Here is a 57671-nt window from a genome sequence, read left to right as displayed (position 1 = left end):
TCAGTAGGAAGTATTGTAATTGAAAGTGGTAAATACCTTTATCATTTAGCATCAGGGACTGCAGGGCAAGCTACTTTAAGCGTAACCAATCTAAGTGTGGTGGGTATTTTATATATCAGGAATAATTATGTTAACCTCACTGTTGAAAATATTTTTTTCCTTGAAGGTTCTCATCTAAATCTTACGGAGTCAGTAGCCAATATCACTCATAACGGTATGTTTTATTCCAATAGTGTGACTACATTGACATTAGATCTAGCGTCTCCTGTCGTGTCTGGATTGTTGGGAGATTATATTTCGGGATCAATTTCAGCAGATAATACCTTACGTTATCCCTCGGCTTCAACAGAAAATACATTATCGAGTTTACCGTCTGCCTTTTTGAGTGAAACAGGTTCTATTACTTTAAAAAAAGACTATACTTTGAAAATAAGTACTGCTATTCCAAATACCTTTACAATTTCTGCCGGTTCAGGATCAAATGCTAGTGACAATGGAAGTATAGAATTTCTTTCAGGAGCATCAGGAACATTTATGCCAGCAAATGATGGTAATCCTTTTTTGAACTTTATCATGAATACTTCCTCAGGAATAACATTGGGGAGAGGTGTGAATATTGGTGGTGAATTAACGTTGACAGACGGCGTAATTACTACAAATGGAAATACTTTGGCCATCAAAACCGGCGGTAGCGTGAAAAATGCCTCCTATACCAACGATATTAATACTACGATTTCTGGAGGTTCTAATGCTTCTTACGTAGACGGGCAAATGTCAATGGAAGTAACGGGGACAAACAATTATGTACTTTTGCCAGTAGGGGATAACAATCTACTCAGAGTTGGCGGAGCCAAAAGTTTAGTGTCACCTTCACCTAGTGATTACACCTTATTTGTAAAGCATGTTCAATCTATTCCAACCAATAATACAGAACTCAATGATATAGCATTGAAAGTCAGTGGTTCTGAATATTGGGAAATTGAAGTGACAGGAAGTGATGTTGATAATGTTAATGAAAGGTATAATGTAATACTTTCATATCATACCACTTCAGGAGTCAATACCTCTTCTCTGAATACGGTTCATTTAATGCATTACAGAGGAGCTAAATGGTATTCTGAAGGAAGTATGGCAGGAGATGGAACGCATACTACTGATACTAATAATTATAATGAAAGTGTGGAAGGTTTTATTGAAGCTCCGACAGCCACTTTTAGCCCTTTCACCTTGGGAGGAGACAGTAACCATGACCTTCCTATTACTTTGAAATCTTTTGAAGTCGAAAGAAAAGAAGATGAGCTTCTCTTTCGTTGGATAACAGCTCAGGAAGTTGACAATGATTATTTTAAACTTGAAGGGTCTTCTGATAAAAAGCATTCTAAGGTACTGGCAAAAATAGAAGGAGCAGGAAACTCAAATGTAGAAATAAAATATGCCCATACACTTTCAAAAGAGCAATGGAATAAATATCAGTTTTTCAGATTGAAGCAAACTGATTTTGATGGAAAATATTCTTACTCTAGTTGGATTCATGTAGAGCATAATGAAACACCGAACAAGTTTGATTATATCATTTATCCAAACCCTTCAAGTCTAGCAATCAATGTGAAAATGACAGCTCTTGCCAATGAAACGATTAAAACGTATCAGATTTTTGATCTCAACGGAAAAAGGTATCATTCGACAAGCTGGAACCCTACACATCATACTATTGATATTTCTTCATTGCCAAAAGGAATTTATATGTTAATGATTTCAACGCTATCAGGAAAAAAGAAGATTCAACGTTTCACAGTCCAATGATCAATAACTAAATTAGCTATCGGAAATTAACAGACGATAGTTATGGACAAAAAATATATGTATAGAGCATTACAGCTCGCTCAGAAAGGAATGGGACATGTAAGCCCAAACCCTATGGTGGGAGCTGTAATTGTATATAAAGATCGAATTATTGGAGAGGGATATCATCAGAAATATGGTGAACCACATGCTGAACCTAATGCAATTGCTTCTGTAAAAAAAGAAGATCAACAGTATCTTTCTGAAGCAGATATGTATGTGACGTTAGAGCCTTGCAGTCATTATGGAAAAACACCTCCGTGTGCTGATCTGATTGTGAGAACAAAATTAAAGAATGTTTATGTCTGTAATCTTGATCCTAACCCACTTGTAGCGGGACGAGGAATCAAAAAGATGACAGATGCGGGCATACATGTTGAAACTGGAATATTAGAAGAGGAAGGTTTGGAAGTAAACAAGCGTTTCTTTAAAACTATGGTGCATAATAAGCCTTATGTGATCTTAAAATATGCTCAGACAGCTGATGGTTTTGTGGCTAGAGAAAATTACGATTCAAAATGGATCAGCAATGGATTATCGCGTCAGCTAGTACACAAAATGAGAGCAGAGGAAGATGCGATTATGGTGGGAAGTAATACCGCAAAGCATGATAATCCAACGTTGAATACTAGAGATTGGGCAGGCAAAAACCCGTTAAGAGTTGTCGTTGATAGAGAGCATAAACTTAATCAGAGTTTAGATCTTTTCGATAATGAATTGAAAACGATTTGTTATACGACTTCTTTTGATGAAGAAAACGAGAACCTCGCTTTTATTCCTTTAGGAAAAGATACATTCTTTGAAGACCTTTTGACAGATTTGATGGGGCGAAAAGTACGTTCAGTAATTGTAGAAGGAGGAAGTAGATTATTAACGCAGTTCATTGAGAAAGGATTATGGGATGAGGCTCATATTTTCACATCTTCAACTACTACTTTTGGGAAAGGTATTGAAGCACCAACTTTGACTAATGCTAGAAAAGTATCGTCTCAACAGATAGAAGGAGATGATTATTCCATTTACAAAAGAAGATAAAACCAGTACAATATTATAATGAAGTCTCCTGCTTAGTGCTCTAATCAGGAGATTTTTTTATTTTAGAATTCACATCATTCACTCAAACGAATTCAAGATGACAAAAAATGAAGTAATGGATGCCCTTTACAAAATGAGCAATGAAGGTACTAAATCTATTTATCTAAAGCATGGTGCTAAAGAACCCTTCTTTGGTGTAAAAGTAGGTGATTTGAAAACCATTCAAAAGAAGGTGAAAAAAGACCATGATTTGGCACTTGAACTGTACGCTACTGGCAACTCTGATGCAATGTATTTGGCAGGGTTGATTGCGGATAATAAAACCATCACAAAAGAAACTTTACAAGAATGGGTGAAGCAGGCTAATTGGTACATGCTGTCAGAATATACGGTGGCTTGGATCGCTTCGGAATCAAAATTTGGTTGGGAATTAGGGCTGGAATGGATTAATGACGCAGATGAAGGAATACAAAGTGCAGGTTGGTCTACTATTTCCAATTACATTGCTATCACAGCAGATGACCAAATTGATATAAAGAAAATAGAAGAATTACTAGACCAAGTCAATGCTGATATTCATGAATCATTAAATAGAGTGCGTTATACCAAAAATGGCTTTGTGATTTCAGTGGGTTCTTATATTCCGTCTTTAACAGAAAAGGCTATGGAAGTAGCTAAAAATATTGGAAAAGTGAGTGTCAATGTAGGGGAGACAAGCTGTAAAGTTCCTTTGGCCTCTGATTATATTCAGAAAATTATCGAGAAAGATAGAGTGGGGAAGAAGAAGAAAAAAGCAAGGTGTTAAGAGTATGTTTTTAATATGCTTTAAGTGTATGGTCAGTTTGAAGAAGGAAAAACTTCATGTTTCTTTCTTCATTATTTATTCCTTTTTTGTTAATACGTTAATCACATAGTTGCCGATTTTTATTTACTAGTTTTGTGTTTTCAAATCTAGGACAATGAGAAATAAACTAGCAACAGCAACTGACATCGAACTCTTACAGCTTCTTTTTGAAGAAGAAAATCTCTCTGCTTTTGATGAAATTTATGAGCGCTACTTTGAGCGTTTGTTCCGGTACGGAAATCAAATCTTAAATAACCAACAGTTAAGCGAGGATATTATACAAGAAATTTTTGTTACTCTCTGGACAAAAAAAGATGTGCTTCAAATTACTCACCTCAATGCCTATTTACATCAAGCTGTCAAATTTCAAACGGCAAAGCATTTCCGAAAAGCCGTTCTTACAGAGGAACAATTAGAGTTGGCTGAGAAAATATTTAGTCAGCAGAATACAGATGATTTAGTTATTGTCAATGAACTAACAGAAGAGGTCAATCACCTTATAGCAACATTACCTCATCGATGTAAAGAGGTATTTCAGTTGTCGAGGTTTGAACATTTGTCCAATCAGGAAATTGCAACAAAGATGAACATCTCTATTCGCACGGTAGAAACCCATATCAGCAATGCCTTGAAGTTCCTGAAAGAGAATATTTCGGTCACTTCCATGTTACTTTTTTATTTCTTATTCCTTTGAGAAAGTACGATTAAAATGAACAAACTATTACTTTAATAAACTGTTTGTGAATTCCCTCCAATTTTTAAAAAATCATTACGTGTGCCCTTCTCTTTTTGATACTAACAGGTGAAAACACGATAAAATGAAAGAAAAAGACTTTTTAAATATCATCGATAGGTACGCTTCTGAAGAAGAAAATGAAAATGAGGTAAAACTCGTAGATCACTTTTTTGATGAAAGTCAAAATACGGCTTCAAAAGAGTGGGATAAAGAGAATATCTTGTCAGCAAAGAAGAGAGTACAACATAGGATACATCAAGAAATAGGTGTAAGAAAAACAGTGCCCTTCTATTCCAGTGCTGTTTTCAAATCTGTTGCTTCAATTGTAATAGTCGGCTTATTGATGGGCTTGTATTTTACTTTTCAACCAAAAGATATAGAACAAGTGGTTGTTCAAACTGCTGTGGGGGAACAAAAGAAGGTAATTCTGCCAGATGGGTCCATCGTTCATCTCAATAATCTCAGTAGCCTGTCCTATTATAAGGACTTTCAAACGAACAGAACATTAGTGCTAGAAGGAGAAGCGTTTTTTGATGTTCAAAGAGATACCTTGCATCCATTTAAAGTATTCACACAAAATACAATTACGCAGGTATTAGGAACGTCATTTAATGTAAAATCCTATCATAAAACCGTTGTAGAGGTATTGGTGAAAACAGGAAAAGTAAATGTGAGAAGTAAAGTAAATCAGCATAATTCCATTGATCTTTTACCTCAGCAAATGACCCAGTATTATGGGGAGGAGCAACAATTAGTGAAAAGGGAAATCAAGGAAAATGAAGGTTTGCAGTGGATGAATAAAGTGATTGTTTTTGATCAAACACCAATAGAAGAGGCAATTGAAGAGCTGGAAAGATGGTACAATGTGAAGATTCAGATTGCTGACCAAGGGATCAAGAACTGTCAGTTAAACGGTCAATATAAAGTAAACAAGCTAGAGGAAATTCTCCAAGGGTTAGCCTTTATGAATAATATCCAATACCAGTTTCAAAAGAACGGCGTCATTGTTTTGAAGGGTAAAGGATGTCAATCGCAATAAATAAAAAACCCGACACTGTTGGCGCAGGACGGGTGATAAATCAATCGCAAAATTAATTTATTTATGAGTACAAATGTAAACAAATTGTTGATGAAACTATCAACAAAACGGCTTATTTATGCCTTAATTTTTATGAGCGTAATGGGATTCAATTCCACTGCTCAAGCTTATCATTTTGAAAATACACAAACCACAATACCTTTAGAGGTGGAAGGTATCACATTGCATGGTTTATTTAAAGCAATAGAAGGTAAAACAGATTTGGTCTTTATGTATGATCAGTCTGTAGAAAACAATACAACTTTATTTAATTTTTCATCATCAGACATTTCAGTAACTGAGATTCTAGAGCAAGTCACTCAAAAGACAGGATATACCTTTAAAGTCATCAATCAAACGGTATATGTAAAACAGCCAATTGATGCCTCAAGTACTTCTGAGAGTAATCAACAAGTTCAGCAAGAGGAAAGAATCATTGAAGGTCAGGTGATTGATCAGGAGACAAAAGAGCCTCTGATTGGAGCGTCCGTTTATATTAAAAATTCTACAAAAGGAGTTGTTACAGATTTCAATGGGAATTTTAGACTTAAAGTTCAAAGCACTACCGCTATGTTGGTTTGTTCTTATATCAGTTATCAAACACAAGAGGTGGCTATTGATGGGGATAATAACATTACAATTGCTTTGCAGGCTGATTTACAAGCACTCCAAGAAGTAGTAGTTGTAGGTTATGGAACACAGGAAGCCAAAGATGTAACAGGCGCTGTTGGTATGGTAAAAGAAGATGAATTTAACCAAGGAATGATCAATTCTCCAGAACAGCTTTTACAAGGAAAAATGGCAGGTGTTAATGTTGTAGCATCGAGTGGAGAGCCAGGAGCTGCCATGAATATTGTGATCCGTGGAGCAAGTTCAATAAGAAGTGGAAACTCTCCGCTTTATGTAATCGATGGAATGCCATTGGACAATTCTGATGTTTCACCTGAAGGAGCAGATATGGGTGTGGGAAGCTCGCAAGCAAAGAACCCGTTGAATTTTTTAAACCCTAATGATATCGCTTCCATCAACATTCTTAAGGATGCTTCTGCAACAGCAATTTATGGAGCGAGAGGTTCTAATGGTGTCATTTTAATTACAACTAAAAAAGGAAAAGAGGGGAAAGGTACTTTGAGTTATGCCGGATCTGCAGGGCTTTCGACTTTATCTAAAAGAATTGATGTTTTAGAAACTCCTGCTTTCATTACTGCTACAGATAGAATAGCAGAAGAAAATGGGACGGAGAATAATTACATCTACGATAGAAATGTAAACACAGATTGGCAAAAAGAAATGACCAGAACGGCCAAGACCCAAAACCATAATCTTTCGTTTTCAGGTGGAAAAGATCAATCTTCTTACCTAGCTTCTATCAACTATTTTGATCAGGAAGGTATCATGAAGCAGAGTCAGCAAACTCGATTTTCGGGAAGAATTAATGTTACTCAAAACTTCTTTGAAGATCGATTGAAACTGGGAGCTAATTTAACAGCAAGTCAAGTAGAAGACTCGGGTATTCCAAGAAGTAACGGTGCAGGATCTGGAGGAGAACTAATCACTAATATGCTAAAGTCTAATCCTACTTACCCTACGCATGATGAAAATGGAGAACTGTTTGTATTCCCTTCAGGTGTCAATCCTTATGCTTTCTTAGAGTTATACCAAGACTATACAAAGACGAACCGTATCATAGGTAATTTTAATGCTGAAATTCAATTATTAAAAGGATTGAGTTACAAATTGAATACAGGTGTTGACAATGCTACTTCCAATAGAAATCTACAGATTGACCCTAATAATATTGAATTCTTTAGCCCTAATGGCCGTGCAACAATTCTTAATGTAGAAAGTGAAAATAGATTGATAGAGAACTATTTTAACTATCAATTAAAAACAGGCAGACACAATATGAAATTTCTATTGGGTCATTCTTATCAGCGATTTTACAGAAGAACTTATGGTTTTACAGTCAATAACTTAACGACTACTGAAGTAGACGCGATTAATAATCCAAGTATCGGTTCTGATTTGACTTCAACTCCACCTACAGGTAGTGCTCAGATCAATGAACTACAGTCATTCTTCGGAAGAGTGAATTATACTTTCAATGAAAAATACATCTTTACAGCATCACTAAGAGCAGATGGTTCTTCGAAGTTTGGAGATAATAACAAGTATGGTATTTTCCCTTCTTTTGCAGCCGCTTGGCGATTAAGTGAGGAGCCATTTATTCAGAACTTAGGCGTATTTTCTAATCTCAAATTAAGAGCTGGCTGGGGACAAACGGGTAATCAGGAAATTCCAAATAAAATCACTCAAGCGTCTTATTCAACAAGCGTATCGAATGGCTATTGGTTGAATGAAGGTGGTGAAATTACGAATGGGATAACATTGGCTCGTACTGCAAATCCAGATATCAAATGGGAGGTAAATACACAGGCAAATATTGGTATTGACTTTGAACTTTTCCAAGGGAAATTGTATGGTACTTTCGATTATTTCAACAAAAAAACAACGGATTTACTATTAAAAATGACCTCTCAAGATCCATCACCTTCGCCTTACGTTTGGAAAAATGTTGATGGAACTATTACGAATAAAGGTTTCGAATTTTCATTAGGAGGTCATGTTATCACTAGAGGGAATTTTAATTGGAATGTAGATGCTAATGTGACTCGCATTCAAAACGAAATCAATAAACTGCCTTTGACTTTAATTTCTACAGGTTCATTGTCAGGTCCTGGTTTATCAGGAGCACAAGTCAATGCTTATGCAAATGGACAACCTATTGGCGCTTTTTACTTGCTAGAACATCTTGGGTTTGATGAAGAAGGTAAAAATATCTTTAATGATGTGGATGGAGATGGTACTATCACTAATAATGATAGAATCTTTGCAGGCAGTGCACTTCCAAATTATACATTAGGTCTTACGAATAATCTATCTTATAAGAATGTAGACTTGTCCTTTTCTTTGAATGGTAGTATAGGAAACAAGGTATATAATAATACAGCAAATGCTTATTTCTCTATCCCTTCATTGACCAATGGAAACAACATTACGAATGCCATTGCTAATACCAATGAAAGCAGTCAAAACGTTCCTCAGCCATCTACCTATTACTTGGAAGATGCCGATTTCTTAAGATTAAACTACCTCACAATTGGTTATAAGTTTAATACAAGCAAGTGGAACAACGTAAGTAATCTTCGTATTTATGCTACTGGTCAAAATTTGTTGACCATCACCAATTATTCAGGATTTGACCCTGAGGTAAACACTGATAAATCATCAGATGGAAACCTTTCATACGGTATTGATTATGCCAACTACCCAAGAGCGAGAACTTATATTTTGGGTGTCAATGTATCTTTCTAAATCTAATAACATCATGAAATCTCTTATCAAAGTATCTTATATATTTTTAGCTTCTGTAGTGGTCGGTTGTACAGACCTGAAAGAAGAAATTCTGGATGAAACGCTAAACAAAGATCTTATCACTTCTAATGAAGCGGCGGAGAGTGTTACAGCAGCTGCCTATGCTCGTTTGCGTTCTACATTTACAAATCATGCAAAAGTTTTCGGACTCCAAGAAATCACAACAGATGAAGCGATGTGTCCTACCAGAGGAACAGACTGGGATGACAATGGTCTTTACAGAGAATTGCATACACATACTTGGACGGCCAATAACGGAGCAATTCGTAATACTTGGAATGAATTGAATCAAGGTGTAGCAAAGTCGATGATTGCCATTAAAACAATGCAAGACATGGAGGGCAACTTTGACCGCTATATAGCAGAAACTACGGTCCTAAAAGCATTTTATATGATGCATTTATTGGACCTATATGGTCAGGTGCCTACAAGAGATGTTGAAATTTTGAAGTTTAACGATTCCCCTATGGTATTGAAAGGTGAGGAAGCAGTACAATACATAGCGGAAGATTTATTGAGTACTTTAGATCATTTAGGAAGCAAAGAAGAAATAGGCAATTCAAGAATCACAAAAGAAGCAGCTCAAGCTTTATTATCACGATTATACCTTAATTCTGCTGTATATATCAATCCGTATGCCTCTTCTTACAAATTTAAATCTGAAGATTTAACGAAAGTAATTCAATATGCATCTGAAGTCATAAATTCTTCAAGCTATCAATTAGAAACAGCTGATTACTTCTCTATTTTCGATACAGATAATCACGGGCATAGCGAAATGATATTTGCTGTTGATCAGCGTTTGGAATATAATTTAGGCGATAATCTTTTTTCAGTAGTTAGTTTGGCAAGATCGCAAAAGCCAACGCCAACAAGAAGAGGTTGGAATGGATTTTCTACATTGCCTGAATTTGTTGATACATGGGACATCACCGATCCACGTTACTCTAAGGTCAACTTTGTACAAGAAGAAGGTACGTTAGCACCTGAGCTCTACGAATTGAATAGAGGTTTCTTGTCAGGTCAACAATTCGGACCTGTTTTAAATGAGGATCAAAGTGATTTTGTAAAAGATGCATCCGGTCAGCTAATTATCACGGCACTGATGAATGATAGAGATGGACAGCCTACTAATTTTACAAAAGAGGTAAAACTTTTTGATAATCAATCTTCAGGAATTCGTGTAGCAAAATATCAATTTGATCACAATGGTTCTTCTAATGGGCGTGGTCAAGTAGACATTCCATTGGTAAGACTAGGAGATGTTTATTTGATGAGAGCTGAAGCTAAATTTAGAAATAATGATGTGTCAGGTGCACTTTCTGATATCAATACTTTAAGAACAGCAAGGGGAGCCAAACCATTGACTTCTCTAACTGAAGAAGCACTTTTTAATGAAAGAGGTTTTGAGCTGTATTGGGAAATGCAGAGAAGAACAGATATGATTCGTTTTGGAAAGTTTGAGGATAAGTGGACTGAAAAAAGCAGTTCAGATCCTAATAAAAGGGTTTTCCCTCTTCCTCAAACGGCATTAGATGCCAATCTTAATTTAGTACAAAATCAAGGTTATTAAACTTTTTCTAATCAATCTATAGGAGTATTCTTGATGCCATCAAGAGATAGAAAAAAAGCTATTGTGATGGCATTGAGTTTCTCCTTTTCTTACTATGAAATACGCTATCAACAGGCGCACTTTTTTAAGACTTTCAGCAACTACATTATCTGCTGTTCCTTTTCTTAGTTTTAGCAATATTATTTCCGAAAAACCATTTTTGCAATTTGGAATGATGACGGACTCTCATTACGCTGACTGCCCTTCAAGAGGAATACGTTTTTTTCAGGAGTCAAAAGCAAAGATGAAAGAGTGTGTTGACTTAATGAATCAACGAAAGGTAGATTTTATGATTCATTTGGGTGATTTGAAAGACGAATCCAAACCTGCTATTGAATCCGAAACGCTTCAATATTTGAAGGAAATTGAAAGTGTTTATGCTACATTTTCGGGACCGAGATTCCACGCTATCGGCAATCACGATTTGGACAGTATAAGCAAAAAACAATTCCTTGATCATATTGAAAATACAGGAATCCCAAAGGATAAAAGTTATTACTCTTTTGATCAAAATGGATTTCACTTCGTTGTTTTGGATGCCAATTATCTCAAAGATGGCACAGATCATGGCAACAACAATTTTCATTGGGAAGACACACAGTTGCCACCTGAAGAGCTTCAATGGTTAAAGGAGGATCTTAATAAAACCACTTTTCCCACTTTCGTTTTTTTACATCATACGCTTTATGATGTGGGTGAAATAGGAAAAAAATATCATGTTACCGATGCAGATCAAATCAGAAATATATTGGAAAAATCAGGTAAAGTGAAGGCTGTTTTTCAAGGGCATTATCATCGAGAGCAGTATCAAAAAATTAATGGTATTCATTACTATGTTCTTAAGGCGATGGTGGATTATTCAGGGAAAGAGAACAACAGTTATGCGATTGTGAAGCTGTATAAAAATGGCGTATTGGAGATAGAAGGGTTTCGTAGAGCAATAAGTAAATCTTTACACTTCAATTTAATTAAAAATGAAAACTAGAAACTATTTTTTATGGATGCTATTTCTATCTATGTTGCTTTTTTATGGTTGCAACAACAACAACGAAATGCATCAAATGCAGACGGCTCATCTCCAACAAAACAAAGTAATTGTTGATGAAGGGAAAGCAATTGCTGACTTCTACTTTTACAGTGATCAGGTTACTGTTTCTGAAGAAGGAGAGGTAAAAGGAAAAGGTGATGTTCTTTCGTTTAGAGTACACAATTGGTCAGAAAGTATGTTGGGTCGTCAACTTAAAGTGGCGGAAATGGGGAATGTAATATTGAGTAAATCCACCGGAGATTTAGAATCATTCATGGCAGGTTATTTATCGATTACTAAAAATGAAGATACTTATAATGTCACCTATTCAATCCAAAACCCCAATAAGAATTGGTCAGGGCAAGCAGAAATAACGTCTTGGATTAATAAAGCTTCAAGTAATCATAGAGCCATTAATACGGCATGTGGTACTTGCACAGATACCTATAATGAAGTACTCAATCCTTCTACAAGTTTGCAAGTGGCGGAGATGTTTGCACCCAGACTTTATTTTGATAAAGCAGCCAAAACCTTTCCGTCCACTGGTCAGAAAATTTTTGATATCTCAAAAAATAAAGATTGTGGACAACAATTGTCACTCAATTCAGGAATTGACAAATCAGGAAGCATTGCTGAAGCAGAAACCTACTATCAAATCACCAACTGTCCAGAAGATAACCGCAGATTGTTTATCACTTATTGGTGGACTTACATTCGACAAGACAATTGCTTTTTCAATGCTGGAGGTCACGATTATGATTGGGAAAGAATTGTGGTGCAAGTCAACAAAGATACATGGACAGCTACAACGGTGACTTATTATCAGCATGCCGGTTGGTATACTCATAAGCTGACTCAAAATAGAGCAACTGTTTATATCGGCAAAATTGGTCATGGTGCTTATCATAATTCCGGTGGAAGTGGCGGATGCTGTTATTGGGCCGACTACAGAAACCCGGGGCCACTTTGGGAGACATGGAAAAGCCCCATTAAGGAACTTCGTTGTGATGGTGAAAATTGGATGGCTTTTGATGGTAAATGGGGTAGCCCAGCTCAAGGACCATTGTATAGAGATAGAAATTACTGTGACCTTGACCCTTGTAAAGGATCTACAGTTTTAGGTTGTACAACCAGTGGTTGTGCGCGTAGTGAATATACTTCTACGAATTTGGGAGGTATTGATTACGGTTTCAATTAAGATAGTGAAAGCCAAGAGTCATGGATTTTTCGTGGCTTTTGGTGTTTTTTTATTTCTGTTTGGTAGTAACGATATAGCTTTAAAATAGAGCACAGGAAAGAAGAAGAAAACGAGATGTTAACCTTTGTAGGGTCAAGAGTGTTTAAGATCGAAAAATTACCTACATTCGCTTTTCAAAAATTGAAATAAGAATATGACCTACCAGGAAACTTTAGATTTTTTATACGCACAGCTTCCAATGTTCCAAAGAGAAGGGAAGTCTGCTTTTAAGAAAGATTTATCCAATACCATTGCTTTATGCGAGGCACTTGATCATCCTGAAAATGCATTCAAGTCCGTTCATGTTGCAGGAACAAACGGTAAAGGAAGTTCTTCACATATCCTTTCAGCTGTATTGCAATCGGCAGGGTATAAAGTAGGTTTATATACATCACCCCACCTGAAGAGCTTTACTGAAAGGGTGAAAATTAATGGTCAGCCTATTGCTGAAGATAAGGTTGTGGAGTTTGTAGGTGGCATTAAAAAGCATATAGAGGAGATACAGCCTTCATTTTTTGAATTGACAGTGGCGATGGCTTTTGATCATTTTAGAAATGAAAAAGTAGATATTGCCATTATTGAAGTAGGGTTGGGAGGAAGATTAGATTCTACAAATGTGATCAGCCCAGAAGTGAGCTTAATTACAAATATCGGTATGGATCATATGGATATGCTAGGGAATACTTTGGAATTAATAGCTGGCGAAAAAGCAGGAATCATAAAAACCGATACTCCAGTGGTGATCAGCCAAAAGCAAGAAGAAACGACACCAGTATTCCTAGAAAAGTCTTCTCAAGAGAAAGCACCTATTACTTTTGCAGAGGAAGTATATCAATGGGATGCATCTAACATTATGAAATCAAATCAGATTTTCTTAGAAAATGTAGTGTTAGAAGCCAAAGGAAATTATCAGAAGCATAATGCGTTGGGTGTGTTATCCGTAATTGATGCTTTAAACCAAAAAGGAGATTTCTTTATTTCAAAAGAAGCCATCAAAGAAGGGTTCAAAAACTTGAGTGCATTGAGTGGTTTAAAAGGACGCTGGCAAACTTTGCAAACAGCTCCTTTGATGATCACTGACGTTGGTCATAATGAGGACGGATGGCGATTTGTATTGGATCAGATTTCAACATTAAAATTCGATAAACTTTGGATGGTTTTGGGTGTGGTCCAAGAAAAAGACTTACCTAATATGTTGAGTAAACTGCCTGTAGAGGCCTATTATTTCTATTGTAAGCCTAATGTGCCAAGAGGATTGGATGCATCAGTTTTAGGTGAAGAAGCGGATAAAATTGGTTTAAAAGGAGAGGTGATTAGTGATGTAAATGAGGCTATTCAAGTGGCAAAAGAGAAGGCTTCAGAAGAAGATTTGATCTTTATTGGGGGCAGTACTTTTGTAGTGGCAGAGATCGAAAACCTTTAAAGTTGCTTAAAGTAATAAACATCTTTTAACTTAATAGAGTGGCGGAATTAGAATTTTATCTAATACATTTGCTCTTGATATGCAAGAAATCAATTCCATAAAGGGTTGATTTCTTTATGTTTAACGAACTTTCTAGTTTATGAAATGTAGAAAATTTTTCTACTTTATTATTGCCGTAACTGTATCAATTAGTTTTTATTCATGCGGAAGAACGGCAAATTCAATGAGCAAACACTCTTTGTGTTATGAAAAAATAATCAAGAGTGACCCTGTTAGAAGTGAGAACGGACAAATGATTTCTTTTATGGATTCCATGTTTCTTCAGTTAGATATTAACGGGAAGAACGTAAAAGGAACTTTTGAATGGATGCCCTCAAAAAGCAAGTACATAACAGGAACATTGAAAGGAAAAATTGAAGAGAATTTGATCAAAGCCATCTACACTTACCAAACTTCAGAAGGTTTAATGCAACAAGAAGAAAGGTATATCAAGTTGGAAGAAGATTCAGCTTACTTTAGGGTAGGAGGAAAGATGAGGCTCAAAGATGGAGTGTATGTTTACACTAATGATCAAGACAATATGCAATTTGGAGCAGCAATACCTTTGAAGTATTGTGGACTTTAAAAAAATAATTTGATTAAAAGTCAGAATTTTAAAAGAGATAGGGGAGGTCTTTCATTAATTTGGAAGGCCTTTTTTCGTTGACTGATAAAGTAGAAGAAGGTTTGATTCTTGTTCTTAATTCGGATAATTTAGCAGATCATCTCTGATTCATCAAATCTCACATCAATACAATGAACCAAACAAAAGAAAATCAAGAGCAAACTCAAAAAATTGTAACATTCAAACCATCTTCTGAACAGATAGAATATCAAGTTTTATTGGATGAAAAACAGGAAACTGTTTGGGCAACTGAATTAGAAATTGCAGAAATATTTGGTAGGGATCGTTCTGTGGTGAATAGACACATTAAAGGTGTTTACAGTGAGCAAGAATTAGAACAAGAGTCAACTAGTGCAAAATTTGCACAAGTTCGTTTTGAAGGTGATAGAGAAATTGAGCGTACCATTTTGCATTATAATCTAGATGTTATTATTGCTGTAGGTTATAGAGTAAAATCGCCTTTAGCAACCGAATTCAGAAGGTGGGCTACAAGAAAATTAAAAGAATATTTATTGAAAGGATACACCCTAAACGAGCAATTACTTACCCAAAAAAGTGGCCAAGTAGAAAGGTTGCAGGAAGAAATAGTACAGCTGAATCAAAAACTACTGGACAGTCAAAAAGAGATCACAACTGGCTTTTTGGGGGTTATTACAAATTATGCAAGATCCTTTGAATTGCTAAGTAAATATGACAACGAGGAGCTTACTACCTCAGGTCTGAATGAAGACATTATTTATGTCATCAACTATGAAGAAGTAAAAAGAGCAATCAAGGCGTTGAAAGAAGATTTAATGGGGAAAGAGGAAGCAGGAGAACTGTTTGGAAATGAGAAAGATGATTCATTCCAAGGTTTATTAGGAAGTATCTCACAGACCGTTTTTGGTCAACTGGCTTATCCAAGTATTGAAGAACAAGCGGCTCAGTTGCTTTATTCAGTCATCAAAGGCCATGCTTTTAGTGATGGCAATAAACGCATTGGATCATTTTTGTTTGTCTGGTTTTTAGAACAAAATCAGTTTCATCTTAAAATGGATGGCCAAAAGAAAATTACAGACAATACACTTGTTGTATTAGCATTGGCTGTAGCACAGAGTTTGCCAGAGCAAAGAGAATTAATAATTAAGTTGATTATCAATATAATTAAAACATAACACCCCGAAACCAATTGAAAGGTGTACGGGGTGTAGGTAAATGTAAAGTTAGAGTGTAGGTTAGTTTACACTTGTAGAATATGCAGTGACAGTAGTGATGTCTTCTGTGAAAATATCATTGATAAAATGCCAATCAGCCTTTGCTGATGCATTGGAGAATGTGGCTAATACAAAACCTCTTCGTGAAGCATCAGTATATTTTAAACCTTCGATAAGAGCAACATTTGCTTGTTCAAAGGGCTCAATAACAGAAGGGTTACTACCGAAGATGCCTTCAAACCCAGGAGAAGAAACTGAAGCGGTGGCAAATTCTTCACCGACTGTATTGCCAGATGCATCTATTAAATTACTGTTCCAAGCATTATGTGTATCCCCGGCAAGTGAGATAAGCTTTTTACCACCTGCCGCACTGTAGATCACTTCCCTTTCCACTGGGTATCCATCCCAAGCATCAAGGTTGTAAGGAAGCACAGTTGTTAATCGAGCTGTTTCCTCAGCTGTAACGGTCGGATCGCCAAGAGCAATTCTCTTTTTTATGGTCAAAAGTTCAGTAACGCTTTTTTGATATTGCAATAATAAATCTGAGGATGAAGTTCCAGAAGCGGCAATAGCGGCTACAATTTGAAGAAGTTCAATGGGAATAGTATAAGTCCCCATTAATACTTGACTTCCTAAAACTTGCCACTTAGCAGTGCCTGAAGCTAATTGTCCTGCTAGCCACCCTCTTTGCTCAATACCAAGAAGAGTTCTATTTTTGTTACCCCAATCAGCTAAAAATTTAGCACTGTCTATCCCTGACTCTGTAAAATAATTACTGTATTCCAATTGCTTTTCACGGCCAATAATACGCGTGTCCAACATGTGAAGGTCTACAATTCCACCAAAATCAAAACTGCGGTAAATTTTTGAATTATCACTTACTCTAGCCGGCAAGTATTCATGCCACACTTGAAGAGCATAAGCTTTTCTAGTTTCATAGTCTCCTTCCCCTTCATTGTGGTTTTCAGCACCATCTTTATAGGCATCATTTGTAATTTCATGATCATCCCAAACGCAGATAAATGGTTTTGATTGATGCAACTTTTGCAATTGCGTATCCTGTCTATATTGACGATAACGGGTTCTGTAATCATCTATGCTTAAAATTTCACCTTTAGGTTCGTGAAAGCGATCTAGTGAAGCTGTCAGTTCATTTACCCCATATCCAACTGCACCATATTCATAGATGTAGTCTCCAAGGTGAACCACAACATCAGCATCAGAAAGGGCAACCGCACCGTAAACATTAAAAAGTCCAGCTTGGTAATTAGCACAGGATACCACTGCCATTTTTATATCACTAGCTTCTCCAGAGGCAGGGAGTGTTTTTGTCATCCCAATGGGAGAAATGGTATTAGTAAAAGTATTAGAGAAACGGTAGTAATAGGTAGTATTGGACTGTAATCCTTTTACATCAACATTCACGGTATAGTCAGATGCTGTATCAATAATCACTTTCTCATTTGAAATAACATTAGAGAAATCTTTATCTGTTGCTACCTCAAGTGTTACCTCATTCGCTTTTTCATTGGTAGCAGGTGTATATCTGGTCCATAAAATGACCTGTGATTGTGTAGGGTCAAAACTAGCCACTCCTTCAAAGAAACCATATTCTCCTTCAGGTGTGATGTCTGGATTAATTTCATCTAGCTTTTCTTCTTCAGTACAAGCTGAAAGTGGAAGAAGAGTGGTTCCACTTGCTACGATAATAGAGTTCCGAATAAACTTACGGCGAGAAACCGCACTCATTGCATTCTTTTTCATTAATTGATGGGAAGTTTTTTGTGTTTAAGTTGAGACCAAAATTAAGTACAGCAAATGACCTTAAAGTGAATAGATTATTATTGAATGATTATTCATTTTATGCAATGTTATTCAAAAGTTAAGGACCATATAACATTGAGGCAGTCAATGGATGGTAAGCAATACATTGATTTTATTTGAAAGTGAAGGAGAAGTTTAAGCGAATTTATTGGAGTTGAAAATCACATAAAAATGTCTACTTTTGCATTAACATGTTATTATTTAATCCTAGATAAAGATAAGATGATGGATGAGAATATGATCGCAATGCAGTTTGCAAATGCGATAAATACAACTGAAGATGAAAACCAGATTGTACAAATGATGCAAGCCGCTTTCGGAATGTTACAGGGAATGAACCTTCCTGAAGAAAACATTAAAGATATTGCTGGTAAAGTATCTACTTTTTTATCTGAGTTAGAAGTTGAGGAGGGATCTCAAGCAGCAAAGAACAAAGCAAAAGCTGTAGAGACATTAGCAACATTGATCGGATAGTTTCATGACTATTCCTGCAGATAACAGAAAACACCTTATTTCGATGAGGTGTTTTTTTATGCTTTTATTATTTTTGATAAGTACTTAGAAAAATTAATATCAATGTTTAGATATTAAATTAACATAGGTCAAAAAAATGTTTATTAATAGTGCCTAAAGGCCTATTTTACACTTTTTATGACTGTAAACAAAAACTTTTTCTTTCACAACCGTATAATATTAAACAATCAGTAATAGAAAGAAGATTATCATTAAAAACTATTTATTATGAATACGACAGTTTTCAAAAATTGCATCATTGCATTGAGTTTAATTTTAGGCTTCTCATTATCCTCGTATGCTCAAGAAGCAGAATCAACATTATCAAAAAAAGAACAAAAAGCCTTAAAAAAGGAGCAAAAGAAAAAAGCTAAGGAAGAAAAAAAAGCACAAGCTGAGGCTTTTGAAAAGTTACAGCACGATCAAGCTTTAGCAGCAATAGATAGCCAACAATTTGTATTAGAAGCCAATCAGCTTTATGATAGAAGAGGCAGAACAGTCAATGTTCAGTCGAATATCAACTTTATCAAAGTACAAAAAGATGTGGGTACTTTACAGATCGGTTCGGCCAATTTGGTGGGATGGAACGGCGTTGGAGGTATTACCGTAGATGGTAGAATTTCTGACTGGAAAGTGAAGAAAGATGATAAGAACGGCAGAACTACAGTTTCTTTTAATATCATGGGTTCTATGCTCGTAGCAAGAGTGATTTATGATCTTGACGGTACAGGAAACTACTGTAATGTAAGAATTGATGGTGTATTCAGTGCACGTCAATTAAAAATGAGAGGAATTTTGGTGCCAAATAATATGAGTTCAACCTATGAGGGTATGATCAGATATTAAGACCTATAGTATATAAGTTAAAAAGCACTTGAAGGATGATTTGATTCATGATCCTTCAAGTGCTTTTTTTATAACTTTACCAGCTTCCTCAATTTTTTACGTTTTCGATAAAGGTATTCATATAAGCCAGTGATCAGCAATATATTGAAAAGCAACCCTAATAAAGGAATCAGTAATATGCTGTATTTATCAAAAATGAATTGGAATAATCTACCATTATGTAATTCAAACATATAGTTCCACAATGGCATTTTATATTCGTCTATGATTTCTTGAGGGAAATTGTAGAAAGTATCTTCTTGAGGAGGAGTGATGGCTAATAACCCTTGAGAATAGGCTGATATATATTTTTCTCCTTTAGGTGATGTAAATGAAGCAACAGTCATAAATTCACCCGGTTTTTGAATGCTTTGAAACAATGGTGTCCGCTCTCCAGTGAGAACATCTGTACTATATTCTTGCCCTTCTATATAATCAAATAAACCATAAAACGATCCCACTAAAAAGTGTTGACCTCCTAAAGGTTCAAAAATAGTTGCTCCCATAACAAAGATATTGACCTTCCAATTCAGCTTTTCAAAATCCGAAGAAGCATCACTTTTTCCAGCATAAATACCTTCTGTTGTATCTAAAATAATACGGTCCGTTTGAGTATCATACATTGCATTTCGGATAGAATGATACCATTCATTTTCTAAAAACCGATCAGGAATAATTGAAATAGGCACTTGTCCATTATATAAGGCTACAATCAATGGTGGACGCATAAACATTCCTGTTCCCCCAATTATCAATAAAAAAACAAAGGTCCATACTCCAATTTTGGTGTGATACTTAATAATGAATTTCTTGACCTTTTTTGAAAAAGAATTGGACACTTTTTTCTTTTTGAAAAATGTGATGTACAAAGAAGTGAGGGAAAGGAAAATTAAAATTAAGGAAAGACAATCATAAAATAACTTACCCGGAGTACCCCAAAGCCAACCGCTATGTAATGCAAACGTAAATTGAATCATATCAACATACTTCCGTTCCTTTTTGAAAATGGGATAAACTTCGAGTTGATGATCTGCAATTTTATAAATGTTGGATTGAGAAACAGCAAAAAGTTGTCCTTTGATATCAATGATTTTGACAAACTTCTCCGTATAGGATTGTGATGATTGTAGAGTTGTCCAATGATTCGTGTGAAGGTTTAGCTTATAAACACCTCCAAATGTTGCGGCGTAGATTTCATTTTGAAGCGTATCATAATGTAAGTCATTCACTTTTTGATAGTAAATAGCTTCAGGAAACCCATTATTCATTAAAGATTGAAAGGATTTTCCACTGTCATTGCTTTTCCAAACACCCTGTTTTCCACCGATAATTATCGTATCTTGACCGAGGTAAACAATGTCTTGAATCCCACCTCTATTCCAGTTGCTAGGAATATAATCATCAGGAAAATAGGTTTTTGAAACAGCAAAATCTGCAATGAGATCAGGGTGATTTAAAAGAATGCCTGACACGCTCATCCAAACTAAAATGATGGATAAAAGTAGTCCGAGATATTTATGCCAGCTCACCGCTGTTTTATAGATTTTCTTAAAAATCATTGGAAGTCTGTACTCCAGCCTAAGGTTGGAAAGGATAATTCTGATAAATGCTGAAGAACAATAAGCTACTGTTTTAATTCTGTTCTTCTTGAATACAAACCTATTATAAAAAATAATAAAAGACAAAAATATCTTTTAATATTTTCCTGTATTGACTCTTAAAAAGAGTATATTTGTGTACGGAACAATTTCAATACATAAAACTTTCAAAGAAAAATTGATGTTTTCAAAAGCGTGTACTTACGGTATCAGAGCACTAATTTTAATTACCCAAAGAAGTAATGAAGGGAAGAAAATAGGAGCAAAAGAAATTGCAGAGGTAACGGCAACACCTGAACCTTTTACCGCAAAAATTCTGCAACAGTTATCCAGGCAAGGTGTGATTCAATCCATAAAGGGGCCAAGGGGAGGTTTTTTCTTGGATGAGGCACAGCAAAATACGCCACTTTATGCTGTGGTTGAAGCAATAGATGGTGATCTGTTGATGACGGGTTGTGGTTTAGGTTTTTTAGAATGTTCTGATGACCAGCCTTGTCCAATGCATGCCAAGTTCAAGTCTATACGTGCTTCAATCAATCAGATGTTGAAATCAACAACTTTAAAAGATTTGAGTAATGATGTGGAAGGAGGTTTGTCCTTCTTAGCATTAAAATATTAAGCTGGAATATCTTTTTTACTAAGCTTGAAAAAGGATCTAACACTGTTTTTTATGACCACTTTTTGATATAAAAAATAATCTTTAGACGCTATATAAAGTAATTTATCTGTTTTAAACTGTGATTTTAGTAAAAACGCAAAACCAATATAAGGGACGCTGGCAAGATATGCTCCACCTACTGAAATTTGACTTTTCAGTCTCCATTTTATAAAAATAGCCTTTAGTGTGGCATTGGTTACTAAAAAGATAATTGGGATGGCAGTGGCTAAACTGATTTCTTGTTTAACAAAAGTGTAACCCGCCGCTCCAGGAATGAGAATATTATCGATCCAAACAGCTACAAAACTCCATACGATTAAGATATAGCCCACTCTGAATATCTTTGAAACGCCTTTTCCCAAACTGTGTTCCACTAAATAAGAACTTTCTTCAGGCGTATATTTATCACTGTTTTGAACGAAGTTGCAAAAGTTATCCCTTGCACACTCACAGTATTCATCAAAATCTTTCATTGTTTTTAGATAAAAATTACACTAATTCTCATTATTGTTTTGGGATTACTGCCTTCAAAAAAATGAAGTAGAACCATAAATAAGACGTTTTACTACGATATACTTACAAAAAATAATAAAAGAATTAGTGAAAAATTATATTTAGCCAAGTACTAGCACTACTAAAATAATGAAGAGTCATCCTCAATCCAACCCTTTTTTTCTTTTATCCAGTTCATTAAATGTTCATGAATTGAGGAACGGATAAGAATAGAAGGATTTCCTAAAAAGATCATTTGTTGTTTTGCTCTTGTGATCGCCACGTTAAGCTTTCTGTCCACCACTCCATCTTCTGTAAGTGAAAGCATGTTCTGAAGCTGGAAAGGCGTGTTGGCACAAAACGAAATTAATATCACTTCTCTCTGACTGCCCTGATAACGTTCAACGGTATCAATACTAATCTGATTTGCTTCTGCAAATCCAATTTCTTCTAATGCTTGACGAATTGCAGCAATTTGATTTCGATAAGGAGCAATAATTCCAAGCGTTTTATCAATATCAAAATGTCCTTTTTCTTCCAAATATCTTTTCCTTGTCAATACAGCAACTTGTGCAATTTTTCGAGCTTCCTCCATGTTGATTTTATCAGAAGTTGAAATGGAAGTGTTTCGAGTAGGGAAGAATAACAAACGTTTTTCTTTTAGTAATTTCTCAAGGGCTGTATCCGTTTCTTTGATCTCCCATTTGATACTTTCACTTTGCCAAGGCAGTGGCACAGTCATGAGGTTGCCTTGATAAAAATATTCATTGGCAAAATACCCAAGTTCCTCGTGCATCCTTCCTTGGTTTTTGAGTTGATCAAAAGCCCAGTCCCAATTGTTTTTCTGACATAAAGCAAAAATTCTTTCGAAGTAAGCATTACGCCTGTTAGTAAGGTGAATTTCATCCAAACCTTTAAATTTAATTTCAGATATACTCTTGTCTTGCTGAGTGATGGCAGGAAGCTGTTTTTGATCTCCAATCAATACAAAACGATTTACTTTTGTCAAGAGATCGACCAGCTGAGGTTCTAAAATTTGAGAGGCTTCATCAATAATAGCCATATCAAATTTCTTGATTTTAAATAAAGAAACTCTTCCAGAAATAGACGCCAAAGTAGTCACAAAAACTCTATGCTGTTCTATTCCTTTTCTAAGCGAAACCCTATTATTGGCACCTTCAGCCAATTTATTCATAAGATTATTTCTGTATTGAGGGGCACAGGAATGTTCCGATCCAATCCTCAAAAACTTTCTACCATCAGAAAGAGGTGTTGTAATAGCTTCTTCTAAAGCTTCACAAATTTCATCAACAGCTCTATTGGTGTAGGCAATAAATAATATATTTCTTTCCTTATCTGTATGGTAAAGTATATGTGCTAGGTTTTTCAGCATTCTTGATGTTTTTCCCGTACCAGGAGGGCCAACTACCAAACAATAATCCTCAGTTGATAAAGCTTTTGATAGCGTATTCAACTCCACTTTATTGAGGTTTTTATCTTGAGCCAATTCCAAAACTTCCTCATGCGTAAACATTTTGGAAGGGTAAGTAGGAGGTTGAAGGCCAAGTAGAATGTCTTTTTTCTTCTTATTATTCCAAGTAATAAATTGGTACAAGCCTCTGTACATCGCATTAAAAGAAGCTTCCATAAAGTCACCTTCTAGTGCCCAATGAGTAGCTGCGTCAAAGATTTCATCATTTCTCTGTTGGTGTCTCAATTGGATAATGATTTCGTCCTTACTGATTTTTGTAATTGTCCCTTTATTAATTTGTCCATGTGTAGGCAATTCTTCAGAAGAATTTCTTGGATAAAGCGTGACAATATCTCCTTCTCTAAAATTGACAAAAGCATTTTCGGGGTTTGTTCTTTTAAACACCAAAATAGGCGTAGGGTCATTGGCAAAATTTTCTGAGAGTTCTAAATCAAATAAAATTTTAAAACTATCTTTTTTCGTATCAAAATCATCTAGCCACAAAGAGGCAACACCTTGGTTGAAAATAGTATCACCCACTTTGGCCAATTGATGCTCTTTGGCAATAAAACTGATGAATGAGAAAAGATAGGCCCTTTCTAATTGTGTGAGGCTTCTAATATTCTGTATGAAATTATTGACTTCTTTTTTGACGAAAGGTGCAGCACCAGCAAAAGCGATTTCATTGACTTGACGCAATACAGCGCCAACATCCTGTAATGTTTCTGACTTAGAAAGAAGGAGTTCATTCAATACCATTTCATTTCTGGTATAAATGATCAATTGCTCCATTTTGGAAGTGTAAGTATCGTATCTTAATGGAGCTTGAGTAGCTTTTGAATAAAAGATCATCGGGAAGATACTTTGCTGTTCACATTGAAAAGCATCCTTCAATAACATTTGATACATCAAGGTTTGGACGGCATGATTGCTCCACAATCCCGCATTGCCTAATCCTGCTTGTGGAGGTTTACCAGACTTCAATTCAACAATTCTATATTCATGTTTTTCATTGTTGATGTGTAGAAGATCAAGACGTCCTTGAATACCGTATTTTGGAGAATAGAAAGAAGGTTCAATACTGCAACCATCTTTATCTATGCCCTGTTGTCTGAAGTTGTCATTGACTGTTTTAATGATGTTTTGAAACTGAAACTGAGCATTTTGCATAAATTCATTAAAACCCGATTTGCTTTCTAGTTCAGGCAGCGTGATGTAATCAAGCGGGTTCGCTTTGAAGGTTTTTGTAAATACATCGATAAACTTTAATGTATTTGGATCTTCTGCATGAATAGCTTCATCTAGAAAGAAGTTGGCCACACTACCCAGCAGTATTGGAACACTTGATGCTGAGGGAGTAAACTTCTTTAAAAGCATATTCAGTGGAATACTTCCAGTTCTTGTAAATGATTCTGCAACAGTGGTCACATCCACCAGAAAATCAGGTTCAAGTACAAAATGCTGAGGGATAAAATGATCATCACTGCTTAGTTTTACATTCAATAAGTGCAGTTGAATGCCTTCCCAAATTTTAGCGATCGTGGTGGTATAGATGTCATTGATATTCAGTACATCATACCTCACTTTGATGGGTGTTTCACTTTCAGCATCATCATCTTCAATGCAATACAGGAGTTTATTTTCCTCATCAATTTTGATTACTTCAACCCTTAATGTATCAATGAAATTTTCTTTCTGCTTTTTGGATTCTTCCATGGTTGGAAGTGGGGGCAAAGCTTTGTCTAATACGTTAAGGATCTCCTCGTTATATATAATTTTAACAGTTTCAGCAACACTCCTGCAGGCAAAGTTTATATCATGAAAACTAATGACTTTGGCAGTCCTTTTGGACAACCTATCATTAATTCTAACTTTTTGTAATCGCCATACTAAATGTTGAGGAAGCTTTAATTTTTGACCTATATAGGCTATTCGTGCAAATAAACTAGAAAGTAGAATCTTCTCACTTTTTGTCTGATCTTTACAAAGCCACTCTAATAAATCCTTGATTCTGTGATGTTTTTGTGGGAGGGTAAATTCTTCATTATTAATAGTGTTGTATAAATAATTATAATAATCTTTTGCTGTTAGCATATTGTATTTTAATGAGGTCAAAACAAATCTCCATCATCAAAAACAGGTAGAAAAATGGATCATCAATTGTGACAAAAAGTGATTTAATAGGAACTAAATATAAAATTAAATTAGATTTTAACCATGTTGTACAAAACATTTATTTTATTTGTATTAACGAATTGAAAAATGTGTTAAATTTACGTTCGTAACATGTTAATTGATGAATAACCTATCAATTGTATTTTTTGCTCTTAACTTTTTAAAAATGTATATACAAAAACTCTTTAGTCGAGCAGGGTTACTTGCATTAGCAGTAGCTATGATCTTTACTTCATGTGGACCTGATATAAACGAACTAGTAATCCCACCTTTAGAAAACTATAAAATTGGTATTCCATTGATCAATGGTAACAGTGGAGTTGGTTTTAGAGATCTCCTGTCAGAGGAAGACTTAGAAGACTTGCAAACAGATCCTGTTACAGGAGACTTATACTTTACTTTTGAAGACTCATTTGATATTGCTTCAACTAACGACCTTGTACAAGCTTTTGGTAGTGCAAGTGAGGATGATTTTTTCAGCATTGATTTTCCAGATCCTATTCCTACTGAAATCCCTTTTTTAACACCAATTAGTGTTGGCTTTAGTGCTGATGTTTCTGGAGGTTGTGAAGGGGCAAATTACTGTATTCCTTTAGGCAATGATATTCAAGATGATGTAACAATTTCTTATTTAAGATTTGAAAGAGGAGGTCTGCAGGTAGATTATAGAGCTACACCTGGAGACAAGGTTGTATTATCGATTTCAGGAATAGAAAGTGATCAAGGAACTTCAATTACAGTTTCAGAAACGGTTACTTCTTTCTCAACATCAACAATCACGTTGCCACTTACAAATGTAGCGTTGAGTCTGATGGGGAATACACCAACACTTTCCATTTCAATTACAGATGCAGATGGTGATCCTACAGGTTTTATCTCGGGAGTACAGTTGACACCTACAAATACTGCAGATAGAGTAAAGTTACTTTTTGGCAGTCAGCAGACAGCATCATTAGACATCCCGATGGAAGAAATTGATACAGACTATTTATCTGACGTTTTTCCAGAGGATGCTCAAATCAATTTCAAATCACCAACAGTTCAATTTAGATTCAACAATCCTATTGGTGCAGGTATCTCAATTGACCTAAGTGAAAATGGAGGAATCTATGGAGAAAATAAAAGTGGTGTAAGAGCCCCTCTAAACTTTAACAGTGATTCAACAGATGCAATTGAAGGAACATCTTGTTCTCAGTTGATCAATGTAAATCCAGCTACTTCATTTGATGAGGTGGAAGTGACGAACGTTTTTGCTTGTGAAACAGCTGATTTATTAAATATCAGACCTGTGAAGATTGCTTACGCAGGTGAAGCAAGTTATAATTTACAATCTGGCGATGAAGTGTTATTTTCAAAGGGCGCTGAGGTGAAAGCTTATTTCGCAGCAAGAATTCCTTTATACTTAGGATTTACAGATATGGCTTTTGAAAGTGGTTCTACTGTTGATTTTGATTTGACTAGTGAGATTCAAAGCATCAATTCAGCAATATTAAGGTCTGAAGTAACAAACGGTTTGCCGATTGAAGGTACTTTGAAGTTAACAACAAAGACATCAGAAAATGGCACAGTCACTTCAGAGATCTTTATTAATGGAGGAAATGATAATAACAAACTTATATTGGCTGCTGAAACATCAGCTGATGGTATTGTTACAGGACCTTCAACAAATTACCTGGAAACAGATTTAACAGAGGATCAGGTAAGAGCAATTTTAAATGCAGGTTATGTTGATATTAGTTTTGAGTTAGCAGCAGATGCTGACCCATCAACAGCAACTCCAGAGCCGGTCCAAATTACAGCAGATCAGAAAATGACGATTGAAATGGGCATTCTACTGGAAGGTACTATTGACATAGATTTTTAATTATCCTCTTATCTATTTAAAGCAAGATCCAATGAAAAATTTAAAATATATATTTTTTAGTTTATTTACACTTGCATTTGCATCTCAGGTCAGGGCACAGCAAGTGAATACTTTATATTTTATGAACAGCGTTGCTCAGTCCATGAAATATAATCCTGCAAAACAATCTGAGGCTAAATTTACATTAGCTTTTCCAGCGTTGAACAATTCTTTGCATGTTTACAATCAGTTTAATTTCAATGATGTTTACATGGAAAGAAATGATTCCACTATTCTTGATGTAAATGGTTTCTTGGATAAACTAGATCCAGAGAATACACAACTTTCTTCTGTTGCTACAGAAATTATCGGTGCTTACTACCAAAAAGATAAATGGGGAGTGAACTTGAGTGTAAATTATCAAGTGATTGAGCACCTTACTTATTCTGAAGGACTTTTCAGACCACTTTTAACAGGTACAGGACAAGATGAATATCTTGGAGTGAAGCATGATATAAGCACAATTGCAGATGTTTATGGATTTTATGATATCAGCTTAGGTGGTAATTATAGAATTAACGACAAGCTTGTAGTGGGTGCAACATTGAAATTCTTATTTGGAACACATCAATTGAATGGTCAAATCAATGGCTTTGTTCTTCAAGAAGATAATGCAGCAATGAACTTAAGTTTTGGTGGAGATATTGCCATGAGATCAAGAGGGTTAGGAGAAATTGTTGATGAAGAAGGAAATCTTGATGTAGATTTAGAAAATGATGAATTCACTAAATCATTTAGTTCACTATCAAATACCGGTTTTGCAATTGATTTAGGTGCGGTTTATCAATTCAATGATGAGTTGACTTTTGAAGCATCAGTTAGAAACTTAGGAGCAATCAAGTGGAAAGACAATAGTAATAACTATGTAGCACCACTAGACAATATTTCTTATTCTGGTGTTGATATTATTGAGCTATTTAATGGAAATGTTGATGATTCGTTCCCTTCTATTTCGGATTCTGTTATTTTCGAAAATACAGATACTTTGTCTGTGGAAAGCACCTCTACATTGCCTACAATCGTGAACTTAGCGACTACATATGAGGTTTGGAAACACACAACTGCGGGTGTTTTATTCTCTCAAATGTTCTACAAAGGAGATTATTATCCTTCATTGACTTTATCCTTAGATAAGCAATTTGGTAGATTTTTTGGCTTAGGTCTTAGTTATACAGCAGACAAGTCAAGCTATGCAAATCTTGGTGCATTGGTGTCATTTGGTTTCCCAGGATTCCAACTTTATGTTGTTTCAGACAATATTCTTACAGCAGGATTTCAATGGGATCAAGCAAAAACAGCTAATGTGAGGTTTGGTTTGAACTTACCTTTCGGTAAAGTATATAAAGACGATAAAATGCCGAATAGTTTAAAAAGAAGATTGAGAAATTAATTTGAAAATTTAGAGCATGTTGGAAACATCTCTTTTAGAAAAAATCACCCTTTCAAAGTGTTAGTTTTTACTTCTAAAATATATATTCCAGACATGCTCTCATAAAATACAAAAAGGCCAAGTAGTTTTGAATTACTTGGTCTTTTTATGTTTTATAGCTGTAATTAGAAAATTACTGACAGTATTCTAATACAGCCTCTCTGATGTGTGTGAAAGTTTCATGCAGTAAATCTTCATTCTCTTCAAGCAGTGTTACTCTGAAACCTTGTAAGTCTGAGCAGAATGATGAAATTGGAACTACACAAACTCCTTTTGCTGCTAGAAGATTGTAAACGAACCTTTTATCATGAGGCATTTCCTCGGCAGTCCATTCATCCAACATTTTCTTTATTTCAGGATTATCAACTTTCAGGGATTGTCCTTCTTTCAAGACACCATCTTTGAAAATGATGGTATTATAAAATGCACCGTATGTTTTATTGAATGTCAATTGTGGAAGATCTCCTAATAGCTCCGCAATGATCTCGGCTCTTCGGCCAATAGCATTATTAGCTTCATCTCTATACGGTTGGTATCTAGGATCTTTCATAATTCTAGGGATAGCCATTTGAGGTAATTTAGTTGAACAAACCTCAATCATTTTGGCATTATCCAAGGTCTGACAAAGGCCATCAAACTGTGGATCTTTGTCTTTATTGTAATATTCCATCCAGCCACAGCGAGAACCTGGCCAAGGGAATTCTTTTGAGATTCCCTTTAATGCAATACCTGGTACATCACCAATGTACTCTGCAAGTTGGTGAGCTTGTGCACCATTGTAAGTAACGTTGGAGTAAATCTCATCTGAAATAAGAATCAGATTGAACTCTTTGGCTATAGCGACAAATCGTTCTAAAATCTCCATTGGATACACCATGCCTGTAGGGTTGTCAGGGTTGATGATCAGAATACCTACAATATTAGGATTGTATTTTACTTGTAAATACAAATCTTCCATATCAGGGTACCAGTGATTTTCCGGGTCCAGTTTGTAAGTCAATGGAGTGGTGTTGGCGTGGGCGGCTTCGGCGGAAGAGTGAGTAGAGTAAGCAGGTGAAGGTCCAATGATTCTTGATGTGGGTAACAAGAACTGATACAATTTTGAAATTGCATCACCCAGACCGTTAAAAAACAGGATGTCATTCGCATCAATTTGAGCTCCTTGAAGTGTATTGGTGCGTTCTGCAAGAAATTCTCTTGTTTCTAAAACACCTTTTGAATGACAATACCCAAAAGTATCATTTTCATCCAATAAGTTGCTGATTATTTCTTTCATCCATGCTGGCATTTCGGCGTGTTTTTGAATGGGATCACCGATATTTTCCCAATAGATTTTCTGACCTAGTTTTCTTAAACTATCCGCTTTTTTTACGATACCGCGGATTTCATAACTAAGTTCATTTGCTCCTTCTCTTAAAAGTTTTTGTCTCATCTTCCGTGTTTTTTAGCAATTGCCCGCCAAAGTAATTGCTCAAGCATTATTTAATTATTGTACTAAATAATGCCTCCATTAAAAATATAAGCCTATTCCAAAATGCACTCACAGCATACATTTGTGAATAACATTTAGAATGTTAACCTCAAAATTGCTTGTTCATTGTGAGAATATCAATATTCTTAACTAGATTTTGATAAAATTTTATGAATAAGTTGAATATCTTGTAACTTTATAAGTATCTGTGTTTATGAAATGCTAAAAAACAGGGAGTTATTCACATTAACTGAATAACTCCCTGTTTTTTTATAACCCCTAGATGACTATGAAAATCAAAAAAGATGATATGTATGGTTTTTTAGTTGTTTTGTTTATTAATATCGTCTTTTTTGATATTATTTGTGTGCTAATTTTGTGAATATCTCTTCCATTGATTGGATTTGAGTATTCATTGCAATGATAGCCTGTTGATATTCTGCTGTTTTTCTAAAAATATCTCCTCTCAAATCCATTTCATTAGGATAATAGATCAAAACCTGTTGATTGTTCACATTTTCAATCTTTTCTACACCTTCCACACTTTCCAAGAATTGAGCATCTGTAGGTTTTTCAAAAGTGATATTCAAAATTGTTTTTGATCCTAAATGCCTCAAATTCTCTACACGGTCATTGGCTACAATATCACCTTTTCGGATAATAACAACTTTGTCACATAAGATTTGAACCTCTTGCATGATGTGAGTTGAGAGCATGACGGTTTTATCTTGGCTGACTTTTTTAATCAAGGCTCTGATATCTTCTAGCTGAATGGGATCAAGTCCAGTAGTAGGTTCATCTAGGATCAGTACTTCGGGATCATGAATCAATGCTTGAGCAAGACCGACTCTTTGACGATACCCTTTAGACAGTGCCCCAATCTTTTTCTTTCTCTCTTGAGTAAGGCCTGTCAGTTCAATCATTTCCTCTATTTTACTTTTCTTCTGCTGTCCCTTCAGTTTGTAAATAGAGGCACAGAAATCAAGGTACTCCCTCACGAACATATCTAAGTACAAAGGGTTGTGTTCTGGCAAATAACCTACTCTTTTTCTAACTTCAATTGGATTGTCAACAACATCATAACCACACACATTGATTGTTCCTTCTGTAGGAGGAATATAACAAGTGGCAATTTTCATTGTGGTTGATTTTCCAGCTCCATTGGGTCCTAAAAAGCCCAATATTTCTCCTGGTTTTGCTTCAAAAGAGATGTTATTGACGGCTTTTTGTTCTCCGTATATTTTTGTTAAGTTTTCTACTTTAATGCTCATAGGGCGAAGTTAAAAAAGTGTGAGTTCCAATTCAAAAATAATAGATCATTCAGCTACTTTTTAGGATAACCCGTGATTTTTTGAATCTTTTTATAAAGAGGCTGTAACTGAGGGTATATTTTAAGGTAAACTTCATTGTAGAGCTTCTGATAGGTTTGTACTTCCTTTGGTTGAGGGTGAAAAGTCTTTTCAAATCGGGTCATTTCTTTGATTGCAGTGTTCAGCGTATGTTTACCTAATCCTATGTAGCCGAGCATTGCAGCGCCCAATGAAGAGGTTTCAAAAGTATGGGGCCTGTGCGTTGGCAGATTGAAAATATCAGCGGTCAACTGCATTGCGGTATCACTTTGAGAGCCTCCTCCCGAAACTCTCAATTCAGTCATTTTAAATCCTGTTTTCTTTTCAGTTTGTTGAGCTCCTTTTTTTAATGCATATGAAATTCCTTCCAGGATGGCCTTATAGATATGTGCCTTGGTATGTACATCACCAAAACCAATGATACTTCCTTTGGCTTCTCTTCCTGGGTTTTTAATTCCAGGTGACCAAAAAGGTTGCAATGTGAGTCCCATTGATCCAGCAGGAATTTCTTTGATCATCTCTTCAAATAAAGTTTCTGGAGGTACATTCATTTCTTCGGCTTGAAGTATTTCCTGATGTCCGAATTCTTTTTTAAACCAGCTGATCATCCAGAAACCTCTATAAATCATAATTTCAGTGTTGTTGGTTTCCTTGATCGCACTGCTGTAAGAAGGAAAAAATGGAATAACTTCTTTGTATGAAGGAATGTTGGTAGAGATTGTGGCAGTAGTGCCAAAGCTTAAACATCCAATGTTTGGGGAATGAACACCTGCTCCTAGCATTTCGCAGGCTTTGTCAGAAGCGCCGGCAAAAAGAGGAACACCTTCTGGGATACCTGTAGCTTTTGATGCTTTTGGAGTGATATACCCAATACGCTCAGAAGGATTGACTAGTTCTGGCAGTTTATTTATGGGGATATTAAAAATGCGGTGTTTTTGATCGGAAGGTTTGGCCCATTGATGTTTCTTGTGATCAAAAGGAACAAATCCCACCATGTTGCCTGTTGATTCTTTGTATTGCCCAGTGAGCTTGAAATGAAAATAGCCAGCAAGGAACAGGTATTTGTAAGTTTTATCCCAGATCTCAGGTTGATTCTGACGGATCCAATTCGATTCACTTTCTAAAATAGCGTGTTCTACAATATCATAAAGCCCCAAACCTTTCATGACTGTTTTAAGAAAAGGTGAAGGATAATTTTCCATCTTAGCTTTCCTTTGATCTAGCCAGACTATCGCAGGCCGTAAAGGTTTTCCTTCATTGTCCACGTTAATAACAGTACCTCTCTGGGTAGTGATAACCACTCCTTCTATTTCAGCATCTTGCTTTGCTAAGAGAGATTTTATTGTAGAGCATGTATTGTCCCAATAATATTCAGGGTCTTGTTCTGCCCATCCTGCCTGAGGTGAATGATAGGGAATAATAGGTGTTTTTTTGAGTGCTACGATATTTCCTTTCTCATCAATCAAAGAAGCTCTGATAGATTGTGTTCCTGCGTCGATGGATAGTATCATGATGTTAGTTTTGTTTTGAATTGATGCTTATATTTCGGAAAAAAGTAATGATACTATAAAATGAGAAAAGGAACAAAAAGATATTATGGTCAAATGATCACTTCAAACAAAGCATCATTTGTAGGGAAAGAGTTGGATGTCATCATGAAAAATGGTCAGAGTTATCATGGTATCATTAAAGGAACCAATGAGAATGGATTTCAGATGAAAGATGGCTTGAATGGAAAACATGAGTTGTCTTTTTCTGATATTGATGAAATAATAGAAGTGATACCAGCAAAATACTAACTTTATTAAAATCTTATTTCTTCTTTAACTGATTGATAATTATTGCTTTTACATAGAGTAATATCAAAAAAATATTCATAAATTCTATAGTCGTTGCTTATGCGTTCAGTATTAGGTGACGACTATAAATTTTTACAAACTATTCTATTTCTTTCATTATTTAAAAATGAGAACTAACTATGCTGAAAAAAAATAAAAAAGTGAAAGACCCTAATTCACTTCACAACTCCATCAAATCTATCAGAAATCAAGTTCAAGTGCCTAAATACTCATTGCCTGAAGAGCAAATGGAGCCCGCTCAGGCTTACAATATCATCCATAATGAATTAATGCTGGATGGGAATGCGAGATTGAATATGGCCACTTTTGTTACTACTTGGATGGAACCGGAAGCTGAAAAGTTGATGGCAGAAACTTTTGATAAAAATATGATTGATAAAGATGAGTACCCTCAAACAGCAGAAATTGAGGAGCGTTGTATCAATATTGTATCAAAGCTTTTTCATGCTCCTGAAGATGGTGAGGCAGTGGGTTCTTCAGCTATTGGTTCTAGTGAGGCTGTAATGTTAGCAGGAATGGCTTTTAAGAAGAAATGGAAGGAGAGAAGAGAAAAAGCTGGACTATCCACCGACAAACCAAATTTAGTATTAGGAGCCAATGTGCAAGTGGTTTGGGAGAAATTCTGTAGGTATTGGGATGTGGAACCCAAATACATTCCCATGAAAAAAGGAAAATATGTAATCACTGCAGATGAAGTCATTAATACAATTGATGAAAATACCATTGGTGTAGTAGCTATCTTAGGAACTACGTTTACGGGAGAATTTGAACCTATTGAAGAAATTCATGATGCTATGGTAGAAAACAACAGCAAGACAGGTTGGGAAACGCCATTGCACGTAGATGCGGCAAGTGGAGGGTTTGTAGCACCTTTTATTCACCCTGGTTTGAAATGGGATTTTAGGTTGCCTCTTGTAAAATCCATCAACGTTTCTGGTCATAAATATGGTTTGGTATATCCAGGAATAGGTTGGGTGGTTTGGAGAGATGTTGCTGATCTTCCAGAGGATCTTATTTTTCACGTTAATTATTTAGGTGGTGATATGCCAACTTTTACATTGAATTTTTCACGTCCTGGAAATCAGGTTATTGGTCAATACTACAATTTTATCCGTTTAGGAAAACAAGGATATCGTCAGATCATGAAAGATCTTCAGTTTATTGCGATGAAGATTTCGTCTGAAGTAGAGAAATTGGGTTATTTTGAGTTGCTGAGTGATGGAAGTGCAATACCTGTTTTTGCATTTAGTGTTAAAGAAGGGATGAATTTCTCTGTGTATGATATTTCGAGTAAACTGAGAGAAAGAGGGTGGTTGGTTCCTGCTTATACTATGCCGGCTGACACAGAAGATGTGGCCGTGCTGAGAGTGGTAGTTCGTGAAGGTTTCAATAGTGATATGGCGACAATGCTGATCAGTGATATTCAAAAAGCTGCGGAGCATTTTATAGCAAGAGGAGAAAGAGAAATGAGAACATCAGGGTCAAGTTTCGCACATTAAGATATTGGCAGTTCAACAAAAAAATGTTGAGCTGCCTTTTTTATTAACGTAATGATCAAAATATGCATATACATTTACATCCTCTTACATCAAGAAGAATGGTGTTATGGATGTCGATATTATTTATGATAGGGGCATCTTGTTTTATCTATTCTAGTTTTACGTATTTACTCCCTAGCCCTAATGATACACTCTTGAATTCGATCTATTTTATAGGCTCTGTTCCTTTTACATTCGCTGCCTTTTTCCAATTACTTAATGCAACCAATCAAGAACAGCAGGAATGGAAGATTTTCGCTTACCGACCAAAAAATAGTGGGTATATCGCAGGTTTGACGCAGTGGTTGGGAACAATTTTGTTCAATATCAATACTTTTGATGCCACTAGAAAATTAGATTGGATGGAGCAAGATTTATTGGTTTGGACTCCGAATATGATGGGTTCTATTCTATTTCTAATCTCAGCGTTTTATTTATTGAAAGAAATCTCTTTTAAATGGATTTGGGGCGATAGAGAAAACCTTAGTGTTTGGATCAACATGCTGGGTTGTGTCGCCTTTATGATTTCAGCTATTGCTTCTATTTATCTGTCAGACCCATTGCCTACAGCCTTTGTACAGCTCGCTTTGGTCAATACAGGTGTTGGAGCAATATGTTTTTTTGTCTCGGCGTTTATTGGCCTGACAAGGTTGCCAAAATAGAAAAATAATTAATAAGTTTTTGAGAAAACAGAAGTGTTGCCAGCACGGTCCGTTACAATCATTTTGAATTTTCCTTTCAATGGTTGTTTTTCATTCAATAAACGTGTTTGAATGTAATCTTTCTTAGCATCGTATTCTAATAAAATAAATTTTCCATTTAAAGTAGCTTTATACGTTGCAATACCAGATTCTTCATCTTCAATTTTGAATCTTAATTGGTTGCTTTTCCACTGTTTTAATGGAATGATTTTAGGAGGTGTTGTCTCAGGTGAAATTGTGAATCGTCCGAGCTTTGAAGTTCTGAAACTGATCGTGTTGTCATTCCATTTTCCTCCCACAAAATGAGCTTTCCCTTTTTGATCTATTCTGAATACAAAATTATTTTTACTCACTAATGAAGAGTCATTGACTTCGTACTGAACGTTGACACTGGCGTGTAAAGGAGTATAGTATTCATTGATTTTAAGAAGGTTTGATTCTTCTTGAATGGTCAAATAAAGTGTATCAAATAAAGAGCGTTCCTTAAATTCCATATTGACATTTTTGCCGAAATATTTTAGTGATGAGTTGTGAGGAACTTGGTATTTTAAATGAGTGTCTACTTTAGTTGAATCCACAGAACACATAAATGGAAGTCCATCTCTTAAATCCCATAAATAATAATTGACATTACCTTTATGATAAGCAGGTTGAACACTTTGATTCCAGAGTGGAAAGTGCAACCGAAGCGGTTTTCCTTTTTCTGCAGGAATAGCCACTTTTAGAATATTTTCTTCAATACTGATCGAATCAAATTTTTTGCTTGCTCGTGGAATTGGATTTTGTCCTTTAATAGTAAACTTTGTGACTGTATGATTATCAAAACTATCCCAAAGTTCTATCCTAATATTTTTTCTCTCATTGGGATCAACTTCAATAAAGCCAGTAAGTGTACTATCGGGATAAATAGGTAGGTGATTACTGTCGAATTTGTATAACCTCTGATATCTTCTTTTAGTATCTAAAAAAGCCTTGTAATCTGTGAAGGTATTGATGTTGGCACTTTCATCAAAAGGAATTCTATTGATGATGTGCTCGTAGATCATTTTATCGTTCTCATAGACTTGAATTTTATTGATGCCGTATTTATTGTAGGTGCCATCCGCTCTGTCGTAAGTATCAATTTCTACCCCTACTTTTCCTAGTGCATTAAACGAAGAGGGGACCTGATAATAACCTGACTTGCCTGTCACAGATTTAAGAGCGGGTGAAAATTCTCCTTCCACTCTGCTGTAAATTTCCAAGGGTCTTAATCGAATCCCTCTTACGGTAGGAGGAATGTTGTCCATTACTTCATTGAATCCAAAATCTACAGGGTTCAAAGGCCTTTCCTCTTGGTCTCTTATTTCAAAGTGAAGATGAGGTCCTGCAGATGAACCTGTATTTCCTGAGTAACCGATGATGTCTCCTTTTTTTATCACAAATAAGTTGGAGGGTAGGTTTTCTAGATTGATTTCAAAAGACTCTTTTTCATACTGTTTTTTAACAATATACTCTTCCAGCTCAGGAGCGAAACGCTGTAAGTGCCCATATACAGTCCATTGACCATTGGGGTGCATCATGTATAAACCGCGACCGTATCCATAAGGATAAACCCTCATTCTAATAATATAACCATCTTCGGCAGCATAAATTGGAAGTCCCTCAACTCCCCTTGTTTTTATGTCTAAACCTCCGTGGAAATGCGTCGTTCTCAATTCACCCATAGATCCAGCAAAATAGTTTTGTTTGCCAGGTTCAATAGGGAATAAATAATCAGCTTTGTAAGATGTATCTTGAGCAGCACTGAGCATAGAAATGCTCATTAAGAAGAAGAACAATAGTAATTGTCTCATGGAAGTTTGATCAAAAAAATGAGGGATTAGCATGTAACTAAAACATACTGTATAAAAAAAGACCGATGTTACAGTAAATATAACATCGGTCTTTTGAAATCAAAGGGTTGGATTAACCTAATTTGAATGAAATTGGTAATACCATTCTTTGTTTTACTGCACGTCCACGTTGCTTACCAGGCTTCCATTTAGGAGCTTTCTTCAATACGCGAACAGCTTCTTCGTCACAACCAGCACCGATACCACGAACTACTTTGATGTCAGTAAGTGAACCGTCTTTGTCAACGACGAACTGAATGTATACTTTACCTTCCACACCCATACGCTTAGCTTGTGAAGGGTATTTCATGTTTTTACCTACCCACTTGTAGAATTTACCCATACCACCTGGGAAACCTGCAGGGTCCTCTACGATTTCGAAGATTTCCTCAACTGCTTCTTCTACTTCTTCTTCTTCAACTTCTACTGCTTCTTCAATTACAGTTTCCTCGTCAAATTCCTCTGGGATTTCGATTTCAATTTCGTCTTCGATTTCCTCTTCGTCTGGCACCTCAACGATTACTGGAGCAGTAACTTTTGGTGGTGGAGGTGGTTGCTGTTGAGTAACAGGTACGTCAACCATTTCTTCTTCAACAAAATCAACTGAACCTAAGTCCATTAACGTTTGATCCTCATACGAAGGGAATTCCAATGCCACTAATACAAAAAGAAGTGATAATGAAAGACCAATTAAACCGAATAATGCAGAATATTTTGAAACGTCTACATCATTGTACTTTTTCACAAGAATACTTCCTTCTTGTCCTGATTTCTTTCCTGCTAAAATATCAGACCCAGTTTTATTGATAACAAAACGGAAAATCTGAATTAATGCTAGGAAAAAGACTACGAATAAGACGGCTGTCCATGTCGCGCCTAAAGATCCTAAGATATCTACCATCTGAATACGAATTTAATGCTGCGAATAATCCAAATCATATTTTATTCAGCGCCCGAAATTACAACTCCTATCCGTTATTTACAAAAAGAAACTGTAAAAGACGGTTAAAATTTGTTTATACGTGTTTTGGAACGCAAAACAGAATATGTCACAAAATAATTATGTGAAATCTTATTATGAGTAAATTTAACTGTTTTAACAGTATGTTGTAAGGATTAGGTCCAATTTTAAGATTTATCTCCTTTTTTGAATGATTTTAGAAATGTAATGAGATGCTCAAAATCATCATCAGAATGGGCTGGAAAATTAGCAATTCGAAAAGAATTGTGTTTCCATGGGCCGTATCCATTTCCTAATAAAATACCTTTTTCAACCGCCTCTTCTTTAATCTGTTTTAATTCATCAGGATCACATTTTACACCAATTACTGTATTGGACTGTAGCTGTGAATTTCCTATTAGTGGAGTAAAACCAAGGCGTATCAATTCTTTGATCAAACGGTTTCCTCTTTTTCTTAAATGATCATGAACTTTTGAAATTGGAGGTCGGTTTTCCATCACTCTTTTCAAAAGGTAAATATTTAAGATGTTTGGTGTATGGGTGGTTTGAAGTTTCAGACTGTTATTATAAATAGAATGCAGAGAATTGTAATGGTAGTCTTCCTGTTTCATTTCTTTTATTAATCTTGGAGAACAAACCATAACAGACAACCCTGCTGGAAGCCCAAAGCATTTTTGTACTGAAGCATACCAAAAGTCAGCCGAAAGCCAATTTATATTCACTCCAGACATGGCACTTGTAGCGTCAACAAAAATCAACGATTTAGGAAACCTGCTTCTTATTTTTTGAATGGTTTTGGAATGCACCTTTGTGGTGTTAGAAGTTTCACAATTGGTCAGGCAAAAGATATTTTTCTGTGCCTTATTAACCTTGATTTTACTGATGCCAATTCTTTTTTGTGGCGAATAAGAGAAATGTGTCACGGTCTTATTGATTTGTTCATTATAAGACGCCCATTTCTTTCCGAAGGCACCATTATATATATGTACAAAGTTGGCATCAAATGATTGACTGCTGATCTCCCAGCATTCTGTGGCGCTTGAAGCAAAAAGTACAGTGTAGTTTTTGGGTATATTAAGTTTTTCTTTAACAACTTCTACACATGACTTCATCATTTCCATAAATTGAGGACTTCTATGGTTATATTCTATGAGTTGACTATCCATAGCATCTTGCATAAAGTCTTTGACAAGAGGTTCTATTTTACTAGGTCCGGGATAAAATGAAATCATTATTTTACTTTTTATTTAAAACAAGTCGCAAAGATAATAGTTCAAAAAGAATATAAATACCAGGCTCCAGGTTTTCAGAAAGGTGAGGTTTATGTAGTGAAGTTAGTTTACGATTGGAGATAGAACACAGTGATGGTAAAGAGCTTTTCAAACCCTTCAGAAATCTGATGGCTTGCCTAAAATTGTCTTGGTGTTTCAGGCAAAGTGATTTGCAATTGATCACAAGAAGTCTGTTATTTAAAAAACAATAATAATCTACAAACACGCTTTAAACTCTCTATGGAAGTTCAATACTCAAAGATGAATCAGCTTAAGGAAAATAAAACACAAGAAAAAAAATATCAGACACTCTATATTGGTCTGTGTGCCATTTTTATCACAAATGCCATCGTAGCAGAAATGGTAGGACCGAAGATTTTTTCATTAGAAACATTACTTGGCATTGCTCCGCTTCAATTAGAAATCATTGATTCCTTTGTATTAGATTTTAATCTTACAGCAGGTGTAGTGATTTGGCCTGTTGTATTTATCACTACTGATATTATCAATGAATATTATGGGAAAGAAGGAGTGAAAAAAATCTCCTTTATTACAGCAGGGTTGATTTCGTATGTATTTTTCGTGGTCTTAATGGTGACGGATTTACCTCCAGCACAATTTTGGTTGGATCTTAATAATGTAGACAGCCAAGGAAATCCTTTTAATATTGAAGAAGCTTTTGACAAAATATTCACGCAGGGATTAGGTATAATTATTGGTTCACTGACCGCTTTTTTGATAGGACAGTTCTTAGATGCGTACACTTTCCAGTGGTTGAGAAGGTTTACAGGGAGTAAGCAAATTTGGCTACGTGCCACAGGGTCAACATTGTTTTCTCAACTGGTAGATAGTTTTGTGGTATTGGGTGTTGCTTTTTATGTATTTGGCAACTGGTCTTTTGAACAAGTGGTGGCAGTTGGTATTATCAATTATATTTATAAATTTGGAATAGCGGTCTTGATGACTCCTATATTATATGTTGCACATTATATCATAGATGCATATCTTGGAAAAGATTACTCAGAATATGTGACAGACAGAGCATCTAAGACTAGTTTGTTCTAATATTAGATTGAAAAGATTTTTATTACTTCGAATACCCTTAATAATATCATGCTAGCAAATGTAGATTTTAACGGACTGTATGACATTGCCGATGGCGATGAGGAATTCTTGTTTTCTATACTTTTAGTCATCGAAAAGAACCTAAAAGAATATCCCGCTGAAATGTCTGCTTTATTGGATAATAATGCCGTTATAGAATTTGGTAAAAAAGCACACAAATTGAAATCAAGCACAGCTTATCTAGGTCATGAAGAATTGGAGGAACTTCTTATTTTTATGGAAGATGCCATCAATCATGATAAAGAAGATCTTGAAGCGAAATTAAAAGTCCTAATTACTTTATCGGAAGCCGTTCTTGTAGATATTCAAAAGAAAATTGAAGAATTATCTTAAATTTTAGAGATTGTTTTCAATAATTATTTAAAGAATACCTTAAAGTTCACGAACTTTGTGCTTTGATAAAGTACTTGGACGGGAACACCCTTTTGTTTTTGTGAGAGACTTTTCAAAATCTATGAATTTCATAGAGTGTTTTACTGCCGTGTAGGCAGCATGTTGAATTTCTAATTTATTTAGATGAAAAAGCGTACTCCTAATTCAGGAAAATCAAACTTGAGTCCTTTCAAAAAGTTCATCAAGGAAAAACCAAAAAGAGAAACTTTCTCTGAAAAGCCAGCTCCAAGAAGAAAACCTAGTAAAAAGCTAGAAGAAAAGCTTAAAGCGAAAAAAGATCAGAAAATCAAAGAAACAGTATACGGGTCATCTGATAAGCAAATCAAAAAACCTGTTTATGATGTAAAAAAAGTGATTTCTGTGGCAAAAAAAGTGAAGGAGGAAAGTGAGGAAGTCAAGCCAAAAAAAACAAACGAGGTACGATTAAATAAATATATTTCTAATGCAGGAGTTTGTTCAAGAAGGGAAGCGGACAAGCTGATTGCTGAAGGTCTTGTAAAAATCAATGGCGAAGTAGTGACAGAAATGGGCTACAAGGTAAAGCCAAATGATAGAGTAGAATATGACGGAAAGCTTTTAAAGAAAGAACAATATGTATATGTTCTTTTGAATAAGCCAAGAGGTTTTATCACTACTACAAAGGATCCGTTGGAAAGAAAAACGGTAATGCAGTTGGTGCAAAATGCTTGTGAAGAACGCATCTACCCGGTAGGCCGTTTGGACAGAAACACTACCGGCTTGTTGTTATTTACCAATGATGGAGAATTTGCAACAAAAGTAGCTCATCCTTCAAGTAACACACAGAAAATTTACCGCGTTGAGTTGGATCAACCTTTAAAAGAGGAAGACGAACTGACATTGCGTGACCGTAAGTTTGAATTAGAAGATGGTTCCCCATATATCGATGGTTTATCTGTAAACGAAGATGACCGTAGAGAAATTGGTATTGAGCTTCACTCGGGTAAAAACAGAATTGTAAGAAGAATTTTCGAACATTTCGGTTATACTGTTGAAGTATTAGATAGAACAGTTCTTGCTGGTTTAACAAAGAAAGATCTTCCAAGAGGTAAATGGAGATACTTATCTGAGCAAGAAATGATCTCTTTAAAATACCTTTCTGGTTTGGATAATAAGAAAAAGAAGTCTGCAAGGGACAAGAATAAAAAGAGAAGATAATTTAAATTATAATGTCTTTATAAATCCTGGTTTTGAATAGATGTATTCGAGATCAGGATTTTTTTTGCATTAGGTTACATGAAATAAAAGTTACTCTCTTGATAGAACACATTTCATTTAATATGGTATTGGGGTGAAATTTGAGGTTATATAAATAACAAAATCAATAAATGGAGTGGTATAAATCCATAATCCAATTAAAATTTGATAAGTCATTACTTCTACACGAAAAATCTATTGTATTAATGGACTTTTAGTATTTAAATGGTGTATTTTTATATCCAATAATAAACTATACAAAATTGGTATTCAGAATTATCTCAAATCATCACTTTTTGCAAATTTTTGACGATCAACTCTCGCTTACCACAATCAAAAAATTCACTGTTATATGGACAAAGTAATTGACGTACCAGACCTAGGTGTACCAAGAGTAGTAATTGTCGGAGGAGGTTTTGGAGGGTTAGAATTAGTACGAAACCTAAAGAAAACAGACTTCCAAGTAGTCTTATTAGACCGAAACAACTATCATACTTTTCAACCTTTATTATATCAAGTGGCTACAGCAGGTTTAGAGCCTGATTCGATTTCATTTCCTATTCGAAAACTTTTTCACGGATTTTCTAATTTTTACTTTCGATTAGCAGTTGTTCAAAAAGTAGATATTGAAGGGAGTAGAGTACTGACAGATATTGGTGAATTAAAATATGATCACTTAGTCATCTCTTCTGGATCTAGAACCAATTTCTTTGGTGACGAAAAAATCAAATATCACTGCATGCCATTGAAAACAGTGGTGCAGTCCCTTCAGCTGAGAAGCCTTTTATTACAGAACTTCGAACAAGCACTTCAAACAAAAGACCTTCAAGAAAGATCCGCACTGATGAATTTTGTAATTGTAGGTGGCGGACCAACAGGTGTGGAATTGGCTGGAGCCATTTCTGAATTGAAAAAATATGTTCTTCCCGTTGATTATCCAGAACTAGATGTCCGAAGAATGGAAGTCCATTTAGTAGACGCAGGAGATAGAGTACTGAATGCATTATCGCCAAAATCATCTCAAAGTTCTCAGAAATACTTGAAGAAACTGGGTGTTATTTTACATCAGAATACTTTTGTGACAAGCTATGATGGAGAAGTAGCAACCACTAAGAAAGGAGATCAAGATGGTGTGATTTACTCAAGAAACTTAATTTGGTCTGCAGGTGTGGAAGGAAATTCTCCAAAAGGTCTTGACTCATCTCTGATTACAGAAAGAGGAAATAGAATCTTAGTAGACGAATACAGTAAGGTGCTTGGGCAGGATAATGTATATGCAATAGGAGATGTGGCATGTATGAAAACAAAAGATTATCCAAATGGTCATCCAATGGTAGCACCTGCTGCAATACAGCAAGCAACTCAATTGGCGAAGAATTTTAAAAACGAGGCCAAAGGCAAGAAAAAAGAAACTTTTATTTATAAAGATAAAGGTAGTATGGCTACTATAGGTAAAAATAAAGCAGTAGTAGAAGTAGGAAGTTTTAAAAGTTCAGGCCCATTTGCATGGTTTATATGGATGTTTGTCCATATCATGTCATTATTGGGTATGAGGAACAAATCGATCGTATTTATCAACTGGTTTTGGAACTATTTAAATTATGATCGATCTAACAGATTGATTACAAATAGATTCAGTAAAGAGGAACGAAAACAGATGAGAGATCAGGGTAAAGCAGGCGTTGTGATTTAATACATAGGTCAGTTAATGCATTGCTAATGATCATTATTTTATAATAAGATAGGTAATTAAGATCATCTTAACTATGATTAAGAATTAAGATATTTGTTCCATAAATAAAGATAAGATTTAAAATTTTAATATAAATCTCAAACTTATTTACTTAATTTGTAATCAAAGGCAACTTTGTTTGCGTATTGTGTAAAGAATCAAATTATCTCATAATATTAATAATCGCAGAATGTCTAAAGAAACAGCAGTAACGCCACTGAGCGCCCTTGAGGTTGTGAAGAAGCATCTGGGTAAACCTTACGAGGACCTAGAGTTTTTACTTCAGTGTTTAAAAGAGGTATTAATCGAGAATGGCGAACAAGAACTAGCAAACGCAATTCCGTGGATTAACGAAGATACTTCATCCCTTAAAAAAATAGACGAGAAGCATATGCAGCTTTATTCTATCGTATTCCAATTATTGAATATGGTGGAAGTAAACGGAGCCGTGCAATCAAGACGTAAGAAAGAAAATGATTTTGGTCTTGCAAGCGTGAAAGGTTTATGGGGAGAAAGATTAAAAGACTTAAAGAACCAAGGTTATACGCAAGAGCAAATTGCTGAGCTTTTACCTCAAGTAATGGTTGAACCTGTATTAACAGCTCACCCTACAGAGGCTAAGAGATCAACAGTTTTAGAGCATCATAGAACATTGTATTTATTGTTAGTTCAAAGAGAGAACACAATGTACACTGGTATCGAGCAACGCTCTATCAACGCTCAAATTAAATTAATATTAGATACATTATGGAGAACAGGTGAGATCTTTGTTGAGAAGCCAGATGTAGCTTCTGAAAGAAGAAACGCTGTTCACTACCTTACAAACGTTTTCCCTGAGGTATTACCTATCTTAGATCAACGTTTCCAACAAGCTTGGGGTGAGGTTGGTTTTGATAAAGACCTTATCAGAAAAATCGGTAGCCGTCCAAGAGTATCATTCGGTAACTGGGTTGGTGGTGACCGTGATGGACACCCATTAGTAACTCATGAAGTTACAGAAGAAACATTAAGCGTATTACGTTTAAATGCTTTCGTATTAATCAGACGTTCGTTATTTAACTTAGTGAAAAAGCTTTCAGTATCTTGTGATATTGAGGATGCTCCAGCAGCATTACAAGCTCGTATCGCTGAGTTACAAAAAGAACTAGGTGAAGATGGCGATCAAGCTATCGCTAGAAATGTAGGTGAAGCATTCAGACAGTTTGTGAACTTATGTTTAGCAAAATTACCTGTAGATGTAAAAAGAGAGCATGCAGTAGAATTACTGGAAGCTGAAGGTAAATATAGAATGGCTGAAGAGTTAAAGGCTGATTTAGAATTACTACAATCAACTTTACTTGAGTACGGTGCCAACAGATTAGCTTATTCTTATGTAAATGATGCAATCAGAGTATTAGATACATTTGGATTCCACTTAGCTCGTCTTGACATCCGTCAAAACAGTGCATTTCACGACAAAGCAATTTCTCAAATCTTAAACGCGGCATCATTAGATGGTGATAGCTTCTTGACTTGGTCAGAAGAGAAGAGAGTAGCGTTTATGAACAACGAATTGCTTTCGAACAGACCTTTCACTCACCCGTCAACTCAATTGCCAACTGAGGCAAATGCAGTAATCTCTGTTTACAGAGTAGTAGCGGAGCACGTGAAAAACTTTGGTACAGCAGGTATCGGAGCATTCATTATCTCAATGACTCGTTCAGTATCTGACTTGATCGCAGTTTATCTATTAGCAAGAGAGGCAGGTTTGATGGAGCAAACTCCAGAAGGTTTAGTTTGTAAGCTTCCTGTAGTGCCATTATTTGAGACAATTGAAGATTTAGAAATCTCTCCTCAAGTAATGCAAAGCTTCTTGGATCACCCTATCACTCGTCGTAGCTTAGAATACCAAAAACGTCAAAGCGGTGCTAAGAAATTAACACAGATGGTAATGGTAGGTTACTCTGATAGTAACAAAGATGGTGGTATCCTTGCTTCACAGTGGGCATTACACCATGCTGAAACTAGCTTATATGAAGTAGGTGAAAACAGAGGTATTGCTATCAACTTCTTCCATGGTAAAGGTGGTACAATTTCTCGTGGTGCGGGTCCTACTCAATGGTTTATCCAAGCGTTACCTCACGGTGGTGTAAACGGTAACTTCCGTTTAACTGAGCAAGGTGAAACAATTGAGCAAAAGTATGCCAACAAAATGAACGCAAGCTACAACATGGAATTGTTATTAGCAGGTTCAGTAGGTAATACTGTAAAAGATAACTTAGGTAAGAAAGCGAAGCACGAGCTTGAAGGCGTTATCTCTTGGATGGCGAAAGAAAGTAGAAACTTCTATGTGAACTTATTGGAAGATCCTAAGTTTATCAAATTCTATGGTGAGGCTACTCCAATTGATGCAATTGAGTCATCAAGAATTGGTTCGCGTCCAGCACGTAGAACTGGTAGAAGAACATTAGCCGATCTTAGGGCTATTCCTTGGGTATTCTCATGGAGCCAAGCTCGTTTCAATATGACTTCTTGGTACGGTGTAGGTTATACTTTAGAGAAATTATCTAAAGAAAAGCCACAAGACTTTGCTAAGTTGAAAGAATTGATCAAAACAGATCCATTGATCAGATACGTATTCACTAACGTTGATACATCATTAGAAGCTACTAGTGAGGATATCATGAAGGATTACGCGGCAATGGTAACAGATAAAGATGTAAAAGATTCTATCTTAACTATGCTTCTTGAAGAATTAACAAGAACTAGAAAAATGATGGATAGCTTATTGAAAGTATCTTTTGCTGAAAGAAGAAGTAATCATTACTACTCAAGCTTTATCAGAGCTGAAGCTTTAACACCGCTTCATAAAACTCAAATTAGCTTGTTGAAGAAATGGCGTAAGATGAAGGCGGATGAGAAAGCCAACCCAGAAGATGTGGAGGCAGTATTATTCCAATTATTGACTTCAATCAACGCGATTGCATCAGCATTGAGAGCTACTGGTTGATACTTAGCTTTTATAGTAAATACAAAAAACGATTCTCTGAAAAGGGAATCGTTTTTTTGTGTTTATATTTAAACTTAGAACATGTTTGAAATATCTCTTTTACTATAAATTTATCCTTTCAGATCGTGAGTTTATTAATTTTATCAACTATAGAACTACTAATTTCTTAGAAATTATTTCCCTTATAACCTAAAATGGAAAATTTTAATTTATAAATATATATGTTCTAAACATGCTTTTAAAGATTCACTTATCATCACATGGTAATAAAGAGTGGAGTGTGATGACTACGATTTGGAATTTGAATACAAAAAATATTTCAAAATAATCTAACTGTTGCTATGAAAACCAAAGGATTATACCTAAATTTTATTAACAATAGAGAAGTGCGAAAAGTTAAACGCGATAAATAACTTCAAACATCTTCATAGGATTTTTTTCTTAAAACTATTTTTTAAGGCAAATGAAAACATTACTTCTTATAAGACACGCAGAAGCAGAGAGTGCTTACTTCGGTGTAGATGATAGGAGAAGGGAGCTAACCCAAGAAGGATTTACACAAGCAGTGCATCTTGGAAAAAAGATTGCCTCGGGAAATTTCCAACCAGAAATTATGTTCTATTCTGATGCTGTAAGAACAACAACGACTACTCAACTGATCCTGGAACAATTAGATATGCCTCAGGAAGCCATATTTGTAGAACCATCATTCTATGAAGCAAATGTGGGTAAACTACTTGATTTTATTAATCAAAGGTCAGATCAAGGGGACAGTTTGGCAATCGTTGGGCATAATCCAGCTATCAGCTTTTTAGCAGAATATCTTACAGGTGACGTTATTGGAAACTTATCACCTGCAGATGCTGTTGTTATTACTTTTGATTTAGAGTCATGGGACTTAGTCTCTCAAGCCACAGGGTCATTGCTGACCAGGCTATAATTCATCCAATAACTCGTTTAAGACATTAAAGTCATCTACAATAATATCTGGTTGTATGATGGCTTTTTCTGTTAATTCTGGTCTGTATTTTCCAGTTTTAACTTGTATGGCGGTCAATTGTGCTTCTTTTGCACCTTGAATATCTCCAATTATGTCATCACCGATCATCAAAAGTTCACTTGCTTTTAAACCGATTTTTTGAATAGCTGATTCATAAAAAGATTTATAGGGCTTTCCAATGCATACAGCGGTAGTAGAAGTAGCAAACTCTAACCCTTTGATAAAGGCTCCAATATCGATTCTAAGTCCTTCACTTGCTTTCCAGAAACGACCGTGATGCAAGCCTACAATCTTACTGCCGTTCATGACCTTTAAGAAAAGCTCATTCATCAATTTATAGTCCCAGTTTTTGCCAATATCTCCAATTACAATTACTTCAGGGTTTTCCAGATTCATTTCTATCTTTTCAAAGATCATTTCTTTGATAGAAGAACTGGCTAATACCTGTGCATTTTTGAAGTTATTATTCACTAGATAATCTCTTGTAGCCAATGGAGGACTCAATACTTCATCTTCTTTTAGGGGAATCCCCATTTTGTCTAATTTGTGAAATAGCTCATTGGATGTGATACCTGATGTATTGGTAACAAATAAGAATGGGTAGCCTTTTTGTTTAAGTTTTTTAATGGAATCCACAACGCCCTCAATCAGTACTCCATCATTGTAAAGTACACCGTCTAAATCACACAGAATGCCATTAATATGTTTTAAATTCATGGATATAAGTTGTATTTTTCTAATTTTAACTAAACATAACATCAAACAGTAAATTCAAACAATGATACTACTTACCTATGTTGTACTTTTGTATTAATAATTGAAAACTATATGAAGCTGTTATCTTCTTCAATATATGGATATGGTCTTTTGGTTGTTAGTATAATCATGCAATCTTGTGTGTCAGCTAATATTTCAAAAGAGTTTGAGAATGCTAGTTTGCGTTTTTCTAGAGGTACACCTATGCCTTCTCCAAGAGCGTATATGGGATATTGCAATACCAACAAAACTACTTTTGTAGTAGGAGGAACCAATAAAACAGACGAGCATTACAACACTATATTGTCCTATTCTCCTAAAAATGATACTTGGAATGAGGTTACGCCCATCAACATTACAGGTGAAAAGCTTATTAATACCACTATATCCGGGGGAAGTATGTTCTTATTCAATGGAACAAAAGGGAAAGAAAATGACCCAATGGCGAGTATAGATTTAAATGTTAGGGAAGTAGCCTATAATAATAGAGTCCCTGAGATCACAAATGTCTCGTTAAACCCTCAAGCTATTCATAAATCTTCTATTGCAGAATGGAAAGGGAAAGTCTTTTTATTTGGAGGTAGAATTGATAATGAAACATACTCTAACACCTTGTTTTCATTTGATGCAAAAAAGAAGAAATGGAAGCAATTGGCTCATATGCCAAAGCAAATGATTACCTACGGTACGATTGTCAATGGTAAGCTTTATGTATTTGGTGGTAGAAATGAAGCACCTATTGATGAAATCTACATGTATAATATTAAGGTAGATCGATGGGTGAAAGTTGGAAAGCTGGCAGAACCTATCGTAGATGCTACAATCACTAATTACGGTAGTAATATCATCATTTTTAGCAACGAACAACTATTTATTTATAATACAGATAAAGGCACATTAAAGCGTTATCATACTAATATTGGAAAATTAGTAGGTAACGGAATGACAATTTCTGCAGATAAATTGATTATTTTTGGCGGTGTGAAAACTAATAGTGTAGGCAAGAATGTTTATTCTTCAAATGTTTACACATTGGATATTCAAAAAATATTACAATAAGTTGTTTATTCTATCTGTATACCATGAACAAAACTAACATAGATATACAGTCATTGTTACGTGAGCACATCAGATCAATGACACCCTACTCATCTGCGAGAGATGAGTTTGAAGATGTATCAAAAGATAATATCTTTCTTGATGCAAATGAAAACCCTTATGGCACAGCGACAGGAGAACCTTACAATAGATACCCTGATCCTTACCAAAGAGCTGTAAAAGCAAAGTTATCTCCAATAAAGAATATTCCTACAGATCATATTTTCTTGGGTAATGGAAGTGATGAACCTATTGATTTATTGTTCAGAGCCTTTGTTGAGCCTCAAAAGGAAAATGTGATTATTCTACCACCTACTTATGGAATGTACAAAGTAAGTGCTGATCTTAATAATGTAGAAGTGAGAGAAGTAGCTTTAACAGCTGAATTGGATTTAGATGTGGAAGGTATTCTTGCAAAGGTAGATGAGCATACAAAAATCATTTTTGTCTGTTCTCCAAATAATCCAACAGGAGGAGCAGTTAGTGCTAATAAAATTGAACAGTTATTGTCTAACTTTGAAGGGTTGGTGATTGTAGATGAAGCTTATGTAGATTTTTCTTCTCAGCCATCATTTATTTCAAAGCTTTCAGAGTATAACAATCTTATTGTACTGCAAACTTTCTCCAAAGCATGGGGAATGGCAGGGCTTCGTTTAGGAATGATGTTCGCTTCATCAGAAATTATCAACGTATTCAATACTATCAAACCTCCATACAATATCAATCAATTGACACAGGAGAAAGCGTTAGAGGCGTTGGACAATGTGGAGAAAGTGGAAGAGATGGTGCGTAATATGCTGGCCGAAAGAGCAAGACTAGAACAGGCGTTAGATAAGTTATCTTTCGTGAAAAATAGATATCCTTCGGATGCAAATTTTATTTTAGTGCAAGTAGAAGGTGCGGATAAAATGTACAATGACTTGGTAGAAAAAGGAATTGTGATCAGAAACCGTTCTAAAGTTCTGTTGTGTGATCAAGGTCTTAGAATCTCTATCGGTACAGAAGAAGAAAATAATAAATTCTTGGAAGAGTTTAGCAAGTTAGGCTAATCAAATCTTATCATAAATGAAACACCTCATTATTGATTTTTAGTCAATGATGGGGTGTTTTTTATTTGAAAAGCTTAATCATAAGCCTGCTCGAAAACTTTTTTCCAGGCATCCACTACTTTATATTGCTTTTCGCCAATTTCTTTGATCATAGTCACGCCTGTCACATTTGTGGTCATCACGGTGTCAGCATCAAGTAATTCTGCTTTTCTGGCGAATACTTTTCTGACTTTATATCCTTTTTGTTCTAAGTGAGCAATGATGTTTTTTCTAGCAATTCCAGAAACGCAACCTACAGCTACTTTTGGAGTGTAAATTACTTTGTCTTTGATCCAGAATAAATTACCAGAAATGGTTTCAGCCAAGTAACCGTCGTAGTTAATTAAAATGAGATCATCCAGTTCTCTCGTTTTCTTCTCAATCCCTGCAAATGTATAAGTCATGGAAGACAAAGATTTGCAAAACGAAACAGGAGTGAGCGGTACTTTGATTGATTCTCCATAATCAACTGTCAAACTTTTTTTACTGTCTGCCTTTTCGAAAGGCTGTATAGATAAAAGCGTATAATAGTTTGAGTTGTTGGGAGTGTATAGCCCGCCTTCTTTTCTCCAGATCATTAATTTTATTCTGCAGTCGCCTTCAATTTCATTTTTCTTTTTCAATGATTTGAAAGCGTCATAGATATAGTCTTTGTCCTGAAATTCGGCTGGAAAGTTAATGTGTAACTCTTTTAATCCACGTTTTATTCTATCAATATGATCATCCAAAAAGCGGATAGTCCCATTCTGAGAGATCATGGTTTCAAACAGGCCGTCGCCATATTGAAACCCTCTATCAGAATAAGATACTCCCGTTTTAGATGCTTTTTCGATTTCGTTATTAAATAAGACGTAACTCATAAAGCTAGTATTTCATTCTAGATATCTCTCTTTTTTGATCTTTTTCTTTCAGATCATTACGCTTGTCATAAAGCTTTTTACCTCTTGCCAGGGCAATTTCTAATTTAGCTAAACCTCTGTCATTGATGAAAAGTTGAGTAGGGATAATTGTAAAACCTGTCTCTTTTGCTTTTCTATCTAATTTATCTAATTCTCTTCTTGTCAAGAGAAGTTTACGGTCAGCTTTTGCCTCGTGGTTATTGTATCCGCCCATTTCATAAGGAGCAATGTGCATGCTTCTTACAATCAGTTCATCTCCAATAAACAAGCAGAAAGCGTCTTGAAGACTCACTTTCTGCATACGAATAGATTTTATCTCAGAACCTTTCAAAGAAATCCCTGCTACGAGTTTTTCTACAAACTCATATTCATGCGATGCTTTTCGGTTCTTGATCTTTACTTTCTGTTTAATTTCTAATTTCTTTCCACCCATAATGCTGGTTTTAAATTGTTATTTCCCCATTCTTAAGAATAGGAAGTGCATTACAATAATCCTCCTGTGCACAAAAGGCAAGGTCAGATTTGGCTTTAAGACCACTTAATCTTTTAGCATGAGAAGCATTAAATTGTATGCTTTCTACCAAATTATCTTTACATGCTTTGTATTGTGTCAATGCCATAAATGAAGCATCATCTGTAAGATTACATTCTTCTTGTAACCTTTCAATGAGAGCGCCTGCAAACAATGTATCTTCAAGACTTGGGTTGCCTTTCCACCCTGCGCAGATGATCACAACATCTTTTCGAGCTGATTTTAAGAACTCAGCCACAGCAGAAACATTCAATAATGCACCGATAACGATTTGATCTGCTCTTTTACTTGCTTCAGTGATCGCTAAAGTACCATTTGTTGTGGTCATACAAATGTCTTTGCCACGGTATTCTTCCTGCATGTGTTCTTGAGGAGAGTTACCAATAGTAAACTCTTCCACTTTCACTCCGCCTCTTTCTCCAGCTGTAATATAGCCTTTTTTTGAATAATCAAGTGCTTCTTCCACTGTCATTACAGGGATAACACTTTTCACACCTGCATTTAAACCGGCAACCATACATGAAGTTGCTCTCAAAACATCTGTAACAACGGCAATTTTTCCTTCGAGTTGATGTAAGGATAAAATTTCCGGGGTGAGACAAGTCTCTATATTTATCATTTTCTAACCTATATTTTGACGCCTAAATTCTGACGCCTTCTTTAAAGTATCTAAGTTTAAGGCGGGCATTAATGAAGGTTGACCTTGGAGTGCCTCAATAAGTGATTCAGTGGCTAGGTTTCCAGTAAGACTGTCTTTAGCCATAGGACATCCTCCAAGTCCGCCAAGGGCTGTATCTATTCTTCTACAGCCAGCATCAATCGCTGCACTTGCTAGTTCAGTTGCCTTAAAAGGATTACAGTGCAAATGTACACCCAATTCTGTATTGGTCAACAATTTTGAGGCATTTTCAAATAAATCTTGAATATCTTTTGCATTTGCTGTGCCTATTGTATCGGACAATGAAATGACGGAAATCCCCATTTCAGAGAGCTCATGAGCCATTTCTAATACTTTTGAGGCCGAAAATTCTTCTTGATAAGGATTGCCGAAAGCCATAGACAAATAAGCAACGGTTACTTTATTATGCTTTTGTGCAATAGTATTGATTTTATCTAATTCTTGCTTTGCTTCAACTATAGATTTCTTTGTATTGCGTTGTTGAAATGTTTCTGATACTGATAATGGAAAACCTAAAAAATCAATTTCTGGATGTTGAACTGCATCATTTGCTCCTCTCTCATTGACGACAATGGATAGAAGTTTCGTTTTTGTATTATCTAAATCCAAGCCTTCCAAAACCTCTGTTGTATCCTTCATTTGAGGAATTGCTTTTGGCGATACAAAACTTCCGAAATCTAAGGTGTCAAACCCTACTTGAAGTAATAAATTGAGGTATTCAATTTTTGTGGGAGTTGGAATGAACTGAGACAAACCCTGCATTGCATCTCTTGGGCATTCAATGATTTTAACCATGTTAGTAGTGTTTATTATGTATTGTGTTGTGGATGAATAATTGAACTTAACGAAAAAAAATAAGAGCCCTAAATTTCCTCTTTAAAAAAATAAAAGCATTATGTTAATAGACTAACAATGAGTTACTTGTGCGAATAATTAAATGTTTTTACTGTGCTGTAAATGAGAGAGTTAAGCTTTTATTTCTCCTTAAAAATGAGTATATTGTAAGAATTAATTAAGTTCGAGAACTGCTGTTCTATTAAAATTTCAACCAATTAACAGACTATGGCTTACCTCAACGTAAACAACCAATCGTTGTATTATCAAGATCATGGAGATAAAGACGCTCCAGTTATACTTTTTATGCATGGCTTTTTGATGAGCTCAGAGATGTTCGACTCACAAATTGAATTCTTTTCCTCTTATCGAATTATTACTTTTGATGCAAGAGCCTTCGGTAAAACCAAATGGGATGGAAAGCCTTTCTCATTATACGATACGGTGAATGACTGTATGGCAATTTTGGATCATTTGGGGATTGAAAAGGTAATTTTAGCAGGAATGTCTCAAGGGGGATACGCTGCTTTGAGAGTTGCATTACGATTTCCTGTAAGAGTACAAGGCTTAATTTTGATCAGTACTTCTGCACATATTGATTCAGAAGAGGTCAAAGCGGGTTACAAAGAAGTGAGAGACACTTGGGTGGATCATGGATTAGTACCGCCACTTCATGAAAACCTCATGACAGGAATTATTGGACCAAAAGAAGGAAATGAATGCTATTGGGACAAATGGACGCCTTCATGGCAAGCAAGAACGGGAGAGGAAATTTTCCATGCGATGAATAATCTTTTAGATAGAGATGATATTCAATCCTTCTTGCCTGATATAAAATGTCCAACGCTTATTATTCATGGGGATCAAGATTTCGGAGTTCCATTTTCAATGGGGGAGTACCTTTACCAAAACCTTCCTAATGTGGTTGGTTTTATCAAAGTTGAAGATGCAGCCCATGGAGCAATTATGACGCATGCAGACACCGTCAATGGTACTTTGCTTTACCATTTGGAAAATCATTTATTGCCTCAGCTTGAAAAACAAGATTAGTTAAAATGATCAGCCAAAAGGTTAAACTGTTTTAATATTAAATTACCCCTTTTGATTTAAGATTTGTCAATGTGTAGTTTACTAGAACTTCAATCTAGTAAACTATTGTTGACATGAAATATACATTACTAATTATTGCCTTATTATCAATTTGTCATTCCTCTTTTTCTCAGAAGAAAAGGAAAAAGAATAAATCAGCTATTGAATACGATGCCTTTATAAGTAGTAAGGACCGAAGAATTCGAACTTCTGTTTCGTTGGATAAGAAGACAGGAGAGATAAAACTATTTGTTTTTCCTGAAAATGCCTTTGATCAATTTTTTCCCTATGGTGATGATGGTGTCAGCATTGATATTGTACAGAGAAGGCAATATGACTGTTCTAAACCTAAACGTACTCAAGTAGATAGACGTCCGAATTATAAGGGTAATTTTTTTAAAACTATCTATAGGAACGAGTTGCTTAAAAATAAAAAGGTCAGGAGTAATATGGCTATTATATCGCTAGGCTATTTACCAAGTAAATATCGTATTAGAGATGTTGAAGTAAATTATTTTGTCATTAGAGGAGGGGTTGAACATGATTACAACTGGAATTATAACATTAAGCAGGAGAAGCTTAGTGCTTTTGATTTGCCATTAATTTATTTTAAACCTCCCAAAAGCAATTCAATTCTCCATCAGGCCATACAAAACAGTGAAATTGAGTATAGCTTTTCTTTTAAAAAGAATGAAACACAATTTGATTCACTGGAATATAATAGACTATATACCTACTTTCAGTTAAACGATTACAAAATCACTTCTTTTTACATTAAGGCCTTTTCATCCATAGAAGGTGATACTGAACGAAATGCCAATTTATCTTATCTAAGAGCTGAAAATATCATCAATGAACTTTCCCATCTAATGGCAAAAGATGTGAAGTCTTTTATTGAGACAGGAGAAAACTGGGATCAATTTTATAAAGATATTATTGGAACGAGTAATGAACATTTTCTTCAAAAACCAAAGAGTGATATTAAAAGTATTATTAATAAGGAGCCTGAAAAATATGAGAGTATTTTATCCAAACAAAGAGTAGCGACAATTAAGGTTCGACTTGAAAAGTTAGTTTCCTATGAATCATTAAATGAAAAAGAATCTTATGAGTTATTTGGAGAATTAGTCTCAAAGGATCAACAAGAAGAAGCCTATTTATTACAAAGTTATATTATCGATAAGGTGAAGAATGGGGTGTATTCATTAGACAGTTTGAATAATAATATCCAATTACCTAAAAAGAAAAAGTATGTAATGTTATATCAGAATTTTCTCGTTTTACATGATGATATTTCAACTTATCGGTACATGTATCACTTGATAGACTCTTATAGAAAGCTATTAGAAATTGCCCCTCAAAATCCCACATTAATCTATAATTTAAGTGCCTTGCTGGCAAAAAATATTCAGTATAATAGGAATCGAGACCATGAAAAAGAGGTTGAGCAAAATATAGCTTACCTTCAATCTAGAGGTTTTAAAAAGGTGCTGTTAGATAAATTAATTCTTAATCGACTGATCATTTTGGCAAAAACTTCTTTTAAAGAGGGGAAATTTGAGATCTCAGATAATTATAATAACAGAATCTATAATTTCTTTACTCAATTAGATTTGAGTGAAGAGGATAAAATTAGGATGGCTCAGCACTTAATGTATTTCGCTTTAGGGGATAAAGCTATTGAACTTTTATCCACTGAAGTACTTAAAAAGGATTGTTCTGAGGATCTTATGTTCTATTTCATAAATCTTACCATTATAGATAATCAACAAACAAGAAGACCTTACTACTCAGAGCTTATGCAAAAGGCTGTTAAAATGAATAGAACCCGATTTTGTCATCTTTTTAACTCGAAAAATGATACTTACGAAGGGGTGACTTTTCAGCTTCTCGATCAACCAGTTTTAAAGAAAACCTATTGTGAGGAATGTGCTTCTCAAGTTTATTAATACTATAAATAAAAACCTTTCCCAATTCAAATATTAGGAAAGGTTTTTTTATATTCTTTGTAAAGTCCTAAAATAACGATACACTAAAACAATCGTTATTATGGAAGACAATAAAAGTCAATATGTTAAAAGAACTCAGAAGGATTATTCAATGTCCTTAAAACTTCAAATTGTCTCAGAAGTTGAAAGTGGTCA

The 57671-nt window shown here is 35.3% G+C and carries 45 protein-coding genes (1 of these 45 running past the window's edge); 30 read left to right on the top strand and 15 right to left on the bottom strand.

Annotated features, from left to right (window positions below; translation table 11 throughout):
• From AVL50_RS03735 to rhuM, 12 genes are all read left to right on the top strand, one after another.
• Nucleotides 1–1803 carry the 3' portion of a T9SS type A sorting domain-containing protein gene (locus AVL50_RS03735; RefSeq protein ID WP_082795651.1) on the top strand. Its footprint begins 225 nt before the window's first position, so the window shows 1803 of its 2028 coding nt (coding positions 226–2028); the start codon falls outside the window, past its left edge; its stop codon occupies nucleotides 1801–1803.
• 42 nt (nucleotides 1804–1845) lie between these two features.
• The gene (ribD, locus tag AVL50_RS03730; protein WP_062615140.1) at nucleotides 1846–2877 is read left to right on the top strand and encodes a bifunctional diaminohydroxyphosphoribosylaminopyrimidine deaminase/5-amino-6-(5-phosphoribosylamino)uracil reductase RibD; all 1032 of its coding nucleotides are present in this window, start codon (nucleotides 1846–1848) and stop codon (nucleotides 2875–2877) included.
• 97 nt (nucleotides 2878–2974) lie between these two features.
• Nucleotides 2975–3682, top strand: a complete 708-nt coding sequence (locus tag AVL50_RS03725; protein WP_062615139.1) for a DNA alkylation repair protein — start codon at nucleotides 2975–2977, stop codon at nucleotides 3680–3682.
• 154 nt (nucleotides 3683–3836) lie between these two features.
• Entirely contained in the window at nucleotides 3837–4415 is a 579-nt protein-coding gene (locus AVL50_RS03720; RefSeq protein ID WP_062615138.1) for an RNA polymerase sigma-70 factor, read from the top strand.
• A 124-nt stretch (nucleotides 4416–4539) separates the two neighbouring features.
• A complete protein-coding gene (locus AVL50_RS03715) occupies nucleotides 4540–5496 on the top strand; it encodes a FecR family protein (RefSeq protein ID WP_062615137.1) in 957 nt (318 codons plus the stop codon).
• A 90-nt stretch (nucleotides 5497–5586) separates the two neighbouring features.
• Nucleotides 5587–8910 (top strand): TonB-dependent receptor, encoded by a 3324-nt coding sequence (locus AVL50_RS03710; protein WP_063850530.1) that lies wholly within the window; start codon nucleotides 5587–5589, stop codon nucleotides 8908–8910.
• A gap of 13 nt (nucleotides 8911–8923) precedes the next feature.
• Nucleotides 8924–10543, top strand: coding sequence for a RagB/SusD family nutrient uptake outer membrane protein (locus tag AVL50_RS03705; protein WP_063850529.1), 1620 nt, complete (start codon nucleotides 8924–8926; stop codon nucleotides 10541–10543).
• A 94-nt stretch (nucleotides 10544–10637) separates the two neighbouring features.
• Nucleotides 10638–11567: a metallophosphoesterase gene (locus AVL50_RS03700; protein WP_062615134.1), complete on the top strand. Its 930-nt coding sequence runs from the start codon at nucleotides 10638–10640 to the stop codon at nucleotides 11565–11567.
• Nucleotides 11557–12807: a hypothetical protein gene (locus tag AVL50_RS03695; RefSeq protein WP_157491128.1), complete on the top strand. Its 1251-nt coding sequence runs from the start codon at nucleotides 11557–11559 to the stop codon at nucleotides 12805–12807. The genes AVL50_RS03700 and AVL50_RS03695 overlap by 11 nt, the downstream gene beginning before the upstream one ends.
• A gap of 193 nt (nucleotides 12808–13000) precedes the next feature.
• Nucleotides 13001–14269 (top strand): folylpolyglutamate synthase/dihydrofolate synthase family protein, encoded by a 1269-nt coding sequence (locus AVL50_RS03690; RefSeq protein ID WP_062615132.1) that lies wholly within the window; start codon nucleotides 13001–13003, stop codon nucleotides 14267–14269.
• 223 nt (nucleotides 14270–14492) lie between these two features.
• Nucleotides 14493–14894: a hypothetical protein gene (locus AVL50_RS03685; protein ID WP_062615131.1), complete on the top strand. Its 402-nt coding sequence runs from the start codon at nucleotides 14493–14495 to the stop codon at nucleotides 14892–14894.
• A gap of 170 nt (nucleotides 14895–15064) precedes the next feature.
• Nucleotides 15065–16087, top strand: coding sequence for a virulence protein RhuM/Fic/DOC family protein (rhuM, locus tag AVL50_RS03680; protein ID WP_216639006.1), 1023 nt, complete (start codon nucleotides 15065–15067; stop codon nucleotides 16085–16087).
• Between the two features lie 60 nt (nucleotides 16088–16147).
• On the opposite strand, the gene AVL50_RS03675 is transcribed toward rhuM, so the two are convergent.
• Nucleotides 16148–17890, bottom strand: coding sequence for an alkaline phosphatase (locus AVL50_RS03675; protein ID WP_082795648.1), 1743 nt, complete (start codon nucleotides 17888–17890; stop codon nucleotides 16148–16150).
• A 231-nt stretch (nucleotides 17891–18121) separates the two neighbouring features.
• Between AVL50_RS03675 and AVL50_RS03670 the strand changes: the two genes are divergently transcribed.
• Nucleotides 18122–18424, top strand: coding sequence for a hypothetical protein (locus AVL50_RS03670; RefSeq protein ID WP_062615130.1), 303 nt, complete (start codon nucleotides 18122–18124; stop codon nucleotides 18422–18424).
• A gap of 267 nt (nucleotides 18425–18691) precedes the next feature.
• The gene (locus tag AVL50_RS03665) at nucleotides 18692–19309 is read left to right on the top strand and encodes a DUF4251 domain-containing protein (protein WP_062615129.1); all 618 of its coding nucleotides are present in this window, start codon (nucleotides 18692–18694) and stop codon (nucleotides 19307–19309) included.
• Nucleotides 19310–19377: 68 nt separating this feature from the next.
• Here the strand turns inward: AVL50_RS03665 and AVL50_RS03660 are convergent, their stop codons facing one another.
• Nucleotides 19378–21033, bottom strand: a complete 1656-nt coding sequence (locus tag AVL50_RS03660) for a PepSY domain-containing protein (RefSeq protein ID WP_062615128.1) — start codon at nucleotides 21031–21033, stop codon at nucleotides 19378–19380.
• 94 nt (nucleotides 21034–21127) lie between these two features.
• On the opposite strand from AVL50_RS03660, the gene AVL50_RS03655 reads away from it, so the two are divergent.
• On the top strand, nucleotides 21128–21565 hold the full coding sequence (locus AVL50_RS03655; RefSeq protein ID WP_062615127.1) for an Rrf2 family transcriptional regulator: 438 nt from the start codon (nucleotides 21128–21130) through the stop codon (nucleotides 21563–21565).
• Here AVL50_RS03655 and AVL50_RS03650 read toward each other — a convergent pair.
• Both AVL50_RS03650 and AVL50_RS03645 read right to left on the bottom strand, forming a co-directional pair.
• On the bottom strand, nucleotides 21562–22077 hold the full coding sequence (locus tag AVL50_RS03650; protein WP_062615126.1) for a hypothetical protein: 516 nt from the start codon (nucleotides 22075–22077) through the stop codon (nucleotides 21562–21564). The two genes, AVL50_RS03655 and AVL50_RS03650, sit on opposite strands and share 4 nt — an antisense overlap.
• 161 nt (nucleotides 22078–22238) lie before the next feature.
• Complete coding sequence (locus AVL50_RS03645; RefSeq protein ID WP_062615125.1) at nucleotides 22239–25661, bottom strand: ATP-dependent helicase; 3423 nt, start codon at nucleotides 25659–25661, stop codon at nucleotides 22239–22241.
• A 247-nt stretch (nucleotides 25662–25908) separates the two neighbouring features.
• Between AVL50_RS03645 and AVL50_RS03640 the strand changes: the two genes are divergently transcribed.
• A complete protein-coding gene (locus AVL50_RS03640) occupies nucleotides 25909–27606 on the top strand; it encodes a hypothetical protein (protein WP_062615124.1) in 1698 nt (565 codons plus the stop codon).
• A gap of 31 nt (nucleotides 27607–27637) precedes the next feature.
• Nucleotides 27638–29035 (top strand): DUF5723 family protein, encoded by a 1398-nt coding sequence (locus AVL50_RS03635; protein WP_062615123.1) that lies wholly within the window; start codon nucleotides 27638–27640, stop codon nucleotides 29033–29035.
• Between the two features lie 172 nt (nucleotides 29036–29207).
• Here AVL50_RS03635 and AVL50_RS03630 read toward each other — a convergent pair whose 3' ends face one another.
• The 3 genes from AVL50_RS03630 to AVL50_RS03620 form a co-directional block, all read right to left on the bottom strand.
• Complete coding sequence (locus AVL50_RS03630) at nucleotides 29208–30506, bottom strand: pyridoxal phosphate-dependent aminotransferase (RefSeq protein ID WP_062615122.1); 1299 nt, start codon at nucleotides 30504–30506, stop codon at nucleotides 29208–29210.
• Nucleotides 30507–30904: 398 nt separating this feature from the next.
• Complete coding sequence (gene gldA / locus AVL50_RS03625; RefSeq protein WP_062615121.1) at nucleotides 30905–31816, bottom strand: gliding motility-associated ABC transporter ATP-binding subunit GldA; 912 nt, start codon at nucleotides 31814–31816, stop codon at nucleotides 30905–30907.
• Between the two features lie 53 nt (nucleotides 31817–31869).
• On the bottom strand, nucleotides 31870–33405 hold the full coding sequence (locus AVL50_RS03620; RefSeq protein WP_062615120.1) for an FGGY-family carbohydrate kinase: 1536 nt from the start codon (nucleotides 33403–33405) through the stop codon (nucleotides 31870–31872).
• A 60-nt stretch (nucleotides 33406–33465) separates the two neighbouring features.
• Between AVL50_RS03620 and AVL50_RS03615 the strand changes: the two genes are divergently transcribed.
• From AVL50_RS03615 to AVL50_RS03605, 3 genes are all read left to right on the top strand, one after another.
• Entirely contained in the window at nucleotides 33466–33693 is a 228-nt protein-coding gene (locus AVL50_RS03615) for a hypothetical protein (protein WP_062615119.1), read from the top strand.
• 179 nt (nucleotides 33694–33872) lie between these two features.
• A complete protein-coding gene (locus tag AVL50_RS03610) occupies nucleotides 33873–35252 on the top strand; it encodes a glutamate decarboxylase (protein ID WP_062615118.1) in 1380 nt (459 codons plus the stop codon).
• Nucleotides 35253–35314: 62 nt separating this feature from the next.
• Nucleotides 35315–35953, top strand: a complete 639-nt coding sequence (locus AVL50_RS03605; RefSeq protein WP_082795647.1) for a YrhK family protein — start codon at nucleotides 35315–35317, stop codon at nucleotides 35951–35953.
• 8 nt (nucleotides 35954–35961) lie between these two features.
• Here the strand turns inward: AVL50_RS03605 and AVL50_RS03600 are convergent, their stop codons facing one another.
• The 3 genes from AVL50_RS03600 to AVL50_RS03590 form a co-directional block, all read right to left on the bottom strand.
• Entirely contained in the window at nucleotides 35962–37827 is a 1866-nt protein-coding gene (locus AVL50_RS03600) for a M23 family metallopeptidase (RefSeq protein WP_172826754.1), read from the bottom strand.
• A gap of 112 nt (nucleotides 37828–37939) precedes the next feature.
• Nucleotides 37940–38767 carry an energy transducer TonB gene (locus tag AVL50_RS03595; protein ID WP_082795646.1) on the bottom strand — a complete coding sequence of 276 codons (828 nt, stop codon included), beginning with the start codon at nucleotides 38765–38767 and terminating at the stop codon, nucleotides 37940–37942.
• A 227-nt stretch (nucleotides 38768–38994) separates the two neighbouring features.
• Nucleotides 38995–40059 carry an aminotransferase class V-fold PLP-dependent enzyme gene (locus tag AVL50_RS03590; RefSeq protein ID WP_062615115.1) on the bottom strand — a complete coding sequence of 355 codons (1065 nt, stop codon included), beginning with the start codon at nucleotides 40057–40059 and terminating at the stop codon, nucleotides 38995–38997.
• 300 nt (nucleotides 40060–40359) lie between these two features.
• Here AVL50_RS03590 and AVL50_RS03585 point away from each other — a divergent pair, with 300 nt between their 5' ends.
• The 6 genes from AVL50_RS03585 to AVL50_RS03560 all read left to right on the top strand — a co-directional run bounded on the left by AVL50_RS03585 (nucleotide 40360) and on the right by AVL50_RS03560 (nucleotide 48492).
• Nucleotides 40360–41163 carry a queuosine precursor transporter gene (locus tag AVL50_RS03585; RefSeq protein WP_062615149.1) on the top strand — a complete coding sequence of 268 codons (804 nt, stop codon included), beginning with the start codon at nucleotides 40360–40362 and terminating at the stop codon, nucleotides 41161–41163.
• A 48-nt stretch (nucleotides 41164–41211) separates the two neighbouring features.
• Nucleotides 41212–41556 carry an Hpt domain-containing protein gene (locus AVL50_RS03580; RefSeq protein ID WP_062615114.1) on the top strand — a complete coding sequence of 115 codons (345 nt, stop codon included), beginning with the start codon at nucleotides 41212–41214 and terminating at the stop codon, nucleotides 41554–41556.
• Between the two features lie 183 nt (nucleotides 41557–41739).
• Nucleotides 41740–42792, top strand: coding sequence for a pseudouridine synthase (locus AVL50_RS03575; RefSeq protein ID WP_082795645.1), 1053 nt, complete (start codon nucleotides 41740–41742; stop codon nucleotides 42790–42792).
• Nucleotides 42793–43183: 391 nt separating this feature from the next.
• Nucleotides 43184–44524 (top strand): NAD(P)/FAD-dependent oxidoreductase, encoded by a 1341-nt coding sequence (locus tag AVL50_RS03570; protein ID WP_062615113.1) that lies wholly within the window; start codon nucleotides 43184–43186, stop codon nucleotides 44522–44524.
• A gap of 229 nt (nucleotides 44525–44753) precedes the next feature.
• Nucleotides 44754–47552, top strand: a complete 2799-nt coding sequence (locus AVL50_RS03565) for a phosphoenolpyruvate carboxylase (protein WP_253764251.1) — start codon at nucleotides 44754–44756, stop codon at nucleotides 47550–47552.
• A 463-nt stretch (nucleotides 47553–48015) separates the two neighbouring features.
• Nucleotides 48016–48492 carry a histidine phosphatase family protein gene (locus AVL50_RS03560; protein ID WP_062615112.1) on the top strand — a complete coding sequence of 159 codons (477 nt, stop codon included), beginning with the start codon at nucleotides 48016–48018 and terminating at the stop codon, nucleotides 48490–48492.
• Here AVL50_RS03560 and AVL50_RS03555 read toward each other — a convergent pair.
• Complete coding sequence (locus AVL50_RS03555) at nucleotides 48487–49269, bottom strand: TIGR01458 family HAD-type hydrolase (RefSeq protein WP_062615111.1); 783 nt, start codon at nucleotides 49267–49269, stop codon at nucleotides 48487–48489. The two genes, AVL50_RS03560 and AVL50_RS03555, sit on opposite strands and share 6 nt — an antisense overlap.
• A gap of 111 nt (nucleotides 49270–49380) precedes the next feature.
• On the opposite strand from AVL50_RS03555, the gene AVL50_RS03550 reads away from it, so the two are divergent.
• Together AVL50_RS03550 and hisC are read left to right on the top strand one after the other, a co-directional pair.
• Nucleotides 49381–50367: a kelch repeat-containing protein gene (locus AVL50_RS03550; RefSeq protein WP_082795643.1), complete on the top strand. Its 987-nt coding sequence runs from the start codon at nucleotides 49381–49383 to the stop codon at nucleotides 50365–50367.
• Nucleotides 50368–50390: 23 nt separating this feature from the next.
• Complete coding sequence (gene hisC / locus AVL50_RS03545) at nucleotides 50391–51455, top strand: histidinol-phosphate transaminase (RefSeq protein WP_062615109.1); 1065 nt, start codon at nucleotides 50391–50393, stop codon at nucleotides 51453–51455.
• Between the two features lie 74 nt (nucleotides 51456–51529).
• Here the strand turns inward: hisC and AVL50_RS03540 are convergent, their stop codons facing one another.
• From AVL50_RS03540 to AVL50_RS03525, 4 genes are read right to left on the bottom strand one after another with little or no spacing between them, the layout of a single operon-like run.
• Complete coding sequence (locus AVL50_RS03540) at nucleotides 51530–52354, bottom strand: aminotransferase class IV (RefSeq protein WP_062615108.1); 825 nt, start codon at nucleotides 52352–52354, stop codon at nucleotides 51530–51532.
• Nucleotides 52355–52358: 4 nt separating this feature from the next.
• A complete protein-coding gene (gene smpB / locus AVL50_RS03535; RefSeq protein ID WP_062615107.1) occupies nucleotides 52359–52826 on the bottom strand; it encodes an SsrA-binding protein SmpB in 468 nt (155 codons plus the stop codon).
• Between the two features lie 10 nt (nucleotides 52827–52836).
• Complete coding sequence (locus tag AVL50_RS03530; RefSeq protein ID WP_062615106.1) at nucleotides 52837–53544, bottom strand: 2-phosphosulfolactate phosphatase; 708 nt, start codon at nucleotides 53542–53544, stop codon at nucleotides 52837–52839.
• Between the two features lie 3 nt (nucleotides 53545–53547).
• Nucleotides 53548–54399 (bottom strand): hydroxymethylglutaryl-CoA lyase, encoded by an 852-nt coding sequence (locus AVL50_RS03525; protein ID WP_062615105.1) that lies wholly within the window; start codon nucleotides 54397–54399, stop codon nucleotides 53548–53550.
• A gap of 267 nt (nucleotides 54400–54666) precedes the next feature.
• On the opposite strand from AVL50_RS03525, the gene AVL50_RS03520 reads away from it, so the two are divergent.
• Entirely contained in the window at nucleotides 54667–55488 is an 822-nt protein-coding gene (locus AVL50_RS03520) for an alpha/beta fold hydrolase (protein ID WP_062615104.1), read from the top strand.
• A 113-nt stretch (nucleotides 55489–55601) separates the two neighbouring features.
• Nucleotides 55602–57476: a hypothetical protein gene (locus AVL50_RS03515; RefSeq protein WP_062615103.1), complete on the top strand. Its 1875-nt coding sequence runs from the start codon at nucleotides 55602–55604 to the stop codon at nucleotides 57474–57476.
• Nucleotides 57477–57671 lie beyond the last annotated feature (195 nt).

This window comes from Flammeovirga sp. SJP92 (genome assembly GCF_001583495.1).
GTDB lineage: Bacteria > Bacteroidota > Bacteroidia > Cytophagales > Flammeovirgaceae > Flammeovirga.
The sequence above is the reverse complement of the archived record's forward strand: the minus strand, read 5'-3'. Positions and strand labels throughout refer to the sequence as shown.

What these genes read in the sequence shown, in the direction of transcription:
- ribD (WP_062615140.1), top strand. Translation starts at nt 1,846, where the DNA reads ATGGACAAAAAATATATGTATAGAGCATTACAGCTCGCTCAGAAAGGA.
- AVL50_RS03725 (WP_062615139.1), top strand. Translation starts at nt 2,975, where the DNA reads ATGACAAAAAATGAAGTAATGGATGCCCTTTACAAAATGAGCAATGAA.
- AVL50_RS03720 (WP_062615138.1), top strand. Translation starts at nt 3,837, where the DNA reads ATGAGAAATAAACTAGCAACAGCAACTGACATCGAACTCTTACAGCTT.
- AVL50_RS03715 (WP_062615137.1), top strand. Translation starts at nt 4,540, where the DNA reads ATGAAAGAAAAAGACTTTTTAAATATCATCGATAGGTACGCTTCTGAA.
- AVL50_RS03710 (WP_063850530.1), top strand. Translation starts at nt 5,587, where the DNA reads ATGAAACTATCAACAAAACGGCTTATTTATGCCTTAATTTTTATGAGC.
- AVL50_RS03705 (WP_063850529.1), top strand. Translation starts at nt 8,924, where the DNA reads ATGAAATCTCTTATCAAAGTATCTTATATATTTTTAGCTTCTGTAGTG.
- AVL50_RS03700 (WP_062615134.1), top strand. Translation starts at nt 10,638, where the DNA reads ATGAAATACGCTATCAACAGGCGCACTTTTTTAAGACTTTCAGCAACT.
- AVL50_RS03695 (WP_157491128.1), top strand. Translation starts at nt 11,557, where the DNA reads ATGAAAACTAGAAACTATTTTTTATGGATGCTATTTCTATCTATGTTG.
- AVL50_RS03690 (WP_062615132.1), top strand. Translation starts at nt 13,001, where the DNA reads ATGACCTACCAGGAAACTTTAGATTTTTTATACGCACAGCTTCCAATG.
- AVL50_RS03685 (WP_062615131.1), top strand. Translation starts at nt 14,493, where the DNA reads ATGAGCAAACACTCTTTGTGTTATGAAAAAATAATCAAGAGTGACCCT.
- rhuM (WP_216639006.1), top strand. Translation starts at nt 15,065, where the DNA reads ATGAACCAAACAAAAGAAAATCAAGAGCAAACTCAAAAAATTGTAACA.
- AVL50_RS03675 (WP_082795648.1), bottom strand. Translation starts at nt 17,890, where the DNA reads ATGAAAAAGAATGCAATGAGTGCGGTTTCTCGCCGTAAGTTTATTCGG.
- AVL50_RS03670 (WP_062615130.1), top strand. Translation starts at nt 18,122, where the DNA reads ATGTCTACTTTTGCATTAACATGTTATTATTTAATCCTAGATAAAGAT.
- AVL50_RS03665 (WP_062615129.1), top strand. Translation starts at nt 18,692, where the DNA reads ATGAATACGACAGTTTTCAAAAATTGCATCATTGCATTGAGTTTAATT.
- AVL50_RS03655 (WP_062615127.1), top strand. Translation starts at nt 21,128, where the DNA reads ATGTTTTCAAAAGCGTGTACTTACGGTATCAGAGCACTAATTTTAATT.
- AVL50_RS03650 (WP_062615126.1), bottom strand. Translation starts at nt 22,077, where the DNA reads ATGAAAGATTTTGATGAATACTGTGAGTGTGCAAGGGATAACTTTTGC.
- AVL50_RS03645 (WP_062615125.1), bottom strand. Translation starts at nt 25,661, where the DNA reads ATGCTAACAGCAAAAGATTATTATAATTATTTATACAACACTATTAAT.
- AVL50_RS03640 (WP_062615124.1), top strand. Translation starts at nt 25,909, where the DNA reads ATGTATATACAAAAACTCTTTAGTCGAGCAGGGTTACTTGCATTAGCA.
- AVL50_RS03635 (WP_062615123.1), top strand. Translation starts at nt 27,638, where the DNA reads ATGAAAAATTTAAAATATATATTTTTTAGTTTATTTACACTTGCATTT.
- AVL50_RS03630 (WP_062615122.1), bottom strand. Translation starts at nt 30,506, where the DNA reads ATGAGACAAAAACTTTTAAGAGAAGGAGCAAATGAACTTAGTTATGAA.
- gldA (WP_062615121.1), bottom strand. Translation starts at nt 31,816, where the DNA reads ATGAGCATTAAAGTAGAAAACTTAACAAAAATATACGGAGAACAAAAA.
- AVL50_RS03620 (WP_062615120.1), bottom strand. Translation starts at nt 33,405, where the DNA reads ATGATACTATCCATCGACGCAGGAACACAATCTATCAGAGCTTCTTTG.
- AVL50_RS03615 (WP_062615119.1), top strand. Translation starts at nt 33,466, where the DNA reads ATGAGAAAAGGAACAAAAAGATATTATGGTCAAATGATCACTTCAAAC.
- AVL50_RS03610 (WP_062615118.1), top strand. Translation starts at nt 33,873, where the DNA reads ATGCTGAAAAAAAATAAAAAAGTGAAAGACCCTAATTCACTTCACAAC.
- AVL50_RS03605 (WP_082795647.1), top strand. Translation starts at nt 35,315, where the DNA reads ATGCATATACATTTACATCCTCTTACATCAAGAAGAATGGTGTTATGG.
- AVL50_RS03600 (WP_172826754.1), bottom strand. Translation starts at nt 37,827, where the DNA reads ATGAGACAATTACTATTGTTCTTCTTCTTAATGAGCATTTCTATGCTC.
- AVL50_RS03595 (WP_082795646.1), bottom strand. Translation starts at nt 38,767, where the DNA reads ATGGTAGATATCTTAGGATCTTTAGGCGCGACATGGACAGCCGTCTTA.
- AVL50_RS03590 (WP_062615115.1), bottom strand. Translation starts at nt 40,059, where the DNA reads ATGATTTCATTTTATCCCGGACCTAGTAAAATAGAACCTCTTGTCAAA.
- AVL50_RS03585 (WP_062615149.1), top strand. Translation starts at nt 40,360, where the DNA reads ATGAATCAGCTTAAGGAAAATAAAACACAAGAAAAAAAATATCAGACA.
- AVL50_RS03580 (WP_062615114.1), top strand. Translation starts at nt 41,212, where the DNA reads ATGCTAGCAAATGTAGATTTTAACGGACTGTATGACATTGCCGATGGC.
- AVL50_RS03575 (WP_082795645.1), top strand. Translation starts at nt 41,740, where the DNA reads ATGAAAAAGCGTACTCCTAATTCAGGAAAATCAAACTTGAGTCCTTTC.
- AVL50_RS03570 (WP_062615113.1), top strand. Translation starts at nt 43,184, where the DNA reads ATGGACAAAGTAATTGACGTACCAGACCTAGGTGTACCAAGAGTAGTA.
- AVL50_RS03565 (WP_253764251.1), top strand. Translation starts at nt 44,754, where the DNA reads ATGTCTAAAGAAACAGCAGTAACGCCACTGAGCGCCCTTGAGGTTGTG.
- AVL50_RS03560 (WP_062615112.1), top strand. Translation starts at nt 48,016, where the DNA reads ATGAAAACATTACTTCTTATAAGACACGCAGAAGCAGAGAGTGCTTAC.
- AVL50_RS03555 (WP_062615111.1), bottom strand. Translation starts at nt 49,269, where the DNA reads ATGAATTTAAAACATATTAATGGCATTCTGTGTGATTTAGACGGTGTA.
- AVL50_RS03550 (WP_082795643.1), top strand. Translation starts at nt 49,381, where the DNA reads ATGAAGCTGTTATCTTCTTCAATATATGGATATGGTCTTTTGGTTGTT.
- hisC (WP_062615109.1), top strand. Translation starts at nt 50,391, where the DNA reads ATGAACAAAACTAACATAGATATACAGTCATTGTTACGTGAGCACATC.
- AVL50_RS03540 (WP_062615108.1), bottom strand. Translation starts at nt 52,354, where the DNA reads ATGAGTTACGTCTTATTTAATAACGAAATCGAAAAAGCATCTAAAACG.
- smpB (WP_062615107.1), bottom strand. Translation starts at nt 52,826, where the DNA reads ATGGGTGGAAAGAAATTAGAAATTAAACAGAAAGTAAAGATCAAGAAC.
- AVL50_RS03530 (WP_062615106.1), bottom strand. Translation starts at nt 53,544, where the DNA reads ATGATAAATATAGAGACTTGTCTCACCCCGGAAATTTTATCCTTACAT.
- AVL50_RS03525 (WP_062615105.1), bottom strand. Translation starts at nt 54,399, where the DNA reads ATGGTTAAAATCATTGAATGCCCAAGAGATGCAATGCAGGGTTTGTCT.
- AVL50_RS03520 (WP_062615104.1), top strand. Translation starts at nt 54,667, where the DNA reads ATGGCTTACCTCAACGTAAACAACCAATCGTTGTATTATCAAGATCAT.
- AVL50_RS03515 (WP_062615103.1), top strand. Translation starts at nt 55,602, where the DNA reads ATGAAATATACATTACTAATTATTGCCTTATTATCAATTTGTCATTCC.